This window comes from Variovorax sp. GW458-11-26-14-LB1 (genome assembly GCF_059423965.1).
On sequence record NZ_JBWKYW010000050.1, the window covers coordinates 1 to 50,747 of the forward strand.

A 50,747-nucleotide genomic window follows, 5' to 3' on the forward strand; every position below is an offset into this window, starting at 1 on the left:
CGGATCAGGGCTCGCAGCTGTTTGAGCGAAGCGAGTTCTGCGAGACCCCGCGAAACGCGAGCACCGCAGGTTGCCCGCAGCGAAGCGGAGGGTCGCAGACAGTGGGGTCGCCTTTCTTTTGCCTACGTTTCTTTGGCGAAGCAAAGAAAAGTAGGTCGCCTGCCGGGGCGAGTCCCGGCCTCGGGAAGCAAACGCCCAGGAGCACAAGCAACATGCTGAGCCCAGGCACCCCCCTCCCCTTAGGCGCAACCCCGTCACAGCAAGGCGTCAACTTCGCCCTCACAGCGCCAACAGCCAGCAAAGTAGAACTCTGCCTCTTCGACAGCACAGGCAAGAGCGAACAACAGCGCCTACCGCTCCCAGAGTGCACAGACGGCATCTGGCACGGCCACCTCCCCACCGCCCGCCCCGGCCTGATCTACGGCTACCGAGTCCACGGCCCTTGGGCCCCCCAAGAGGGCAAGCGCTTCAACCCCGCCAAGCTCCTCCTCGACCCTTACGCCCGAGAAATCCTCGGCCACTACAACGGCAGCGACCTCTTCCTGGGTCACGCCCCCACAGACCCCACCCAACGCGACCACAGAGACAACGCCCCCATCGCCCTCAAGGCCCGCGTCACAGCCCCCAGCAACGCACCCAAAACAACAGGCCGCGCCCACATTCCTCCCACAGACCGCGTCCTCTACGAACTCCACATCCGCAGCCTCACCCACCAGCACCCCGGCGTGCCCGAACCACTAAGAGGCACCTACGCAGGCCTAGCAGAACCCGCAGTGCTAGACCACCTGCAACGCCTGGGCATCACCACCCTCAGCCTCATGCCCGTGCAGCACCGCGCCGACGAACAGCGCCTGCTCGCCAAAGGCCTGACCAACCACTGGGGCTACAACACCATCGGCTGGTTCGCCCCCGAGCCGCGCTTCTGGAGCGGCCGCCCCGGCACCACGCCCGCCAGCGAGTTCCGCGCCATGGCCGATGCGGTGCACGCGCGCGGCATGGAGCTGGTGATCGACGTGGTCTACAACCACAGCGCCGAAAGCGACGAGCTCGGCCCCACGCTCTCGCTGCGCGGCATCGACAACGCCCTGTACTACCACCTGCGCCCCGACGACCGCGCCCTGTACGAGAACTGGGCCGGCACGGGCAACTGCCTGAACCTCGGCGAGCCGCGCGTGCTGCAACTGGTGATGGACAGCCTGCGCTTCTGGGCCTGCGAGATGGGCGTCGACGGCTTCCGCTTCGACCTCGCCCCGGTGCTGGGCCGCGACGCGCAGCGCGGCTTCGACGCGCGCGCGCCCTTCTTCGCGGCGATGGCGCAAGACCCGGTGCTGTCACGCACGCTGCGCATCGCCGAGCCCTGGGACATCGGCCCCGGCGGCTACCGGCTCGGCGAGTTCCCGCCCGGCTGGCTCGAATGGAACGACCGCTTCCGCGACACGCAACGCGGCTTCTGGCTGCGCCAGGGGCGCGAGGGCGCCGCCGGCCTGGGCGACTTCGCGCACCGCTTCACGGCCTCCAGCGCGAGCTTCGCGCACGATGGCCGCGCACCGACCGCGAGCGTCAACTTCATCACCGCGCACGACGGTTTCACGCTGCGCGACCTCGTGAGCTACGAACAGCGCCACAACCTCGCCAACGGCGAAGACAACCGCGACGGCCATGCCCACAACCTGAGCACCAACTGCGGCGTCGAAGGCCCGAGCGACGACCCCGCCGTGCGCACGATGCGTGCGCGCCTGCAACGCACGCTGCTCGCCACGCTGCTGCTGTCCCAGGGCACGCCGATGCTGCTGGCCGGCGACGAGCTCGGCCATAGCCAGGGCGGCAACAACAACGCCTACTGCCAGGACAACGAGACCACCTGGCTCGGCTGGATCGGGCTGTCCGACCCGGCCAGCGAACGCGCGCGCCTGACGGCCTTCGTGGCGCGGCTCACCGCCCTGCGGCGCGAAGCGCCGGCGCTGCGCAGCGCGCGCTGGTGGCCGGCCGAACCGCCGGCCGACGGCGCACCGCCGGGCCTGCGCTGGCTGCGCCCCGACGGCCAGCCGATGGCGCCGACCGACTGGCACGCGGGCACGGCCCTTGCGATCCTGTTCGGGCATGCCGAGGACGCCTGGCTGGTGCTGGTGAATGCGGGGCCGAGCCCCGTCGCCTTCACGTTGCCGGAGGGCGACTGGCGCTGCTGCCTGGCCACCGATGCCGAAGACCCCGACGCCCTGCGCGCCGCGCCCCGCCTGCTGGGCCGCGCGGTGGAGGTGCCGGTTTCGAGCCTCTGGCTTGCAAGAACGTAGGAGCCAAGCCCACGGCGCAGTGCCAGACTCGGTGCGGACACTCTGACGACGACGAATTCAACACAAGCGAATGAACGAACGAACGGAGACACAGATGGACAAGCTCAACACCCAGGGAACCCAGGCCCCGCAGCCCCCCCTGCAGGCCCATCAACTGGTCCGCCGCACCATCGCGCTGGTGCTGGCCGGCGGCCGGGGCTCCCGCCTCAAGCAGCTCACCGACCGGCGCGCCAAGCCGGCCGTGTACTTCGGCGGCAAGTTCCGCATCATCGACTTCGCGCTGTCCAACTGCCTGAACTCCGGCATCCGGCGCATGGCGGTGGTCACGCAGTACAAGTCGCACTCGCTCATGCGCCACCTGCAGCGCGGCTGGAGCTTTCTGCGCGCCGAGCTCAACGAGATGGTCGACGTGCTGCCCGCGCAGCAGCGCATGGGCGACGAGCACTGGTACCGCGGCACGGCCGACGCGGTGTTCCAGAACCTGGACATCATCCAGACCCGCTCCACGCCGCACGACTACGTGGTGGTGCTGGCCGGCGACCACATCTACAAGATGGACTACTCCATCATGCTCAAGGACCACGCCGAGCGCGGCCTGGGCTGCACGGTCGGCTGCATCGAGGTGCCGCGCCACGAGGCCACGGCCTTCGGCGTGATGGCGGTGGACGACGGCCGCCAGATCACCAGCTTCCTCGAGAAGCCCGCCGACCCGCCCGCCATGCCCGGCCACCCCGACCTGGCGCTGGCCAGCATGGGCATCTACATCTTCGACTCGGCCTACCTGTACCGGCTGCTCGAGGAAGACAACGCCAACCCCGACTCGAGCCACGACTTCGGCAAGGACATCATCCCGCGCGCCGTGGCCGAGGGCCGCGCGCTGGCGCATCCGTTCAGCATGTCGTGCGTCACGCGCGCCTCGCGCGGGCCCGACGCCAAGGCCTACTGGCGCGACGTGGGCACGATTGATGCATTCTGGGCAGCCAACCTCGACCTGGCCTCGATCACCCCGGAGCTCGACATCTATGACACGGACTGGCCCATCTGGACCTACCAGCGGCAGCTGCCGCCGGCCAAGTTCGTGCTCGACCGCGAGGGCAAGCACGGCATGACGGTCAACACCATCGTCTCGGGCGGCTGCATCGTTTCGGGCTCGAAGATCAGCAGCGCGGTGCTGTTCTCGGGCGTGCGCATCCACTCCTTCTGCGAGATCAACGAGGCCGTGCTGCTGCCCGACGTCGAGGTGGGCCGCGGCTGCCGGCTCAACCGCGTGGTGATCGACCGCGCCTGCGTGATCCCCGACGACACGGTGATCGGCGAAGACGCCGAGGCCGATGCCGCGCGCTTCGAGCGCACCGAAACCGGCGTGGTGCTGGTCACGCGCGAAATGCTCAAGCGGCTCGCGCCGGACCCCGCGCCCGCGGCCGCTGCCTGATCGACCGCACCACCATGCGCATCCTCCAGGTCAGCGCCGAGCTGTTTCCCCTCCTGAAGACCGGCGGCCTGGCGGACATCGCCGGCGCCCTGCCCCTGGCGCTCATGGCCGCAGGGCAGGAGGCGCGCGCACTGCTGCCGGGCTTTCCCGCCATCGTGGCCGGCGTGCGCGACCTGGCGCCGGTGGCCGAGTTCACCGCGCCCTGGGGCGAGCGCTTCGGCCTGCGCGCCGGGCACGTCGCCATCGCCGGCGCGCCGCCGATTCCCACCTACGTGATCGACGCGCCCGCGCTCTACGACCGGCCCGGCAACCCCTACGAAGACACCACGCGCCAGCCCTACGGCGACAACCACCGGCGCTTCGCGCTGCTGGGCTGGGCCGCGGCGCAGCTCGCGCAAGGGCTCGACCCCGCCTGGCGGCCCGACATCGTGCACGCGCACGACTGGCACGCGGCGCTCGCGCCCGCCTACCTGGCCTTCGCGCGGCGCGCGGGCGGCCCGCGCACGGGCAGCGTGTTCACGGTACACAACCTGGCCTACCAGGGCGTGTTCGCGCCCTGGCACTTCGCCGAACTCGGCCTGCCGGCACCGGCCTTCCACATGAACGGGCTGGAGTACCACGGCCAGATCTCCTTCATGAAGGGCGGCCTCTACTTCGCCGACCAGCTCACCACCGTGAGCCCGACCTACGCGCTCGAGATCCAGACGCCCGAGCAGGGCTGCGGCCTGGACGGCCTGCTGCGCCAGCGCGCCGGCGTGCTCAGCGGCATCCTCAACGCGGTCGACGACCAGGTCTGGAACCCGTCCACCGACGCCGCGCTGGTGCAGGGCTACCAGGCACCCGAAGGCCGCCACATGGCCGGCAAGGCGCGCTGCAAGTCGGTGCTGCAACGCCAGCTGGGGCTGGCCGAGCGCCCCGACGCGCCGCTGTTCATCGTGGTGAGCCGGCTCACCGAGCAGAAGGGCCTGCACCTCGTGCTCGGCGGCCTCGACACGCTGCTGGCCCAAGGCGGCCAACTGGCGCTGCTGGGCAGCGGCGAAGGCTGGCTCGAAGAGGCCTTCCGCCAGCGCGCGGCGGCGGCGCCCGCCTCGGTGAGCGTCACCATCGGCTACGACGAGACGCTGGCGCACCAGCTCTTCGGCGCGGGCGACGTGACGATCGTGCCATCGCTGTTCGAGCCCTGCGGCCTCACGCAGATGTACGGCCTGAAGTACGGCAGCCTGCCGCTGGTGCGCCGCGTGGGCGGACTGGCCGACACGGTCGTCGACTGCACGCTGGAAGACATGGCCAGCGGCGCCGCCACCGGCTTCGTTTTCGACCGCTTCGAGGACGCCGACTACGACCGCGCCCTGCGCCGCGCCTTCGCGCTGTACGAGCGCGCCCCCGACTGGCGCCGCGTGCGCGGCAACGCCATGCGGCGCCCGGCCGACTGGGGCACGGCGGCGGCGCAGTACATCGATGTGTACCAACGGGCGTTGGCCTGAAGCCCCCGCCCCACACCCCACCACCCACTCCGGGAACGCCCCATGACGATCAAGGACTTCGCCTACGACCACCCCGACCGCGACGTTGCCGCCTTCAAGCGCGCGGTGGCCAACAAGCTGATCTACGCCGTCGGCAAGGACCCCGTGGCAGCCAGCCCCGATGACTGGCTGCACGCCACCGCGCTGGCCGTGCGCGACCAGCTCGTCGAGCGCTGGATGACGACCACGCGCGCCAACTACGCGCAGGACCTCAAGCGCGTGTATTACCTCTCGATGGAGTTCCTCATCGGGCGCACCTTCACCAACGCGCTGCTCGCCGTCGACCTGTACGGCACCGTGCGCGAGGCGCTGGCCGACTTCGGCGTCGACATGGCGGCGCTGGCCGAGCGCGAGCCCGATGCAGCGCTCGGCAACGGCGGCCTGGGCCGGCTCGCGGCCTGCTTTCTCGATTCGATGGCCACGCTCGGCGTGCCCGGCATGGGCTACGGCATCCGCTACGAGTACGGCATGTTCCGCCAACGCATCGTCGACGGCCAGCAGGTCGAAACGCCCGACTACTGGCTCACGCGCGGCAACCCGTGGGAGTTCCAGCGGCCCGAGGTGAATTACCGCGTGCGCTTCGGCGGCCATGTGCAAAAGCGCGAAGGCAAGAACGCGCCCTACGGCGCGGCCGACTGGGTCGACACGCACGACGTGCTCGCCGTGGCCTACGACACCATCATTCCCGGCTACGGCACGCAGGCCACCAACACCTTGCGGCTGTGGTCGGCGCGCGCCACCGAGGAGATCGACCTGTCGGCCTTCAACCGCGGCAACTACATGGCGGCGGTGGAGAGCAAGAACCACTCCGAGAACGTCTCGCGCGTGCTCTACCCCGACGACTCCACGCCCTCGGGCCGCGAGCTGCGGCTGCACCAGGAATACTTCTTCTGCAGCGCCAGCGTGCAAGATTTGCTGCGCCGCTACCTGCGCAACCACACGAGCTTCGACCAGCTGTCCGACAAGGTGAGCATCCACCTGAACGACACGCACCCGGTGCTGGCCGTGCCCGAGCTCATGCGCCTGCTGCTCGACGAGCACGGCCTGGCGTGGGACGTGGCCTGGGGCCACACGCAGAAGGTGTTCAGCTACACCAACCACACGCTGATGCACGAGGCATTGGAAACCTGGCCGGTCGAGATGCTGGGCCGCATCCTGCCGCGCCACCTGCAGATCCTGTACGACATCAACGCGAAGTTCCTGGCCGCCGTGACGCAGACGCACGGCCAGGACGTCGAGCTGGTGCGCCGCCTCTCGCTGATCGACGAGACCGGTGAGCGCCGCGTGCGCATGGCCTACGTGGCGGTGCTCGCGAGCCATTCGGTGAACGGCGTGTCGGGGCTGCACTCGGAGCTGATGAAGCAGTCGATCTTTGCCGACTTTGCCAAGATCTTTCCCGAGCGCTTCAACAACAAGACCAACGGCGTCACGCCGCGCCGCTGGCTCGCCCAGGCCAACCCGCCGCTGGCCGCGCTGCTCGACCAGCGCATCGGCAAGGGCTGGCGGCGCGACCTGTCGCAGCTTGAAGCGCTGCGCCCGATGGTCGCGCAGCCCGCCTTCGTGCGCGCCTTTCGCCATGCCAAGCGCGAGAACAAGCTGCGGCTGGCCAACTGGGTCGGCGAGCACCTGAAGCTCGACCTGGACACGGACGCGATGTTCGACGTGCAGGTCAAGCGCATCCACGAGTACAAGCGGCAGCTGCTCAACGTGCTGCACGTGATCGCGCGCTATCACCGCATCCTCTATGCGCAGGCCAACGGCACGCCGGCCGACATCGTGCCGCGCGTGGTCGTGTTCGCGGGCAAGGCGGCGTCGGCCTATGCGATGGCCAAGCAGGTGATCCGCCTCATCAACGACGTGGCGGCCACCGTGAACGCCGACGCGCGCGTGGGCAAGCTGCTGAAGGTGGTGTTCCTGCCGAACTACAGCGTGAGCCTGGCCGAGATCATCATGCCGGCGGCCGACCTGTCGGAGCAGATTTCCACCGCGGGCACGGAAGCTTCAGGCACCGGCAACATGAAGTTCGCGCTCAACGGCGCGCTCACCATCGGCACGCTCGACGGCGCCAATGTCGAGATGCGCGAGAACGTCGGCCCCGAGAACATCTTCATCTTCGGCCACACCACGCCCGAGGTGGCCGACATCCGCGCCCGTGGCTACCAGCCGCGCGAGATCTACGAGGAGAACGCCGAACTCAAGCGCGTGCTCGACGCGGTCCGCGACGGCGCGTTCTCGCCGGGCGAGCCGGCGCGCTACCAGGGCATCTACGACGCGCTCGTGAACTGGGGCGACCATTACCTGCTGCTGGCCGACTACGCGAGCTATGTCGCGAAGCAGGCCGAGGTCGATGCGCTGTACCGCGATGCGGAGGCGTGGACGCGCATGGCGATCCTCAACGTGGCGGGGATGGGGGCTTTTTCGTCGGACCGGACGATCGCGGAGTACGCCCACGAGATCTGGCACACCAAGCCGGTGACGCTCGGCTGAGGCGGGCGGGCCGGGCCCGCAAGGTCAACGCGGTTTGGCGGGCGCCGCCTCGGCCTCGGTGACAAAGCCGATGCGGCTCAGCCCGGCCTTGTTCGCGATGCCCATGAGCGCCACCACCTTGCCGTAGGGCACGGTCTGGTCGGCGCGCAACTGCACCTCGGTGTCCTTGCTGTCGGCGGCGGCCTTTTCGAGCTGGGCGGTCAGTTCGTCGTCGGTCACCGGCTTGTCGTTCAGGAAGACCTTGCCCGAGGCATCGACCGACAGGCTCACGAACTTCGGCGTGTCGTTGGGCTGGCCCGCGTCGGTCTGCGGCAGGTCGAGCTTGATCGAACTGGCCATCAGCGGCGCGGTGATGATGAAGATCACCAGCAGCACCAGCATCACGTCGACCAGCGGCGTGACGTTGATGTCGGACAGCGGGCGCTGTCCACCCGCGCCCATGGCCCGCCCGCCGCCTGCGGCGCTGCTGCCCAGTGAGGTGCGTCCGAAGGCCATGGTGTGCGTGGCGCCTTAAACAGGCATCGGCCGCGCGGGCGGCGGTGCAGCAGGTCCCGGCGCTTCGCCGAAGCTGCCGAGCAGGTCGTGCGCGAAGCCTTCGAGCTCGGCCTCGACGCGCCCCACAACACGGCCGAAGACGTTGTAGGCCAGCACGGCCGGAATGGCGACCGCGAGGCCGAAGGCCGTCATGACGAGCGCCTCGCCGACCGGCCCGGCCACCTTGTCGATGGTGAAGCCGCCGGTCTGGCCCGCGATGCCCGCCAGGGCACCGTAGATGCCCCAGACGGTGCCAAGCAGGCCGACGAAGGGCGCGGTGGCACCCACGGTGGCCAGCAGGATCTGCCCGGCCTGCAGGCGCCGCAGCGCGCCGTGCAGCGCGCCACGCAGCACGCGCGTGAGGCGCTGGTTGCGGTCGACCGTGGCGCCCAGCGTGCCGCCGGGGGCTTCGGTGGCGGCCTGGCGCAACGCGGCCACGACGGGGCGCACGAGTTCGGCGCGGTCGAAGGCTTGCAGCTTCTGCTCGGCCTCGACCAGGGTGGCCGACTGCCAGAAGGCGGCGATGCTGCGCAGCACGTCGCGCGTGCCGCCGCGCAGCAGCCAGGCTTTCCAGAGGATCACGACCCAGCTGGCGATCGACATCGCGAGCAGCAGCGCGGCCACCGAACGGCTGACGCCGTCACCGTGGGTCAGCAGTTCGAGCACGCTCATTCGCGTCCTTGGTTGTGGTGCGCCTGGCTTAGCGCAGGCCGAGTACGTCGAACATGTCGAACAGGCCGCTGCGCTGGCCGCTCAGGAAGCGCACCGCACGCAGCGCGCCCTGCGCGTAGGTCACGCGGCTGGACGACTTGTGGGAGATCTCGATGCGCTCGCCGATGCCCGCGAACAGCACGGTGTGGTCGCCCACGATGTCGCCGCCGCGGATGGTGGCGAAGCCGATGGTCGACGGGTCGCGCTCGCCCGTGATGCCTTCGCGGCCGTACACGGCGCAGTCCTTGAGGTCGCGGCCCAGCGCATCGGCGATCACCTCGCCCATCTTGAGCGCGGTGCCCGAGGGCGCGTCGACCTTGAAGCGGTGGTGGGCCTCGACGATCTCGATGTCGTAGCCGGTGGCCATCGCACGGGCGGCCATGTCGAGCAGCTTGAGCGTGACGTTGACGCCCACGCTCATGTTGGGCGCCATCATGATGGCGATGTCTTTGGCGATCTCGCCGATCTCGGCCTTCTGCGCATCGCTGAAGCCGGTGGTGCCGATCACGGCCTGCACGCCCAGTTCGCGGCACACGGCCAAGTGCGCCATCGTGCCTTCGGGGCGGGTGAAGTCGATCATCACCTGCGCGTCCTGCAGGCCGGTGCGCAGATCGGCCACGATGGGCACGCCGCTGGTGAAGCCCAGGAAGGCCGCGGCATCGGCGCCGAGGGCGGCGCTGCCGGCGATGTCGAGCGCGCCGGCCAGGCGGCAGTCGGGCGCGTTGCGCACGGCTTCGATGAGCATGTGGCCCATGCGGCCCGAGGCGCCGGCGATCGCCACCCGGCGCAGCGCGGGAGCGGAGGAAGAAGAAGCGGAGGTGGGGGTGGTGGTCGGTTCAGTCACGGGGATTCGGTCGTTGAAAAGTCCCTACGGGAGCCATGGACACCGACGAAAGCCGCCCCACCGGTCCGGCGGGCACCGCCCGCAGGAGGGGTGGCCGCCGCCGGAGCCCTGCCGCGCACGCTCAGCGCGCGGCTTCGAGCGGGGGGTAGGCGGCCGGCAGCGCGGGCATGGGGGCTGCCGGGGTGCCGGTGGTATCGGCTTTCTTGTCGGCCTTGGGCGCGAATTTCTTGAGCTCTTCTTCGGTGGCCTCGAGCTGCGGCACCTTGCCGCTCTTGCGGCGGGTGTCGAGCGTGGCGACGAATTCTTCTTCGCTGGGCATTTCGTCGCCCTCGAAGCGGTCCATGAGTTCGCCGTTGAAGAACACGGTCAGGCGGCGCTCCTGCGGATCGACGCCCTGGCGGCGGATCGTGAAGACGTAGTCCCAGCGGTTGGCGTGGAAGACGTCGTTCAGCAGCGAGGTGCCGAGGATCTCGCGCACCTGCTGGCGCGACATGCCGGGCTTGAGTGCCGCGACCTGTTCCTTCGACACGAAATTGCCCTGCACCACTTCGACTTTGTAGGGGGTGACGGCAGACAGCGCGCCACGCGTGCGTTCGCTGAAACCGCTGCAGGCACCGAGGGCGAGCGTCGCCGCAATGGCAGCAACCAGCAACCAGGGCCGGCGTTGGAGGATGGCAGGCATGGGAGAAGAGGGGGTAGCGATATGATCGAACATTGTAGCGGCCGAGCCTGAAGGCCCGGCCTCAGCCCAGGGCGCAGGAACCATCATGGCCAACATCGACGAACTCAAGAACACCGGCCTCAAGGCCACCTTGCCGCGACTGAAGATCCTCGAGATCTTCCAGACCGGCAGCCAGCGGCACATGACGGCGGAAGACGTCTTCCGCGTGCTGCTCAACGAACACTCCGACATCGGCCTGGCCACCGTGTACCGCGTGCTCACGCAGTTCGAGCAGGCCGGCATCCTCGAACGCAGCCACTTCGAAAGCGGCAAGGCGGTCTACGAACTGAACGAAGGCACGCACCACGACCACCTGGTCTGCACCTCGTGCGGCAAGGTCGAGGAGTTCTACGACGCCGAGATCGAACGGCGCCAGCAGATGATCGCCAAGGACAAGGGCTGGGTCCTGCAGGACCACGCCATGTCGCTGTACGGCCTGTGCGGCGACTGCGTCAAGAAGCGCTGACGCCGGCCAGCCCGCCGAAGCAGAAAGCAGCCCTTCGTTTCGAAGGGCTTTTTTCTTGGCTGTCTCAGTCCGGATCGCGCCCGCTTTCCATCGCCTTGTGGTGGCGGGCCACGAAGTCGGCATAGGTGTCGATGCCGCGCAGCTGCAGGATCGAATTGCGCACCGCGGCTTCCACCAGCACGGCGATGTTGCGCCCCGCCACCACCTGGATGATGACCTTGCGCACCGGGATGCCCAGCACGTCCTGCGTGAGCGGCGCCGAGGGCATGCGCTCGTAGTCGCGCTCGAAGCTGTCGCGCCGCACGAGGTGCACGATGAGCTTCAGGCGCATCTTCCGGCGCACGGCCGTCTCGCCGAAGATCGCGCGGATGTCCAGCAGGCCGATGCCGCGCACCTCCAGCAGGTTCAGCAGCAGGTCGGGGCAGCGGCCCTCGATGGTGTTCTGGTTGATGCGGTACAGGTCGACCGCGTCGTCGGCCACCAGGCCGTTGCCGCGCGAGATCAGCTCCAGGCCGAGCTCGCTCTTTCCGAGGCCCGACTCGCCCGTGATCATCACGCCCATGCCCAGGATGTCCATGAACACGCCGTGCATCGAGGTGCGCTCAGCGAAGTGCTTGGACAGGTAGGCGCGCAGCAGGTCGATCACGAAGGCCGACGACTCGCGCGTGGCAAACAGCGGCAGCTGGGCGCGCTCGCAGATCGACAGCAGCTCGTCGGGCGCGGCCTGGCCGTCGGCCAGCACCAGCATCGGCGGCTCCAGCGTGACGATGCGCCCGATGCGGCGCACGCAGTCTTCCTTGCTGCCGCGCGTGAGGTAGGCCACCTCGCGCGCGCCGAGGATCTGCACGCGGTACGGGTGGATGTAGTTCAGGTAGCCGACCAGGTCGGCGGCCGACTGTGCGCGGCTGATGACGTCGGGGTCGAACTGGCGCTCCGAGGCGCCCAGGCCCGCGAGCCATTCCCAGCGGAGCGACCCGCGGAACTCCTCGAACATGGCATCGGCGCTGATGACGGTCGGCTTCATGCGTGCGGCGGCCGGCGCAAAACGCCGGCATTCTGGTCAGGATGGAGGGAGAGAAAAGCGTCGCCGCAGCTTATCAGCAGCGGCCCGCCCGGCACGGGCGCTCAGGCGACCTGGGTCGACTGCCAGCCGGCAATGAGGCCGTGCAGCGCGGCGGCGTCGGTGCTGGACTTGATCTGCTCGCGCAGGCCGGCGTCGCTCAACAGCTCGGCAATTTCGGACAGGATTTCGAGGTGCTTCTGCGTGGCCGCTTCGGGCACCAGCAGGAAGATCAGCAGCGCCACGGGCTGCTCGTCGGGAGCGTCGAAGCCGATGGGGTTCGCCAGCTGGAACACCGCGGCCATCGGCGCCTTGAGGCCCTTGATGCGGCCATGTGGAATGGCGACGCCGTGGCCCAGGCCGGTGGAACCGAGGCGCTCGCGCGCAAACAGGCTGTCGGTGATGAGGGCACGGCCCAGACCGTGAAGGCTCTCGAACAGCAGGCCGGCTTCTTCGAAAGCACGTTTCTTGCTGGTGGCGTCAACGCTCACGAGCACTTGAGCGGGCGGCAGGATGGACGCGAGGCGATTCATGGTGGGGTCAGAGCGGGGGCGATTATGCACCTCATCGGTAAAAACCCCCAGTCCCCCTAATTACTTTCGTCTACATGTGTTGCCGAGAGGCGTCGCTTCCTCTGGAGGCCCTTGCAAAGCCCCACCAATGTGGTCGGACAAACAAAAGGCCGCCCGAAGGCGGCCTGAGATGCGGGGCGCGGGGCCCGGCGTTTACATCACGCGCTTGGGCGCCACGTGATGGTGGTCCTGCAGGCGATCCTTGTGGCGGACCACCTGGCGGTCGAGCTTGTCGACCAGCTCATCAACCGCGGCGTACAGATCAGCGTGGCTCGATTCCGCGAACATGTCATTGCCCTTGACGTGAATGTTGCACTCCGCCCTTTGGCGGCGTTCCTTTTCCTTCTGCTTTTCCACCGTGAGGATCACCTTGACATCGACCACCTGGTCGAAATGTCGCGTGATCCGGTCCAGCTTGCTCGTGACGTAGGTGCGCAAGGCAGGTGTGACGTCGAGGTGATGACCGCTGATCGTCAAATTCATGAATGACCTCCTGAGAATTGACGGTTGGGGAAATGACCGCGCTCCGGGATGAAGCGTGGCCGGCGAAACAGGTGAGGTTGGGAGAGAGGGAGAAGAGGAAGGGAGATGAAGAAAGGGGGCGGTCGGATTCACTATGCCCAAGCTGTCACGGTATTGCAATACCGGGGCTTGCCCGAGTGACGGGCCGGTGTATTGCATGCCCTAATCCGCTATTGATTCCATAGCTGCCCCCGTGCAGTGGCATGCCGTTGCGGCACATTGGAAGCAAGTGTTTCCATGTGCAGCGCGCAGTGACCCTCACGCCCGAAGGGCCGGCCCGTTCAGCGCCAGGCGGCGCGCATGCGGTTGCGCAGGTCGATCACCGCGGCCGGCGGTGGCACCGCGGGCGGCAGCACCGGCGGCGGCGGCCAGGTCTGCAGCTCGAAGCCCGCCAGGTCGGACTCGGTGATGAAGCGGGTGCGGTTGGCGTACAGGTGCCGGTCGCCGCGCGCCGCCTGCTGCGTGATGTGAAAGCGCTGCGGCATCACCAGGTGCAGGTGGTCGCGGGCCCGCGTCATCGCCACGTAGAGCAGGCGCCGTTCTTCTTCCAGCTCGTGCGCGCCCTGGGCCACATCGGCCGGCATGCAGCCATCGACCACGTTGATGACGTGCACCGAGTTCCACTCCTGGCCCTTGGCCGAATGGATGGTCGACAGGATCAGGTAGTCCTCGTCGAGCGAGGGCGGGCCGGGCCGGTCGCTGGTGGCTTCGGGCGGGTCGAGCGTGAGCTCTGTGAGAAAGCGCTCGCGCGAGCCATAGCCGGCCGCCAGCCGCGCCAGCTGTTCGACGTCGGCGCGGCGCACGCCCGAGGTGTCTTCGTACAGCCGCTCCAGGTGCGGCTGGTACCACTGCATGGCCACCTCCACGTCGGCCGGCCACTGCAGCGACGGCGCGCGCAAGGCGGCGTAGGCCTGGGCGAAATCGGCCCACTGTTCGCGCGCGGCCGAGGGCGGCACGAAGTCGCGCACGGCCGCGGCCGGGTCGGCCGCCTGGTCCATCGCGTCGAGCAGGCGCGTGCCGGTGGCCGGGCCCACGCCGGGAATGAGCTGCGTGACCCGGAAGCCCGCCATGCGCCCGCGCGGGTTCTGCGCGAAACGCAGCACCGCGAGCAGGTCCTTCACATGCGAGGCCTCGAGGAACTTGAGCCCGCCGAACTTCACGAACGGGATGTTGCGCCGCGCCAGTTCCAGCTCGAGCGCCGCGCTGTGCGACGAGGTCCGAAACAGCACCGCCTGCGACTTCAGCGCCAGCCCGCCCTCGCGGTGCGCCAGGATCTTGTCGGCCACCCAGCGTGCCTGCCCGGCCTCGTCGGGCACGAGCACCAGCACCGGCTTGCCGGCCGAGGGCTTGTCGGTCCACAGCGTCTTGGCGTGCCGCTCGGCGGCCTGCGCGATGACGCGGTTCGACACGTCGAGGATCGGCTGCGTCGAGCGGTAATTGCGCTCCAGCGTGACGATGCGCGCCTGTTGGCTGAACTGCGAGGGAAAGTCGAGGATGTTGCGCACCGTCGCGCCGCGGAACGAATAAATCGACTGCGCGTCGTCGCCCACCACCGTCACGCCGCGCCCGTCGGGCTTCATCGCGCGCAGGATCTCGGCCTGCAGCAGGTTGGTGTCCTGGTACTCGTCGACCAGCACGTGGTCGAAGCGCGCGCCGACGTGCGCGGCCAGCGCGGGCTCGGCGACCATCTCGGCCCAGTAGAGCAGCAAGTCGTCGTAGTCGAGCACGTTCTGCTGCTGCTTGGCCTCGACGTAGGCGCCGAAGAGCGTCTTGAGCTGCGCCTCCCACTCGGCGCACCAGGGAAAGCTGTCCTTCAGCACGGCGGCCAGCGGCGCGCGCGTGTTCACGCAGCGCGAGTAGATCGACAGGCAGGTGCCCTTGCGCGGGAAGCGGTTGACCGTGGACGACAGGCCCAGCTCATGCCGCACCAGCCCCATGAGGTCTTCGGCGTCGCCGCGGTCGTGGATGGTGAAGTTCTCGTCCAGCCCGATCTGCGCGGCGTATTCGCGCAGCAGCCGCGCGCCGATGCCGTGGAAGGTGCCGGCCCACGGCAGCGCCGGCGGGCGCTCCGACTTCAGCCCCAGCACGCGCGCCAGCACCTGGCCCGCGCGGCGCTCCATTTCCTGCGCGGCGCGGCGCGAGAAGGTGAGCAGCAGCAGGCGCTGCGGATCGACCCCGTCCGCGATCAGGTGCGCCACGCGGTGCGCCAGCGTGCTGGTCTTGCCCGAGCCGGCGCCGGCGATCACGAGCAGCGGCCGGTGGTCGGCGCCGACCGCCGCGCCCACGCCGTGCTCGACCGCCGCGCGCTGGTCGTCGTTGAGCGCGGCGAGCGCGGCGAGCGCCGCGGCCAGGCGCTCGGCTTGCGTCTTCGGGGGGGTGGAAAGAACGGGGGACGCAGGGGTCTGCATGGGCACGACTTTACTGTATGTCCGTCCAGTTCGAGTGCCTTGTCGCCCTGTGGCCGGTGACATAATCGCGCCTCGCTGCAACCGGAGACTCCCCATGGAAACCGCCCCGTCTCGGCAGCTTTCAACTCCCATCCGACGCCGCGCGTGATGTACTGACGCCGGGTCTGCGGGAATTGAAAGCGCCCCTCCCTCGCCCATCGTTCAGTCACCCCCGGGAGTGAGCCCATGCTCAACATCTTTACGCTCGCCAACGGCCGCCTCGTCCAGGAAGAGATCGAGTCGCTCGAAGAGCTCTCCAAGTTCCAGCCGATCTGGGTCGACCTCGAGTCGCCCACGCTCGAGGAAAAGCGCTGGATCAAGCAGTACTACGGCCTCTCGATTCCCGAAGACGCGATGGACGAGGACATCGAGGAATCGGCCCGCTTCTACGAGGAAGACAACGGCGAACTGCACATCCGCTCCGACTTTCTGATCGACGACGACGAAGACCCGCGCACGGTGCGCGTCGCCTTCATCCTCAACCAGCACAACACCGACCTGCGCAGCCGCGGCGTGCTGTTCTCGATCCACGACGAAGACGTGCCCGTGTTCCGCCTGCTGCGCATGCGCGCACGCCGCGCGCCGGGGCTGATCGAAGACGCCAAGGAAGTGATGCTCAAGCTCTTCGACGCCGACGCCGAGTACTCGGCCGACACGCTGGAGAACATCTACGACGAGCTCGAAGTGGCGGGCAAGAAAGTGCTGTCGGGCAACGTCAGCGACGAGCTGGCCGGCGAGGTGCTCGGCGCCATCGCACGGCAGGAAGACTTGAACGGCCGCATCCGCCGCAACGTGATGGACACGCGCCGCGCCGTGAGCTTCATGATGCGCAGCAAGATGCTCAACGCCGAGCAGTTCGAAGAGGCGCGGCAGATCCTGCGCGACATCGAATCACTGGACAACCACACGGCCTTCCTCTTCGACAAGATCAACTTCCTGATGGATGCGACCGTCGGTTTCATCAACATCAACCAGAACAAGACCATCAAGATCTTCTCGGTGGCCAGCGTCGCGCTGCTGCCGCCCACGCTGATCGCGAGCATCTACGGCATGAACTTCAAGTTCATGCCCGAGCTCGACTGGGCCATGGGCTACCCCTACGCCATCGCGCTGATGGCCGCGAGCGCGCTGGTGCCGATGTGGTACTTCCGCCGGCGCGGCTGGCTCAAGTAGTTCGCGGTGAGGGCCACGGCCTTCGCCATGACCCTGCCGCGGTTACCAGCCGATTTCGCTGGTTGGCACCAGTTCGTCGTGCCAGTTCAAAGGATTCGGACTTGTCGGATCATCAGGTACGGCCGCTTGGCCACCGGATACCAGCAGCTTCCCATTCGACATGAGCGAAGCCGCATGTGCGGAACGCGCGGACAGTAACGGCCCCCACGACTGCCATATGTTCGTCAGCGGATCGTAAACTTCGGCGCTTTTCAGCGGAGATGGGATCAATGGGCGAGGAGGGCTCCCTGGGGGAAAATCGATGCCACCGTCGATGCTGCCGCCAACAACGAGTACCTTGCCTGTCGGCATCAGGGTCACCGACGACCCAAAGCGGGGCATATCCAATGTACCGGCGGACGACCATGCGTTGGTGGCTGGGTCAAACAACTCAGCCTGCGCAGCGGGATGCATGCCACAAGCACACGCATGCGCAACCGATCCCGTCCCCCCAGCAACGACAAGGACCTTCCCTGTCGGAAGCAGCACGCTGCGATGACCCTGACGAGAAGTTGCCAGCGATCCAACCGTCGTCCACTTTTCGGCAGAGGGATCAAACACCTCGGTACTGGCAATCGAGGCTCCACTGTCGAAACCACCCGAAACCAAGATCTTCCCATTGGCCATCAACACGAACGAGGCACCGTCGGAGTGGTTCGCCGAGGCCACGGCACTCACCGCCTTCCACTGTCCTATCTCGGGCCGATATAGCTCGACACGATTTCCGTCGGAGGCAAGTACCCGGCCGTCGAGCAACACGACGAGATGTCGCACGGTCGTCAAAGCCACCAAGGACCCGCTGGGCGTGAAGGTCTGCGTGGCCGGGTCATAGAGGTGCGATCCTGCCCCGGCCCCTGCCCCGACAACCAAAACTTTGCCGCTGGGCACCAAGACTGCGGCTCCCAGTTGCTGAAACGGCAGCGTCCCCGCCGGAGTCCAGAAACCGGACACCGGATCGTATCGTTCGACGGAAGTGACAGAGGCGCTCAGGTTGCCTCCACCCAAGGCGAGCACTGTCCCATCGGGCAGTGCGATCAACTCATGCCCCCTGCGCGGCGTGAGCATCGCAGCTGCCGAATGAAACATCGCTTCTTGCGCCGGCCCGCAAACAATCTTCACGCTCTTGACGTCCGCCGTGGCAACGCCGCTGGCAAAAACGACCGTGCATGCTTGGGTCGACGGCACGGAGGACACCGAGACGGTGTAGTTCGCGCCCTCGCGTATGCGCTGCGTGAAGCTGAACTGCCCATCGGCGGACAGGGTCAACGAATCTCCTCCGTTGTTCTTCAACACGATTTGCCCACCAGGGGAAATGCCGGTGACTCGGCCCCCAATCGCGAAATCCTTGGTTTCGGAGGCATTCCCGCCAGGGTTGAATGAGAAACCTCCACCTCCACCTCCGCCGCCCCCCCCGCACCCCACCAGCAACAGGCTGCAGAACATAACGGCGGGCAGCGCTCCTAGTACTCTTCGCATATCGATCCCCTATTTTTGTTCGCACGATTCTAGGTTTCATCGAGACGGTCGCAAACCATACTTTCTCGCTCGATCACGGTATCGACGTGCCGAAATTCGACGCGCCCCTTGTTGCCGGATCGCGATCTGCGCTCGCCTCGCCGCTCAGTCGACGGTGGGCCGAATAGCCAGCCATGCGTCAATCAGTGCCAGGCTGTAGCGGCTCGCCACCTCGGCCACGAAGCGCGTGAAGTCGCCGTGCACGGCATCGTCGGCGCGGTCCGAGATGGTCCGCAGCGCCGCGAAGGGCACGCCGTAGTCGTGGCAGGCCTGCGCCATCGCCGCGCCCTCCATCTCGACCGCGAGCGCGTCGGGCAGCGAGCGCTGCAGGGCCCCGCACTCCGCGGTGGTCGACACGAAACGGTCGCCGCTGATCAGCAGGCCTCGATGCACCTTCGGTGAACGCAGATGGAACTCATCGACCGCCTTCTGCCCCACCAGGCTCACCGGATCGCGCAGCGTGCTTTCGGCCACCGCCGCCAGCGCATCGCCGATGGCCGCATCGGCCGCGAAGCGCGAACGCCCCATCAGCGGCACCTCGTACTTCGGAAAGATCGGCGAGGCGTCCATGTCGTGCTGCAGCAGCTCGGTCGCCACGACCACGTCGCCGACGTTCACACCCGGCGCCAGCCCGCCCGCCACGCCCGTGAACACGATCGCCCGCACGCCGAAGCGCTCGAGCAGCACCGTGGCCGTGACCGCCGCCGCGACCTTGCCGATGCGCGACAGCACCGCGACCACGGGCTGGCCCTGCAGGTGGCCGACCCAGAAGTCGCGGCCGGCCACGCGCACGCGCTGCTCGTCGGGCATGCGCGCGAGGAGCGCACTCAGCTCCTCGTGCATGGCCGCGACGATGGCGATGGGCGTGGACAACACAACAGAACTCAAAACAAGACTTTCTCTATTCCAGGAACACCGCGGAACCGGCTTTGCCGGGCCGCAGGTGTTGCCCCCTGCAAGGGGGTTGGCGTAGCGACACGAAGTGCGCGAAGCCTGGGGGTTTACTTGATATCCACGCCGTAGAACGTATGGCGGCCGAAAGGACTGAGCTTGAAGTCGACGACCTCCTTGCGCACCGGCTTCAGCTGCACCGCGTGCGCGATGGTGAACCACGGCGCCTGCTCCTTGAAGATGACCTGCGCCTTCTTGTAGAGCGCGTCGCGCTCCGACTGCTTGGTCGCGCTCTTGGCCTTCACCACGAGGTCTTCGTAGGGCTGGTAGCAGAACTTCGAGATGTTGCTGCCGCTGGCCGACTTGGCCGAGGCGCAGCCCAGCAGCGTGTACATGAAGTTGTCCGGATCGCCGTTGTCGCCGGTCCAGCCCAGCATGCCCATCTGGTGCTCGCCGGCCTGCAGGCGCTTGCGGTACTCGCCCCACTCGAAGCTCTTGATCTCGGCCTTGACGTTGATCTTGGCCAGGTCAGCCTGCATCAGCTCGGCGATGCGCTTGGCGTTCGGGTTGTACGGGCGCTGCACCGGCATGGCCCACAGGTCGGTGCTGAAGCCGTCGGGGAAGCCGGCCTGCGCCAGCAGCTTCTTGGCGGCTTCGGGGTCGTACGGGTCGTCCTTCACGGCATCGTTGTAGGACCACAGCGTCGGCGGAATCGGGTTCTTCGCGGCCACGCCGGTCGTGAGGTACACGCCGTCGATGATGGCCTTCTTGTTGATCGCCATGTTGATGGCCTTGCGCACGCGCACGTCGTCGAAGGGCTTCTTGGTCGTGTTGTACGAGAGGTAGCCGACGTTCAGGCCGGGTTGCTCCAGCACCTGCACGTTCGGGTCCTTGCGGATCGCGTCGAGGTCGGCCGGGTTCGGGTACGGCATGACGTGGCACTCGCCCTTCTGAAGCTTGGCCCAGCGCACCGACGCGTCGGGCGTGATTGCGAACACGAGGTCGTCGATCTTGGCCTTGCCGCCCCAGTACTGCGGGAAGGCCTTGAAGCGGATGATCGCGTCCTTCTGGTACTGCACGAGGTAGAACGGGCCGGTGCCGACCGGGTCCTGGTCGACCTTCTCGGGCGTGCCGGCCTTCAGCATCGCGATGGCGTATTCCTTCGACTGGATGCCCGCGTACTGCATCGCCAGGTTGGCCAGGAACGGCGCCTCGGCCTGGTTGAGCGTGATCTTCACCGTGTGGTCGTCGATGCGGTCCACCGACTTCAGCAGCTTGGGCATGCCCATGTCGTTGAAGTAGGAGTGGTTCTGGCTCGTGACCTTGAAGAAGGGGTCGCTCTCCTTCCACTGGCGCTCGAGCATGAAGATGAAGTCGTCGGCGTTGAAGTCGCGCGTGGGCTTGAAGCTCTTGCTCGTGGTGTGCCACTTCACGCCCTTGCGCAGGTGGAAGGTGTACACGGTGCCGTCGGCCGAGATGTCCCATTTTTCAGCGAGGCCCGGCATGACCTTGGTGCCGCCGCGCTCGAACTCGACGATGGTGTTGTAGACCTGCGTGGTCACGTCGAACGACGTGCCGGTGGTGTTCATGCCCGGGTAGAAGTTTTCCGGGCTTCCTTCGGAGCAGTACACCAACGTCTTGGCTGACACGGCGCCGCAGGCCAGGGTAAGGGCCGTGAGCGCTGCCGGTGCCAGGAGCGCCAGCTTTTGTGAGCGACGCGAAACGGAGGACTGGGTCTTCATGGGGACTCCTCGAGACAGGGTTGAAAAATTCGCCGCGTCTCAGGACGCGGCGAGCACGGGACCATCGGCGCGCACGGCCGGCGCGCCATCGAGAAACTGCTCGGCGTAGTGGCAGGCCACCAGCCGTTCGTCGAGCGCGCGCAGCGCGGGGCGCTCCTCGCGGCAGCGCGGCTGCACGTGCGGGCAGCGCGTGCTGAAGACGCAGCCCGAAGGCGGGTCCAGCGGCGACGGCAGCTCGCCCTTGAGCACGATGCGCTGGCTGCTCAGGCCCGGCGTCGAGGCCAGCAGCGCCTGCGTGTAGGGATGCAGCGGCCGCGCGAAGATGCGCGACTTGGGGCCCTGCTCCACCGCGTGGCCCAGGTACATCACGAGCACGTCGTGCGCGATGTGGCGCACCACGCCCAGGTCGTGCGAGATGAAGAGGTAGGCCAGGCCCAACTCGGCCTGCAGGTCGGCCAGCAGGTTCAGCACCTGCGCCTGGATCGACACGTCGAGCGCCGACACCGGCTCGTCGGCCACCAGCAGGCGCGGCGACAGCATGAGCGCGCGCGCGATGGCGATGCGCTGGCGCTGGCCGCCCGAGAACATGTGCGGGTAGCGGTTGGCGTACTCGGGGCGCAGGCCGACGCGGGCCAGCATCTCGCGTGCTTTTTCGGCACGCTCCGGCTTGCTCAGCGTGGTGTTGATGGCCAACGGGTCTTCGAGCACCGCCGAGATCTTCTTGCGCGGGTTGAGCGAGCCGTACGGGTTCTGGAACACCAGCTGCACCGCCTGGCGCAGCTCGCGCTTGCGTTCATGCGGCGGGCTCACGGCATCGGCACCGATCAGCGTCAGCTGCCCGGCGGTGGGTTTCTCGATCAGCGCGACCATGCGCGCGAGCGTCGACTTGCCGCAGCCCGACTCGCCCACCACAGCGAGCGTGCGCCCGCGTTCGAGGCGGAACGAGATGTCGCCCACGGCGCGCAACTGCGCCGGTGCGCGGAACAGCCCGCGCCGCACGGCGTAGGTGCGCTGCAGGTTGCGCGCCTCGGCGACGATCTCCGGGGGCGATGCGTCGCTCATGGCAGCACCTCCGCGACGGCGGCGCGCGGCGGGTCCTGCGCGATGGCTTCGGCGCGCCCCGGCTCGCCGAGCGGAAAGTGGCAGCGCACCTCGGCGCCCTGCCACGCACGCAGCGCAGGTCGCACCTGGCAGGCGCGCTCGGTCACGTAGCCGCAGCGCGGCGCGAACAGGCAGCCCGCGGGCCGGTCGTGCACGCCGGGCACCACGCCGCTGATGGTGGCGAGCCGGCCTTCGGGCGCGGCGCGCTCGGGCAGCGCCGCGAGCAGCGCCTCGGTGTAGGGATGCTGCGGCGATGCGAAGAGGCGGTCGACGCGCTGGTGCTCCATCACCTGCCCCGCGTACATCACGGCGATGCGCTGCGCCATCTCGCTGACCACGCCCATGTTGTGCGTGATGAGCACGAGCGCCATGCCGCGCTCCTTCTGCAGGTCGCGCAGCAGGTCGAGGATCTGCGCCTGGATGGTCACGTCGAGCGCGGTGGTCGGCTCGTCGGCGATCAACAGGCGCGGGTTGCAGGCGATGGCCATGGCGATCATCACGCGCTGGTTCATGCCGCCCGAGAGCTGGTGCGGGTAGCTGCCCAGGCGCGACGATGCAGCGGGAATGCCGACCTGCTCGAGCAGTTCGGTCGCGCGCTTCTTCGCTTCGCGCTTGTCGAGCCTCAGGTGCAGGCGCAGCGTTTCCATCAGCTGGAAACCGATGGTGAAGCAGGGGTTGAGGCTGGTGGTCGGCTCCTGGAAGATCATCGCGACCTCCTTGCCGACCAGCGTGCGGCGCGCCTTGTCGGAGATGCCGAGCAAGTCCTTGCCCGCAAAGCGCATGTGGTCCGCGCGCACGCGGCCCGGAAAGCCGACGAGACCCATGAGCGCCATCATCGTGACGCTCTTGCCCGAGCCCGATTCGCCGACGATGCCGAGCACCTCGCCCTCTTCGAGCGTGAGGCTCACGCCGTCGACGGCGTGCAGCACGCCGCCTTGCGTGGGGAACTCGACGTGCAGATCTTTGATTTCAAGCAAAGGCATCTGTTCTCTCCTTTGCGTCAGCGCTTGAGCTTCGGGTCGAGCGCATCGCGCAGCCCGTCGCCCAGCAGATTGAAGGCCAGCACGGCCGCAAGAATGGCGAGGCCCGGGAAGGTCACGACCCACCACGCGCGCAGCACGAACTCGCGCGCATCGGCCAGCATCGTTCCCCACTCGGGCGACGGCGGCTGTGCGCCCAGGCCGATGAAGCCGAGCGCCGCCGCGTCGAGGATGGCGGTCGAGACGCCCAGCGAGGCCTGCACGATCAGCGGCGCCGAACAGTTGGGCAGCACCTCGCGGAACATCAGGCGCAGCGTGCTGGCGCCGCTCACGCGCGCCGCGGTCACGTAGTCGCGCGAGACCTCGGCGATGACCGTGGCGCGCGTGATGCGCACGTAGTGCGGCAGCACCACGATGGCCACCGCGAGCATGGCGTTGACGAGCCCCGGCCCGAGGATCGCGACGATCACGATGGCCATCAGCAGGCTGGGCATCGTGAGGATGATGTCCATCATCCGCATGATCGCGATCTCCAGCGCGCCGCGAAAGAAGCCGGCGACGAGCCCGAGCACCACGCCCACCACCACCGACAGCGCCACCACCGCGACGCCGATCGACAGCGACAGCCGCGCGCCGTGCATGAGCCTCGACAGGATGTCGCGCCCGATGGCGTCCGTTCCCAGCAGGTAGGTCCACGAGCCGCCGTCCTGCCAGGCCGGCGGCTTGAGGAACGCGGCGGCGTTGGTTTCGTTCGGTGCATGCGGCGCGATCCACGGCGCGAACATCGCCACCAGCAGCAGCACCACGATGGTGACGAGACCGATGACCGCGCCCCGGTTCGCCGAGAAGGCGGTCCAGAACTCGCGCCAGGGACCGGGAGGCGCCGAGGCCTGCGAGCCGGGGGGAACGGCGTGGGTGTTGCTCGTCATCGACTCAGTGCCTGATCCGCGGGTTGATGACGCCGTAGGCGATGTCCACCAGCAGGTTGAGCAGCATCACGATGCCGCCCAGCAGCAACATGCCGCCCTGCAGCACCGGGTAGTCGCGCCGGCCGATGGCCTCGATGAGCCACTTGCCGACACCGGGCCAGGAGAAGATGGTCTCGGTGAGGATCGCACCGGTGAAGAGCACGCCGATCTGCAGGCCGATCACCGTGACGACCGGGATCAGCGCATTGCGCAGCGCATGCAAGCCCACCACGCGAAAGCGCGACAGGCCCTTGGCGCGCGCGGTGCGGATGTAGTCCTCGCCCAGCACCTCGAGCATGGCCGAGCGCGTCATGCGCGCGATGACGGCCAGCGGCACGGTGCCCAGCACGATGGCCGGAAGAATGAGGTGGTGCAGCGCCGACCAGAAGGCCTCGGTTTCGCCGGCGCGCAGCGCATCGATCAGCAGGAAGCCGGTCTGCGGCTCGACGAAGTACTGCACCGAGATGCGACCCGACACCGGCGTCCATCCCAGCTGCACCGAGAAGAACAGGATCAGCAGCAGGCCCCACCAGAAGATCGGCATCGAGTAGCCGGTGAGCGACGTGGCCATCACGCCGTGGTCGAAGATGGAGTTGCGCCGCACCGCCGCGAGGATGCCGGCCGGCAGCCCGAGCAGCAGCGCGAAGAGAATCGCGCACACGCCGAGTTCGACGGTGGCCGGAAAGAGCGCGAGGAATTCGCTCATCACCGTGTCCTGCGTGATGAGCGACTTGCCCAGGTCACCCTGCAGCACGCGGCCGATGTAGATGCCGTATTGCACGAGCAGGGGCTTGTCCAGGCCCATGGCGGTGCGCAGTTCGGCGTGGCGCGCGGGGTCGATCCCGCGCTCGCCGGCCATCGTCTCGATGGGGTCACCCGGCACCAGCCGGATGAGAAAGAAGGCCAGCAGCGTCATGCCGATGAAGGTCGGCACGAGCAAGCCTAGACGAACGTAAATGAATCTGAGCATCGACCCGCGAATATGCAAGATCGATGCCCCGGCCCCACCCGGGCGGAACCCTTACTACTTCTTGCTATCCCGCAGTTCGCGCCGCAGGATCTTGCCCACCGGGGTCTTGGGCATGTCGGTGCGGAACTCGATCACGCGCGGCTGCTTGTAGCCCGTGAGGTTGGCGCGGCAGTACTCGCGCACCTGCGCTTCGGTGAGCGACTCGTCCTTCTTGACGATGACGAGCTTCACGGCCTCGCCGGTCTTGTCGTCGGGCACGCCCACCGCGGCGCATTCGAGCACGCCGGGCAGCATCGCCACCACGTCCTCGATCTCGTTCGGGTACACGTTGAAGCCCGACACCAGGATCATGTCCTTCTTGCGGTCGACCACCTTGAAGTAGCCGCGCTCGTCGACCACGCCGATGTCGCCGCTCTTGAAGTAGCCGTCGGGCGTCATGACCTTGGCGGTCTCGTCGGGGCGCTGCCAGTAGCCGGCCATGACCTGCGGGCCCTTGATGGCGATCTCGCCGCGCTCGCCGGTGGGCACTTCGTTGCCGTCGTCGTCGAGCAGCTTGAGCCAGGTGCTCGGCAGCGGCAGGCCGATGGTGCCGGTGTAGGCCGTGCTGTTGGTCGGGTTGCAGGTGGTCGAGGGCGAGGTTTCCGAGAGGCCGTAGCCTTCGCAGATGGGGCAGCCGGTTTTCTCGAGCCAGAGCTTGGCCACCGCGGCCTGCACCGCCATGCCGCCGCCGACCGAGACCTTCAAGTTCTTCCAGTTGACGGTGTTGAAGTCGGGGTGGTTCGCCAGCCCGTTGAACAGCGTGTTGACGGCCGGGAAGCTGTGGATGGTGTGCTTGGACAGTTCCTTGAGCACGCCGGGAATGTCGCGCGGGTTCGGGATCAGGATCAGCTTGCCGCCCGTGCGCATGCTCAGCATCATGCCGACCGTGAACGCGAAGATGTGATACAGCGGCAGCGCGCACACGCTGGTGGGCTGCTCGTTGGCCGGCACCTTGGCCATGACGGGCTCGTTCCAGGCTTCGGACTGCAGCACGTTGGCGATCACGTTGCGATGCAGCAGCACCGCGCCCTTGGACACGCCGGTGGTGCCGCCGGTGTACTGCAGCACGGCCACGTCGTCGGGGCCGGTGGCCACGGGCTTGAGCGAACCGCCCGCGCCCTTGTCGAGCGCATCGTTGAAGCGCACCGCGCCCGGCAGGCTGAAGTGCGGCACCAGCTTCTTGACGTTGCGCACCACGTAGTTGACCAGCGCGCCCTTCAGGAAGCCGAGCCGGTCGCCCATGGAGGCCAGCACGATGTGCTTGATCGGCGTGCTCGCGATGCACTGCTGCAGCGTGGTGCCGAAGTTCTCCATGATGACGATCGCCTTGGCGCCCGAGTCCTTGAGCTGGTGCTCGAGTTCGCGCGGCGTGTACAGCGGGTTCACGTTCACCAGGATCAGGCCGGCGCGCAGGATGGCGGCCACCGCGATCGGGTACTGCGGGCAGTTGGGCATCATCGCGGCGACGCGGTCGCCCTTCACGAGGCCCAGGCCCTGCAGATAGGCCGCGAAGGCCTTGCTGAGCTTGTCGGTCTCGCCGTAGCTCACGTCCTTGCCCATGAAGCTGTAGGCCGTGCGGTCGGCGTACTTGGTGAAGCTCTCCTCCATGAGCGCCACCAGCGACGGGTAGTGCGACGCGTCGATGTCGGCGGGCACGCCTTGCGGGTAGCTGCTGAGCCAGGGGCGTTCGGTCATGGATGTGTCTCCTCGGAGTCGGATGAGTTTTTAAAAACGAAAACGGCGCACGTGAGGCGCCGCGACGATCAGGCCCGCATCGCGGGCACGGACCTTCGGCCTATTCGATGGCCTTGCCCATATCTTCCACTACTTTTTTCGCATCGCCAAAGACCATCATGGTCTTGTCCATGTAGAAGAGCTCGTTGTCCAGGCCCGCGTAGCCGGCGGCCATAGAGCGCTTGTTCACGATGACGGTCTTGGCCTTGTAGGCTTCCAGGATCGGCATGCCGTAGATCGGCGTGCCCTTGGTGAGCGCGGCCGGGTTCACCACGTCGTTGGCGCCCAGGATGATCGCCACGTCGGCCTGCGCGAACTCGCCGTTGATGTCCTCCATCTCGAACACCTGGTCGTACGGCACCTCGGCCTCGGCCAGCAGCACGTTCATGTGGCCCGGCATGCGACCGGCCACGGGGTGAATGGCGTACTTCACCTTGACGCCCTTGTGCGTGAGCTTCTCGGCCAGTTCGTTCACGGCGTGCTGGGCGCGCGCCACGGCCAGGCCGTAGCCCGGAACGATGATCACCGTCTCGGCGTTGGACAGCATGTAGGCCGCGTCGTCCGCGCTGCCGCTCTTCACGGGGCGCTGTTCCTTGGCGCCGTCGGTGGCGGTGGTTGCCTCACCGCCGAAGCCGCCCAGGATCACGTTGAAGAACGAGCGGTTCATGGCCTTGCACATGATGTAGCTCAGGATCGCGCCCGAAGAGCCCACCAGCGAACCGGCCACGATCAGCATCGCGTTGTTCAGGCTGAAGCCGATGCCGGCCGCCGCCCAGCCCGAGTAGCTGTTGAGCATCGACACCACCACCGGCATGTCGGCGCCGCCGATCGGGATGATGATGAGCACGCCCATCACGAAGGCCAGCGCCAGCATCGCGAAGAACGCCGGCCAGCTTTCGGTGGCCACGAACACCAGGCCCAGGGCGATGGTCGCCAGGCCCAGCACCAGGTTCAGCATGTGCTGGCCCGAGAACTGCACCGGCGCGCCCTGGAACAGGCGGAACTTGTACTTGCCCGAGAGCTTGCCGAAGGCGATGACCGAGCCGCTGAAGGTGATGGCGCCGATGGCCGCACCCAGGAACAGCTCGAGCCGGTTGCCATAAGGAATGGCATGGCGCACGAAGCCCTCGAAGAGGACCGCGCCGTCGGGCGTGCGCGCACCGACGACAGCCGCCACGGGCGCGGCCGTGATGCCGAAGGCCCAGGGCTCGGCCACCGCGGCCACGCCGATGAACACCGCGGCCAGGCCGATCATGCTGTGCATGAAGGCGACCAGCTCGGGCATCTTGGTCATCTCGACCTTGTTGGCCATGAAGGCGCCCAGGCCGCCACCGACCACGACGGCGGCCAGCACCCAGGCGATGCCGGTGGTGAAGTCGACGTTGAGGGCGCGCGCCTGTCCGTGGACCAGCGCGATGGTGGTCAGCACGGCGATCGCCATGCCGGTCATGCCGAAGATGTTGCCGCGGATCGAGGTGGTGGGATGGGACAGGCCCTTCAGGGCCTGGATGAAGCAGACGCTGGCAACGAGGTACAGCAGCGTGACGAGGTTCATGCTCACTTGGCGGCTCCCTCAGCGGCCTTGGGGGCGGCCTTCTTGTCTTTCTTCTTGAACATCTCGAGCATCCGGCGCGTGACCAGGAAGCCGCCGAAGACGTTCACCGCGGCCAGCGCCACGGCGAGCACGCCCATGGTCTTGCCCAGCGGCGTGGTGGTGAGCGCGGCGGCCAGCATGGCGCCCACGATCACGATGGCCGAGATGGCGTTGGTCACGGCCATGAGCGGCGTGTGCAGCGCGGGCGTGACGGTCCAGACCACGTGGTAGCCGACGTAGATGGCCAGCACGAAGATGGTCAGGTTGATGACGGTGTGCGAAACGATTTCCATGGTGTTGTGTTCTCCTCGTTCGGTCTCTGTCTCTTGGTCCCGGGCTCTGTCAGAGCTTCTTGACTTCGTTGATGCGGTTGGCATCGCCAAGCAGCACCACCTTGGGCTTGTAGTCGGCGGCTTCGGCCTCGGTCATGGGGGCGTAGGTGCAGATGATGAGCAGGTCGCCCACATGCGCCTTGCGCGCCGCCGCGCCGTTGAGCGAGATGGCGCCCGAACCGCGCGCCGCCTTGATGATGTAGGTCGAGAAGCGCTCGCCGTTGTTGACGTTGTACAGCTCGATCTTTTCGTACTCGCGCATGTCGGCCGCGTCGAGCAGGTCTTCGTCGATGCCGCACGAGCCTTCGTAGTGCAGGTCGGCTTCGGTCACGGTGGCGCGATGCAGCTTCGCGCGGAGCATGGTGCGGTTCATGGAAGGCAGCCTGCTCTTACTTGCGCGTGACCTGGCCGTCTTGCGTGACCCGGCAGGCGGCGACGATGTCGTCCTCGAGGTCGATCTTGAGCGCGCCTTCCTTCGTGACGACGAGCTTGAGGAAGTCGAGCACGTTGCGCGCATACAGCGCCGACGCGTCGGCCGCCACCAGCGCCGCGAGGTTGGTTTCGCCGACGATGGTCACGCCGTGCTTGACCACGGTCTTGTCGGCCTCCGACAGCGGGCAGTTGCCGCCGATGCCGTCGGCGCCCTTGCCGGCCGCGATGTCGACGATCACCGAGCCCGGCTTCATCGACTTGACCATGTCCTCGGTGACGAGGGTGGGCGCGGCGCGACCCGGGATGAGCGCGGTGCTGATGACCACGTCGGCCAGCGCGACGCGCTTGGCGACCTCGGCCTGCTGGCGCGTGAGCCAGCTGGCGGGCATCGGGCGGGCGTAGCCGCCGACGCCTTCGGCCGCGTCTTTCTCTTCCTGCGTCTCGTAAGGCACGTCGATGAACTTGCCGCCCAGCGACTCGATCTGTTCCTTGACGCTCGGACGCACGTCCGAGGCCTCGATGACGGCGCCCAGGCGCTTGGCCGTGGCAATGGCCTGCAGGCCGGCCACGCCGACGCCCAGGATGACGACGCGCGCGGCCTTCACGGTGCCGGCGGCGGTCATCAACATGGGGAAGAAGCGCTGGTACTTGTCGGCCGCGATCATCACGGCCTTGTAGCCGGCGATGTTGGCCTGCGAGCTGAGCACGTCCATGCTCTGGGCGCGCGTGGTGCGCGGCGCGGCTTCGAGCGCGAAGCCCGTGACGCCCGCGGCGGCCAGGCGCTGCAGGCCGGCCGCGTCGAAAGGATTGAGCATGCCGATGACGACCGCGCCGGCCTTCAGCTGCGCCGCCTCGGCGTCGCTGGGCGTGCGCACCTTGAGCACCATGTCGGCGGACAACGCCCCGGCCGCATCGGTGATCTCGGCCCCTGCCGCCTGGTAGCCGGCGTCGGTGACGCTGGCTGCAATGCCGGCACCTGCCTGCACGCGCACGGTGTGCCCGGAGGCCACCAGTTTCTTCACCGTTTCGGGTGTAACGGCCACTCGGGTTTCGCCAGCCGCTGTCTCGGCAGGCACGCCTATCAACATAGAGTTCTCCTCAGGGGGAAGGGGCAGCACGGATTGCGGGCAGAGCTTACAGCAAGATTACAAGCGCACCTGTCGCCAGAATGCCGCGTTCTTTTTGCTGCTCAACGCTCGCAGGCACTGCATATGTAGCTATTTAATTGATAGCAAATTGGCGGCCGGTACGACCCCGGGGGAAACACGGGTGACCGCCGCAGAAGCGCTTGTGGCGCCTTCGCTCGCTCTGGTTCTAGATTGCAATCAACTAACACCAATTGGATTCAATTAGCAATTGAACCACATACATAAAATCAATTTGCGTGAATTAATAGTAATTCACAGCAATGATTTCAGACGCAAATAGATACACTTCGATTCATATTGCGGACACATAGAGGTCCACACAGGGCGGAACAAGGGAATGGAATGCGCATTGCAGTACTCGACACCGAGCCGGACCAACTCCGGTTGATCAACCAATCCATGGCGAGCCTCGGTCACGAGTGCCACACGTACGCCGCCGGCAAGGCGCTGCTGCACGCCATGCGCCGCGAAACCTTCGACCTGCTGGTCCTCGACTGGCGCCTGCCGGACATGAACGGCCCGGACGTCGTCAAGACGATCCGGCAGGACTACAAGAGCCGCATGCCGATCCTGTTCGTGACCGAGCGCCACGACGACAGCGACATGGTCGAAGGCCTCAATGTCGGCGCCGACGACTTCATGGCCAAGCCGCTGCGCCCGATCGAGTTCGAAGCCCGCATCAACGCGCTGCTGCGCCGCGCCTACCCCTCGCGCAACGAGCCCGAAATGGTGTTCGGACCGTACCACTTCTTTCCGCCCTCGCGCACCATCCGGGTCCACGGCGAGCTGGTCGAGCTGAAGAACCGCGAATACGAACTCGCGCTCTTCCTGTTCCAGAACCTGGGGCGCCTGCTCTCGCGCGAGCACCTGCACGAGGCGGTCTGGGGGCTGGGGGTCGAGGCGCTGTCGCGCTCGCTCGACACCCACGTGTCACGCCTGCGCACCAAGCTCGAGCTGCGCCCGTCGAACGGCTTCCTGCTGCTGGCCGTGTACGGTCTGGGCTACCGACTGGAAACCATCGAGGTCGACACGCGGCCCGCCGCTGCAGCTTCCAACGCGCGCTGAGCGCACGCCCCGGCAGGCCAGGCGGGGAACCCCTCCTCCCCGTCGGCCTCCAACTTGTTCCGTCCGAACAAGTGCCCTTCCCCATGCCCCGGCTCCTCCTGGCCGCACTGCTCCTGCTGTGCAGCGGCCTGTTCCCCGCCCTCGCTGAAGACGTCGAGGCCAGCGACATGGTGCGCGGCGGCCTGCAGGCGATCCAGATGATCGACCGGAACGAGGCCGGCGAGCTGTGGGACGGCGCCACGCCCGCCACCCGCAAGCGCATCACCCGCACCGACTTCGCCAGCAAGGTGGCCAGAAGCCGCGCCCCGCTCGGCGGGCCGCAGCAGCGCACCTGGGTGGCCGTGCACCGGCAGGTCGTGACCGACCCGGACGCCGATGCGGCCGGCCAGTACGTCAGCGTCGAGTACGAGACCCGCTTCGGCAACACGCCCGAGCGCACGCTGCGCGAACGGGTGAGCTTCCGGCTCGACGCCGACCGCATCTGGCGCTTCAGCGGCTATGTCGTGCGATAGCCGAGATGCCGATAGACTCGCGCCCACGATGCCCACACGCTGGAAACCCAATGTCACCGTGGCCGCGGTGATCGAGCAAGACGGCCGCTTCCTGCTCGTCGAAGAGCAGACCGACGACGGCCTGAAGCTCAACAACCCGGCCGGCCACCTCGACCCCGGCGAGTCGCCCGAGGACGGCTGCATTCGCGAGACGCTCGAGGAAACGGCCCACGCCTTCACGCCGACCGCGCTGCTCGGCGTGTACATGGCGCGCTCGGCCGAGCAGCCCGACGTGACCTACATGCGCTTTGCCTTCACCGGCGAACTGGGCGCGCGCGAAGAAGGTCGTGCGCTCGACGAAGGCATCGTGCGCACGCTGTGGATGAGCGTGGACGAGATCCGTGCCAGCGTGGCGCGCCATCGCAGCCCGCTGCTGCTGCGCTGCATCGAGGACTACCTCGCCGGCAAGCGCCACCCGCTCGCACTGATCCACACCGAAGACAGCGTGCGGCAGCCGCGCTAGGGCAGGTTCAGACGATGACGCCGCCCCCGAGGCAGCGCTCGCCGTCGTACAGCACGGCCGACTGCCCCGGCGTGACCGCCCATTGCGGCGCACCGAAGCGCAGGCTGAAGGCGCCGTTGGCGCCCTCGGACAGTTCGCAGGCCGCATCGGCCTGCCGGTAGCGCGCCTTCGAACCGTAGGCGCCCGCGGTGGGCGCCTCGCCGGCGACCCAGCTCGCGTCGTCGGCCTTCAGCTCGGACGACAGCAGCCACGGATGGTCGTGCCCCTGCACCACCCACAGCGTGTTCTTCTCGACGTCCTTGCGCGCGACGAACCAGGGCGAATGGTCGCCCGCGCCGCGCTGGGCGCCCTTTTCCTTCACGCCGCCGATGCCCAGCCCCTGGCGCTGGCCCAGCGTGTAGAAGCTCAGGCCCTGGTGCTCGCCGAGCTTGCGGCCGCGGTCGTCCTTGATCGGGCCCGGCTCCTTGGAGATGTAGCGGTTCAGGAAGTCGCGGAACGGCCGCTCGCCGATGAAGCAGATGCCGGTCGAGTCCTTCTTCTTCGCGTTGGGCAGGCCGATTTCTTCCGCGATGCGGCGCACCTCGGTCTTGTGCAGCTCGCCGACCGGGAACAGCGTCTTCGACAGCTGCGCCTGGTTCAGGCGGTGCAGGAAGTAGCTCTGGTCCTTCGAGTTGTCGAGCCCCTTGAGCAGCTCGTGCCGGCCCGTGGCCTCGTTCAGTCGCACGCGTGCGTAATGGCCGGTGGCGATCTTCTCGGCGCCCAGCCGCATGGCGTGGTCGAGAAAGGCCTTGAACTTGATCTCGGCGTTGCACAGCACGTCGGGGTTCGGCGTGCGGCCGGCCTTGTACTCGCGCAGGAACTCGGCGAACACGCGGTCCTTGTAGTCGGCGGCGAAGTTGACGTGCTCGATCTCGATGCCCAGCACGTCGGCCACGCTGGCGGCGTCCACGAAGTCGATGTTCGACGAGCAGTACTCGCTGTCGTCGTCGTCTTCCCAGTTCTTCATGAAGATGCCGACCACCTCGTGCCCCTGCTGCTTGAGCAGGTGCGCGGTGACCGCGGAGTCCACCCCGCCGCTCAGCCCGACCACGATCCGTTGTTTTGCCATAAGCCCGCCATTGTCCCAGCCCGGCGACAGGGGCATCCGGCGTGTGGGAAATCGGGAAAACCCGTGTCGCCGGCTTGTCAGCCCGCACTCCACGATGCGAAAGGCCGGCGCTACAGTGCCCCGAAACACAGCGGAGACAACACGCATGGCGACCCCTTCCCTCTCTGGCGACCCCACCCCCTGGACGCGCAACTACCCGCCCGGCATGCGCTGGGACGCCGACCTGCCGGTCAAGCCGGTGCAGCAGATGCTCGACGAAGCGGTCGCGCGCTGGCCCGACCATTCGGCGGTCGAGTTCATGGGCCAGGTCCTCACCTACGCCCAACTCGGCGCAGCGGTCGACCGCGCCGCCAAGGGCCTGCAGGACCTGGGCGTGAAGCCGGGCGTGCATGTCGGCCTGTACCTGCCGAACACGCCGCACTACCCGATCGCCTTCTTCGCCGTGCTCAAGGCCGGCGGCACGGTGGTGAACTACTCGCCGCTGGACGCCGAGCGCGTGCTGGCCCACAAGATCGAGGACAGCCGCACCGACATCCTCGTCACGCTCGACCTCGTGAACCTCTACCCGCTGATGGCGCGCCTGCTCGACAGCTCGCGCCTGAAGACGCTGGTGGTCGGCAGCCTCGGTGACTACGGCGCGGCGGGCGACAAGGTGCAGGCCCAGCTGCAGGCCGCCGGCCAGATCGCACCGGTGCCCACCGACGACCGCCACGTGCGCTTCACCGACCTGCTGAAAAGCGAAGGCACGCACCAGACCTACCCGCTGGGCGACCTCGCAGAAGAGATCGTCGTGCTGCAGTACACCGGCGGCACCACCGGCCTGCCCAAGGGCGCGATGCTCACGCACGCCAACCTCACGTCGGCCTCGGCGCAGTACTACGAATCGACGCGCGGCGAGCCGCCCATCCTCGACGAAGGCAAGGAACGCTTCCTGGTCGTGCTGCCGCTGTTCCACATCTTCGCGCTGAGCGCCGCGATGCTGCTGGGCGTGCGCCTGGGCGCGGCGCTGGTGCTGCACACGCGCTTCGATGTCGATGCGGTGATGAACGAACTCGCGGCCAGCAAGATCAGCGTGTTCCCCGGCGTGCCGACCATGTACACCGCCATCCTTGCGCACCCCAAGGCGAAAGAAATGGACCTGCGCTCGCTGAAGTTCTGCGGCTCGGGCGGCGCGCCGCTGCCGGTGGAGGTGGAGCAGCGCTTCTTCGAACTCACCGGCTGCCACCTCAACGAAGGCTGGGGCATGACCGAGACCTCGCCCGTGGGCACCTTCACGCCCGCGCGCGGCGTGCGCAAGGCCGGCTCGTGCGGCATGCCGCTGCCGCGCGTGCGCATCAAACTCGTGAGCCTGGACGACCCGACCAAGGACGTGACCGCGTTCGGCGAGCCCGGCGAGCTGTGCGTGCAGGGGCCGAACGTGATGAAGGGCTACTGGAACAACCCGAAGGCCACCGCCGAGTCGATGACGGCCGACGGCTACTTCCGCAGCGGCGACGTCGCGAAGATGGACGCCGACGGCTACCTCTACATCGTCGACCGCACCAAGGACATGCTGCTGTGCGGCGGCTACAACGTGTACCCGCGCGTGCTCGAGGAGGCGGTGTACGAGCACCCGTCGGTGGCCGAGGTCTGCGTGATCGGCGTGCCCGACGAGTACCGGGGCCAGTCGCCGAAGGCCTTCGTGAAACTGAAGGACGGCGCGGACGACCTCACGCTCGACGCGCTCAAGACCTTCCTGAAGAGCCGCCTGGGCAAGCACGAGATGATCGGCGCGCTCGAGATCCGCGCCGAGCTGCCCAAGACCGCCGTGGGCAAGCTCTCGAAGAAAGACCTCGTGGACGAGGAAGCCCGCAAGCGGGCCTAGCTTCTACGACTTCTTCTGGCCGAAGGCCTCGGCCAGCAGCTCGTACGAGCGCAGCCGGGCGGCGTGGTCGAACACCTGCGAGGTGATCATGAGTTCGTCGGCGCCGGTGCGCGCCACGAACGCTTCCACGCCCTGCTTCACGGTCTCGACCGAGCCCACCGCCGAGCACGACAGCACCGAGTCGAGCAGCGCGTTCTCGGCCGGCCCGACCTTCTGGCGGTAGTTCTCCACTGGCGGCGGCAGGCGCCCCGGGCGGCCGCTGCGCAGGTTCACGAAGGCCTGCTGCCACGAGGTGGCACGGAACTCGGCCTCGGCGTCGGTGTCGGCCGCGAACACGTTGAAGCCCAGCATCACGTAGGGCTTGCTCAGCTGCGCCGAGGGCTTGAAGGTCTCGCGGTAGATCTGGATGGCCTGCATGATCTGCTGCGGCGCGAAGTGCGAGGCAAAGGCATACGGCAGGCCCAGGTGCGCCGCCAGCTGCGCGCCGAAGGTGCTCGAGCCCAGGATCCAAACCGGCACCTCGAGCCCTGCGCCGGGCACGGCGCGCACGGCCTGCTGCGGGTTCTTCGACATGAAGTCCATGAGCTCCATCACGTCCTGCGGGAACTGGTCGGCATCCGACTCCAGGTTGCGCCGCAGGGCGCGCGCGGTGCGCTGGTCGGAGCCGGGCGCGCGGCCCAGGCCCAGGTCGACGCGCCCCGGGTACAGCGACTCCAGCGTGCCGAACTGCTCGGCGATCACCAGCGGCGAGTGGTTGGGCAGCATCACGCCGCCGGCGCCGATGCGGATGGTGGAGGTGCCCGCGCCCACGTGCGACAGCAGCACGGCCGTGGCCGCGCTCGCGATGCCCGGCATGCCGTGGTGCTCGGCCAGCCAGTAGCGCGTGTAGCCCAGCTTCTCGCCGTGCTGCGCCAGCGACAGCGAGTTGCGGAACGACTGCGCGGCATCGCTGCCTTCGGTGATCGGGGAAAGGTCGAGGATCGAAAGCGGAATCATGGCGCGATCATGGCGCGAACCGCCCGATGCCGTCACGCGCGGGGCTATTCGGTTTGGTATAGCGTCGCGACGCTCGCGAAATCGCGCCCGTGCTGCGTCACGTGGACCTGGAAGGGCACGCTCTCGCCCGGCGCGATGGCCGGCAGGTTCTCGATCAGCTTGAAGCCGGTCAGCTGGTCGTTGCGGTCGCGCAGGCTCACCCACAGGCGCACCTTGGCCGCGATGGCCGTGCCGGGGTTCTTCACCGTGCCCGTGACCTCCACGCTCTTGTAGGTGAAGCGCTGGCTGAAGTTGAGCAGCACGCTCCCGGTGCCGGCCTGGGTGCCCGTCACCTGCACCTCCAGCGGCTTGCGCGGGCCGGGCAGTGCGGCGCGGCGCATCGGCTTCCACTCGACGCGGGTCTGCGTGATGCGGTCCACGGCCTTGGGCTCCAGCAGGACCGGAAAGCGCTCGCCCGGGTACAGATAGGCCAGCGCGTCGAGGCGCGTGGTGCCGTCGGCCGTGCTGCCGCCGAAGCGCGAGATCACGGCGCCGGGCGCAATGGCGATGGCGTCGGTGCTGCGGTTCACCAGCTCGGTCATGAACAGCGGCCGCTGGATCGTGCTGCGCCCCGCCACCAGCGGCAGCAGTTCGAGCTGCCGCGGGTCGAAGCGCTCGCTGTCGTCGGCCAGCAGGTCTTCGGTGCCCAGCCGCAGGTCGGGGTGGAAGGCCTCGGGCGCACCGGCCGTGCGGATCACGCGGTCGGCGCTCAGCACCGTGGTGCGCGCGCCCGAGGGCGTGACCGTGCGGTAGCCGATGCGGTAGTCCCACGCCGCGATGGCGGCGCCGCGGCCGAAGCGGCTGAGGTCGACATCGATCGCCGTGCGTGCGCCGGGCGCCAGCTCGGATCCCGGCGCATGGCCGCGACCGACGCCGATCACCTGGCCCGCGTCGTCGTACAGCGTGACCAGCGCCTCGATGCTGCCGAACGCCGGTGCGCCGGCGGCGCCCGCATGCACGAGGCGCCCGACCAGGCGCACGCGCTCGCCCTGCTGCACCAGCCGCACGCGCGAGAACGCCAGGCGCGGCCCTTCGGCGGCGCTGCGCGGTTCGGACAGCTTCTCGACCGTCACGTCCTGCCGCGTGACGTTCTGGCCCGAGGGCAGGTCGACCAGCACGGGCGCGGACTCGCCGGGCATCAGCACGTCGATCGGCAGGGATTCGCTGCGCTCGTTCAGCCGCGTGTCGCCGTCGTGGAACACCACCTTCAGGCCGGGCCGTTCGAGCGGCCGGCCGGTCTCGTTGCGCGCCAGCACCAAGAGCTTCGGCCGCTCGCCGACCAGCACCTGGCGCGGCTCGGACAGCTTCAGGCCGTCGGTCGCGATGGTGCGCTCGACCATCGCGCGCGCCACCGAAGGCGTATCGCTGCGCTTGCCGGAGCCGAACAGCAGCATCGCGACCTGGACGGCCACCGCCACGCCGAGAAAGCCGATCACGACGAAGCCGATCGTGCGCACCATCTGCTTCTGGCGCAGCGCCTGTTCGGCCGCGATCTGCTGGCCGGCGTGGTGCTTGACCTGCTGCAGCACACGCTCGAGGCGGTCGGACACGTCGTCTTCCACCAGCGACATCGAGCCGCAGTGCGAACAGGTGTATTCGTTCAGGCCGGTGCGGCGCAGCGCGCTGCTGCCGCACTCGCCGCATTTGAGGGTCTGCAGGTCGATGCTCATGTGTCTTCTTTTTTGTCTTACCAGCCGAACGCGTCGACGATGTTTTCGGCCGCCGCGGCACTGCCCAGCAGCGGCACGAGGCGCTCGACCAGGCGCGCGCGGTGCACCGGATCGACCTCGCAGTCGTCCTCGTCGGTGAAGATGGCGTCGCCCGCTTCGACCCACACCTGGCCGATGGTGCCCAGGCAGGCGGCCATCTCGAAGATGTCGGCGAAGAGCGGTTCGTCTTCCTCCCAGGTGCCCGTGCCGTGCATCGCGAACTGGATCGCGCCGGTGCGCAGGTCGAAGATGAACGGATCGGCGCCCTGGTCGGCCACCACCAGCCAATGCTCGGGCCAGTCGGCAATGCGCTCGCCGGTGATGCCGTGCCAGCGGTAGCCGGCCTGCAGCTGCCACAGGCGCGAGAGCGCGGGAATGCTGAAGGGGTTGCCGGTGGTCGGCACCGTGAGGCCGGCATAGCCCACGCGCTCGTTGACCCACTCGCCGAGCGGGCCGACCTGTTCGTAGAAGGTAGCGAGGGCGGCGGGCAGCGCCAGCTCGCCGTGCCAGTGCTCGGCGGCGGATTGCGGCGCCAGCGCGCCATGGGAAGCCAGGGCCGCGCGGGCCTGTTCGATCGATGCCACGGGGGTTGTTCTCCGTTCAGGTCAAGCGGACGGCCTGCTGCAATGCGGTGCGCAGTGCGTCGATGTCGCCGGGTGCGACCTCGTGCACGCCCGGCACGCCGGCCAGGCCGCAGGCCGTCGATGCAACCACGGGCACGCCGGCCGCCACGGCGCGCAGCAGTGCGCGCGGGGCGTGCTCGACGTGCGCGGGCAGCACGACGACGCTCGCACCGGCCAGCCAGTCGCCTTGCCAGTTCATGTGTTGAAGGGGTTCGATGCCCTGCCAGAGTTGCGCGTCGTCCGACGGTGCGCCCAGCACGCGCAGGCGGCACGGCCAGCCTTGCAGCGCGGCGGCGAGTTCGCGCGCGCCCTTGCGCGCCAGCGCGCTGGCTGCGAACACGACGAGCGGTGTTTCTTCGCGCTTGCTGTGCGCGGCCTTCACCTGCGGCAGCGCCCAGTCGAGCCGCTGCAGCGCGGCCTGCGGCGCGTACTGCGCCATGGCCTGCGCCACCGCGGCATGCGGCGTGACGACGACCGCCGCACGCGCGAGCGCCAGGGCCTCGTCGCGCACCAGCGATGCATCGGCGCGGAAGTCGCGCAAGGTGGCGTCGCCGGGCCAGCGCGGCGATGCGGCATCGAGCTTCTTTTCAATGTCGGCCATCGGCAGTGCGCTGGCCAGCACGGTGATCCGGCGCCCGTCGAGCGCGCCGAGGCGCTGCAGGTGCGGCAGCAGCGACTGCTCGACCACCAGGTGCGTGTGCGAAGGCGCGAGACGCGCGGCGAAGGCCTGCGCGAGCCAGCGCTGGCCGTCGATCAGGCTGGCCTGGCGCCGGCCCGCCTGTCGCGCCCAGAGCCGCTGCCACACGGCGCGGCGCAGGCTCGCGGCCCAGGGCGTGGTCACCGCTGCGTTCGTCGCGGGCTCGCGATGCCAACCCACAGCAGGCACGCGCCAGAACGCAAGCCGCAGCGGCACGGGCCGCATGCGCTGCGCCTGCGGATGCGCCTCGCGCAGGTGGCGTGCGAACTCCGGCGTCCAGCCATCGACGAGCACGGCGGTGCGCCCTTCGGCGCCGACATCGACCGGCGGACGGTGGCGAAAGCACGCCGTCTGGTCGCAGCTCAGGCAGCCGCGCGCCAGCGGCAACGCGGTGGGTACGTCGTCGTTCGTGCGCCGCAGCATGACGGGCTCGACCGGCACCGCCAGCGGCGTGCGCGCGCGGATGCGCACCACGAGCTCGGTGTCGGTCAGCGCCACTTCGAGCCGCCAGGCGTGCCGGGCGCGCAGCTTGACGTCGACGTAGTTCCAGAACACCGTCGCATCGACGGCGTCGCTGTCCGGCGTGTCGGCCTGCTCGATGCGTGCCGTGTGGCCGTGGCGCTCGACCAGCTCGAAGCCCGCGCGCACGGCCACCGTGGCCAGTGCGTTCGACAGCTGGCACAGCCCGCCGGCCAGCGTCGGCACCACGCAACCGCCGCGCACCTCGCGCCCGACCACGAAGCCGCGCCCGGCACCCGGTCGCCCCAGCTGGCGCCAGAAGCTCAGCACCTCGCCGGCCGGCACCTCGATGGCGTCGAAGGCCGGCCGCGCCACGCGCAGGTTGTGCACCTTGCCGGCGACCAGCGGGAATTCGTCGGCCCGGCCGTCGGACCACAGGGGGGTTCGGTATTGCGCGAGCACCGGCGCATCGGCCAGTGCGTGCGCGCCGCCGGGCCAGCGCCGGGCCGAGGGCCGCAGGGTTTCGCGCAGGGCGTGGGCCGTGGCGAGCAGCCGCGAGCGCAGCCAGAAGTCGATCGCGTCGATGCGGCGCGGCGGCTGCCAGGCCTGCGCACTCACGCGGCGGGGCCTCGCTTGCGCCATTGGCCGAGGTCGGCTTCGATGCGCTCGTTGATGTTGCCGCTCCATTGCGCGCCGAAGCCGGCGTCGCGCAGCAGCTCGACGATGCGGCGACCGACCACGACGGTGTTGGCTTCGCGCTGCGCGATCTCGGGGATCATGCCGCCGCTGAAGGCGAGGAACAGGCGGCCGGAGCGCACGGCGCCGTCCAGGTCCTGTGCGTGATAGAAGCAGCAGCCGCGGATGCCGGACTCGAGCCGGCCCGCCGCACGCCACTGCTCGCGCACGTCATCGTGCCCGTCGGACAGCGTGTTGCCGGCGCGGTGCAGGGCGATGATCTTTTCGCTGCGCAGCTGCGCGAACACCGCCTCGAGCCGGTCGTACTCGGTCTGCGCGGGCCACTGCGCCTCGGCGGCGCGCTTGGCGGCGCAGGCGCGCGTGGTTTCGGCCTTGATCCAGGCGCGGTCCTCGGGCGTGAGCTCATCCGGATCGAGGTACTCGTCGGTGATCATCCAGCCGATGTCGGCATCGGCATGGAAGCCGCTCCACACCAGGTCGTGGATGCGTCCGCGCGTGTCTTCGGGGTCGAGAGTGAGGGCCATGCGTAGTGGGTCGTCGCTTGGTTGGCGACGGATCGTGCTTTCATTTTTCGCGGTCGGAACGACGCTCGATTCTCGCGTGTCCGCACCACGGCGATGCGTTAATGCGAAAGCATGCGCTCTGGCGGCCATCCCTCCCGCGCCCAAATCATGAGGGATGCGCAAGGCCAAGGCAATGTGACTTTCGGCCAAGAATTCACGGTCATGGCCCATGAAAAAAGCCGACCCTGCGTTGGCAGGGCCGGCTTTTCATGAAGACCTGGAACGTTCGCCGATCCCATCGGCGAAGCATTCGGGCTGTTGCTTACAGCGGCAGTGCGTCGCCGTGGGCGGCAGCGCGGGCTGCGGCGCGAACCGCAGCGCGGTCGACGGTGCTGGCGACGATCGGGGCCACGCCCGACGAAGCGCCTTCGGCGTACGGGTCGGCGCTGTGTGCGGCGGCGACGGCGTCGGCACGCACGGCGGGGCGGCTGGCGGTCGACACGATCACTTGCGCGGGGCCTGCGTTGGCGCCGGTGGCATAGGGGTTGGCGCTGTGCGCGGCCACGACGGCTTGGGCGGCGACGTCGGCGCGGCTGGCGGCCGAGGTCAGTTGATGCACGCCTTCATAGCTTTCGGCATGGGCGGCGCCGGCAACGGCCATCAGGGCAACAGCAACGGCGGAGAGGATCTTCGAGGCGGTCATTTGGATTTCTTCCTTCTTCAATTCAGTTCAAGTTCTTGCTTCGGATGTCGAACCGGTCTTGGGTGGGTCACCGCCCCTCTGTTCTTTTTCGGAGGGCGGCCACCTCGCTCGGGGCCCTGTTCACCCAGATCAGCTTTGAGGGCTGGTCCGTGAGATGAATTGTGCGCCTCGGTCTAGGTAAAAACCCGTAGCAAAACGAACCGCGGTGTTCACGGATTCGAAACAATTGAGGGGTAGCGGGCACGCCTCAGGCGTTCGCGACCGCACTGCCGAAGAGCGCCAACGCCGGGGCGATCCGCTCGGCGGGCGTGTTGCCGAACCCGAAGACGAAGCCGGTGCGGACCTGCTCGCTCAGGCAATAGGCGGAGATCGCAGGCACATCGATGCGGTGCGCCAGCAGCGCCTGGGAAACCGCCGCATCGTCGATCGGCGTGCGCGAGATGGCCGACAGGTGCAGCCCCGAGCCGGTGGTCGACAGCTCGAAATCGCGCCCCACCAGCGTCCTGAAGCAGTGCTCCATGAGCTGCGCGCGTTCGCGATAGCGCACGCCCATGCGCCGGATGTGGGCCGCCAGCTGCCCGCTCGCCATGAAGTCGGCCACCACGCCCTGGGTCGGCATGGAGGCCTTGAACGAGAAGATCTGCGTGGCGCAGGCAAAAGCGTCCGCCAGGTCGGGCGGGACCACCAGGTAGGCCAGGTTGAGCGCGGGCGAGATGGAACGGTTGAAGTTCCCGATGTAGATCACCCGCCCCCCGTGGTCCAGCGCCGCCAGCGGAGGCAGCGGCCTGCCGCGGAAATGGAAGGCGTTGTTGAAGTCGTACTCGATCACCCAGGCATTGCGCTCGTGCGCCCACTGCAGGAGCGAGAGGCGCCGCTCCAGCGGCATCGTGCTGCCGAAGGGGAACTGGTTGGTGGGTGACGCCACGATCAGCCGCGCGTCGGGCGCATGGCTGTCGAACCGGCTGCTGTCCAGGCCTTGCAGGTCGATGGGCACGGGCACCAGGTCCGCGCCGAAGCCCATCAAGGCGGCAAGCCGCGTGATGTAGCCCGGGTCTTCCACGATGATGCGATCGCCGTGGTCGGTCAGCACCTGGCCTGCCAGCACGAAGCCCTGCGTCGTGCCGTCGACCACGAGCACCTGGTCCGGCAGGCAGGAAATGCCGTGTGCCTCGCCCACATAGTCCGCGATCTGCTGGCGCAGTTCGGGCAGCCCCATCGGCGAGCCGTAGCCCAGCTCCGCGGCCGGCGCCGAGCGCCAGTACTGCGACGAGACCTTGGCGAACTGCTCGAACGGCAGCTGGTCGAGCGCGGGCACGGTCGGGCTGAGGTCGAACGTGGCATTGCGCTCGGGCGGCAGCGCCAGTTCGGACATCGCCTGCGCACGCCGCGAGATGTGCCGGGGCGCCGGCGCGGCGACAGGTGCATTCGACGGCGCTCCGGCCGGCGCGCTGCGCTCCTCGGGCAGCACGGCGGCGATGTAGGTGCCCGCCCCGACGCGGCCGCTGACATAGCCCTCGGCCAGCAGCCGTTCGTAGACCAGGACCACGGTGTTGCGCGACACGCCGAGTTCCGCGGCCAGCTGGCGGGTGGGCGGCAGCCGCGAGTTCTTGGAGATCCGGCCCTGCACGATGGCCTGGCGGATCTGCTCGAACACCTGCACGTGCAGCGGATCGGAGCCGCTGCGGTCCAGCGAGAGCGAACTCCAGGTCGGGTAGTTGAAGTGCCGCGGCATACGAGATCTCCATGCCGCCCGTGCCGGACAGGCTGCGGCGGCCTTCGAATATACGGCCCGGTCGCCCGCGCTAGGCGCCCGCAAGCATGCGCAGGACCTCCTCGTGGCGGCGGGGGTTGCCCGATGCGACCAGCCGGTTGCCGGAGTAGATCGTGAGCGGACGCCCCTCCCAATCGGTGATGACGCCGCCGGCGCCCTCGATCACCGGCACCAGCGCGCAGTAGTCGACCTCGCGGTGGCGGCCGCAGTCGATGCCGATGTCGATCGTTCCGTTGGCGATGCAGCCGTACGCATAGCAGCTCGATCCGTACACGCACCATTTGGCGGCGCTGCGCAGCGTCTCGAACGCCTCGCGCTCGCGCGGCCCGAAGGGCTCCGGATTGCTGCACGACACCAGCGCGTCGGCCAGCGACGGGCACTCGCGGCTGCGGATGCGCTGGCCGTTGAAGGTGGACGGCTGGCCCTGCGCCCCGGCCCATCGGTCGTTGGTGATGGGGTGGTCGATCACACCGATGATCGGCGTGCCGTGGCGCGCCAGCGAAATCAGCGTCCCGTAGATGGGAATGCCCGTGATGAAGGCCTTGGTGCCGTCGATCGGGTCGAGCACCCAGACGTACTCGGCATCGAGGTCCTGGCCCTCGAACTCCTCGCCGAGGATGCCGTGCGAGGGATAGCGGTGGCGGATCAGCGTGCGCAGCGTCTGCTCGACATGCTTGTCCACGACGGTGACGGGGCTGTCGTCCTCCTTGGACTCGAAACCCCTGCGGCTGTACAGGTTCTCGCGCAGGATGGCGCCGCTGGCGTCGGCCAGCCCATGGGCGAAGGCGAGGAATTCGGCCATCGCCGATTCTGGAACGGAAGAAGTGGACACGCGGTCTCCTGGATCAAGTGGGCATGGGCCCGGTGCCGTGCTGCGCCGGCAAGTGGCGAAGATGGCGAGACATGCGGTGCTCCAGCCGCCGCACCAGGTGGTTGGCGGCGAACGCGAAGGCAAGGTAGATCAACCCGGCCGCAATGAAGATCTCGTAGGGGGCGAAGGTGCGCGCCACCAGGGTGTTGGCCACACCCGTCAGCTCCGAGAGCGTGATGGCGCTGGCCAGCGACGTGCGCTTGATCGTCTTGATCACCTCGTTGCCGTAGGCCGGCAGCGCCAGCAGCATCGCCCGCGGCAGGATGACGTGGCGGTACAGCGCGCCGAAAGACAGCCCGAAGGCCTGGCCGGCCTCGACCTCCCCGTGCGGCACCGCCTGGATCGCCCCGCGGAAGATATGCACGGCGTAGGCCGTCGTGTTCAGCACGAAGGTGATGACGGCGCACCAGTAGGGCTTGCGCAGGTAGGGCCAGGCCCAGCTGTCGCGCACCGCATCGATCTGGGCAATGCCGTAGTACACGATGAAGATCTGCACCAGCAGCGGCGTTCCCCGGAAGACCTGCGAGAACACCTCGACGGGCCAGCGCAGCCACCAGGCCTTCTGGACGCGCACGATGGCCAGCGGCACCGCCAGCAGCGTCGCGAGCACCATCGTGATCGCGAAGAGCTCCAGCGTGAGCAGCGCGCCCTGCCAGAGCACCGGAAGGCTCTCGACAATGAGTTCGACATCCATGGTCAGGCCGTCCTTTCACCGCGGGCGCCGCGGCGCTCGAGCTGATGCAGCACGAGCGAACTCAGCACGGTCAGCGTGAGGTAGATGGCGCCGGCACTGAGGTAGAAGAACAGGGCGCGGCGCGTGTCGCTGGTGGCCAGTTCGGAGGCCTTCATCAGCTCGCTCAGCCCCACGATGGAGATCAGCGAGGTGTCCTTGAGCGTCGAGATCCAGATGTTGCCCAGGCCCGGCAGCGCCAGCCGCAGCATCTGCGGGCACTGGATCGCGAAGAAGATCTGCAGGGTGCCCATGCCCACGGCCATGCCGGCCTCCACCTGCCCGCGGGGAATGGCCGTGAGCGCGCCGCGGAACACCTCCGAGGCGTAGCCGCCGAAGATCAGTGCCAGTGCAAACACACCCGCCGGATACGGCGGGATCTCGACCATGCCCGCGTCGGGCCTGACCAGCGCGAGCAGCCGGCTCAAGACCACCGTGCTGCCGAAGTACACCATCAGGATCAGCAGCAGTTGCGGGATGCCCCGTATCGCCGTGATGTAGGCCTCGGCCAGCCAGCGCACCGCCTTGAAGCGGGACAGGCAGGCCGCCGCGCCCAGAAGCCCCAGCGCGATGCCGAACACCGACGACACCAGCGCCACCTCCACGGTGGTCCAGGCGCCCTGCGCGATGGTCGGCCCCCAGCCGTTGAACATGTCCATGGTGTCGTCAGCAATCAGTGAGCGGATTCGGTGGCGCGACGGCGTCAGTGCCAGACCGCGGGCAGCACACTGAAGCTCCAGTACTTCTGGTTGATCGCCTTGAAGGTCCCGTCGGCAAACATGCCCTTGAGCGCCGCGTTGATCTCGTCGCGCAGCGCCGTGCTCCCCTTGGGCAAGCCGACGGCCACGCCTTCGCCCAGGTACTTGGGCGCCTCGATCTCGGGGCTGACGAACTCGTAGTTGCGCCCTTCCGGCTTCTCCAGGAAGTCGGTGCGAACCTTCATGGGACTCACGAGCATGAGGTCGATGCGGCCGGCCACGAGGTCCAGCAGCATGTTTTCGGCCGAGTCGTAGCGCGTGATCTCGACGCCGGAGAACTCGCCCGCAAGGTAGCTGTCGTTCGTGGTGGCCCGCTGCACGCCCACCACCTTGCCCTTGAGCGCGCCCGCGTTGGGCGTGTTGTCGGGCTTCATCGGGAGCAGCCCCCCGTTCTTGCGGCCCACGAAGCGCGCCGTGGAGGCCCGGTAGGGAACGGAGAAATCGATGCTCTTCTTGCGCGTCTCGGTGATCGAGAGGCTCGAGGCGACGATGTCGATCTTCCTGGAAAGCAGCGCGGGAATCAGCCCGTCGAACCCCAGGCAGACGAACTGCACGTTGGCGTTCATCCGCCGCCCGATCTCGCGGGCGATGTCGATCTCGAAGCCCTTCAGCTCGCCCGACGCATCGCGGTAGTTGAAGGGCGGATAGGTGCACTGCACCCCGGCCTTGATCTCGCGCCCCATGGCGGCGACGGAGCACGCGGCCAGCAGGCCTGCGAACAACCATTTCTTCATTTCGTCTCCAGTTCTTGGTTCGTGATGTCGTGGCTACAGAACGCTGTCGAGGAACTTGCGGCAACGCTCGCTGCGCGGGTTGCCGAACACGTCGGCAGGCGCCCCGCGTTCCTCGATCTTTCCCTTGTGCAGGAAGGCGACCTCGGTCGAGACCTCGCGTGCGAACGCCATCTCGTGGGTGACCATCACCATGGTCCGGCCCTCCTCGGCGAGCAGGCGGATCACCTTCAGCACCTCGCCCACGAGCTCGGGGTCGAGCGCGGACGTGGGCTCGTCGAACAGCAGCAGCTTGGGCTCCATCGCCAGCGCGCGGGCGATGGCGCAGCGCTGCTGTTGGCCGCCCGAGATGTGGGCCGGGTAGTGCCGCAGCCGGTCGCCGAGCCCGACCTTCGCCAGCAGCGCTTCGGCCCGCTCCGTCGCTTCGCGGCGCGACAGCCCCAGCACCTTCATGGGCGGCATGGCCACGTTCTCCAGCACGGTCATGTGGCTCCACAGGTTGAAGTTCTGGAACACCATGCCGATGCCCGCGCGCAACCGGTTCACCTGGCTCTTGCTGGCAGGGCTCGCCTGCCCTGCCGGCGACCGGCGCATGCGGATCTCCTCGCCATCGATGGCGACGGTGCCGGCGTCGGGCACTTCGAGCAGGTTGAGGCAGCGCAGGAAGGTGCTCTTGCCCGAGCCGCTGGCACCGATCAGCGTGACCACGTCGTGCTCGTGCGCGCACAGGTCGATGCCGCGCAGCACGTCCAGCGCGCCGAAGCGTTTCTCGATGCCGGTGGCAGACACGATCTGCCTGCCTTGTTGTCGTTGGGGGTCGCTCAAGTGAGTTCCTTTTGAACGGTGCTGGCGCTTCGCCTAGAAGGTCCCGGGATAGGCCCCGCCGTCGAGCAGCAGATTCTGTGCGTTGATGTAGCCGGCATGGGCGCTGCACAGGAAGGCGCAGGCGCGGCCGAACTCCATCGGATCGCCGAAGCGCGCGGCCGGGCTGCGGCCCTGCCATTCGGTCTGCTCCGCCTCGAACGAGCGCCCCGACCCGGCCGCGGCAGCCTCCACCGTGGCGCGCAGGCGGTCGGTGGCGAACGAGCCGGGCAGCAGGTTGTTGATGGTGACGTTGCGATGCGCCGTGCGCCGCGCCAGGCCTGCCACGAAACCGGTGAGCCCGCTGCGCGCGCCGTTGGACAGGCCCAGGATGTCGATGGGCGCCTTCACCGAGGACGAGGTGATGTTGACGATGCGGCCGAAGCCACGCTCCATCATGCCGTCCACCGTTGCCTTGATCAGCTCGATGGGCGTCAGCATGTTGGCGTTGAGCGCCACCATCCAGTCGTCGCACGTCCATTGGCGGAAGTCGCCCGGCTTGGGGCCTGCGGCATTGGTCACCAGGATGTCCGGCGCGGGGCAGGCCTCGAGGACGAGCGCCCGCCCCTGCACCGTCGTGACGTCGGCGGCCACCGTGCGCACGTGCACGCCGGTGGCCTCGCGAATGTCGTTGGCGGTGGCCTCGAGCGCCTGCGCACCGCGCGCCACGATGGTGAGCGATGCGCCGTCTTCCGCCAGCGCGAACGCGCACGCCCGGCCCAGCCCCTTGCTCGCGGCGCACACCAGCGCCGTCTTGCCCTTGATACCCAGATCCATGGCGACCTCTTGCCTCAGATGAAGTTCGCGGCGACCGTGCCGAAGCGGTCGAACGAGGAATGCACCCGCATGCCCTGCGACGCGCGGTACTGCCGTGTGAAGGACCCGGACATCACCTGCATCCCCGCCTCGAGGGCCAGGCCGAATTCGGCCAGCTTGTTCGCCAGCCACAGCACCGAGAGCAGCCCGCCGCCCTGCATGACCGCCGAGCCGGAGGCCGTCTCGCTGACGGCGCCGTCGACCTGCACCGTCACGTTGGCGCCGGCCAGGTCGCGGTTGTCTGCCGTCAGCGGCACGGCCGCCCCCGTCACATAGGCCTTCTGCTGCGCGTTGTCCGCCATGGCCAGCGCCAGGTTGCCGGCAAACGGACCGCGGACTTCCACGATCTCCAGGGCGGGTGCCGCATGCGTCACGGCGGCAGCGACTTCCTCCAGGCTCACGCCGGGTCCGCGCAGCGTCTTGCCGATGGTCAGGCACAGCTCGTTCTCGAAGCCCGGCGCGATCAGTTCGGAAAAGCGATAGGCCTGGCCGCTCGCATGCCGGCCGCTTTCCAGCAGATAGCCGAAGCAGGGTTCGTGCACCTGCTGCTGCACGCGCATGGCCTCGGCGGTGAGGCCGACCTTCCAGCCCGTCTGCCGCTCGCCCCTGGCTAGGCGCTTGTGCAACAGGGCCAGCTGCACTTCGTAGCCCTGCTGCAGGGAGAACTTCCCGGCCCATTCCGACGGCATGTGGCGTCCGTCCTCCATGGCTTGCCAAAGGGCGCCCGCAATGTCTTGGGTGTTCATCGCATCCTCATCGTGTGGTTGGGTGGTGTTCCAGGTAGGCGGCCAGGCGGCGAACGCCGTCGTCCAGGCGCGGCGTGCCGCTCGCGTAGCACCAGCGCAGGTAGCCTTCGCCCTCGGGGCCGAAGGCAACGCCGGGCGCCAGCCCCAGCCCGGCCTCGGCCACGAGCTGCTTGCAGAACGCGAGGCTGTCCGTCACGCCGTCGACACGGAAGAAGGTGTACATCGCGCCCCGGGCGGGCGCGGCGAGCTCGACCCCCGGCACGCTCCCCAGGCGCGCCGCCAGGTGGTCCCTGCCCTGGCGCAGCCGCTCGACCGTCCGGGCAATGGCGTCTTCCCCGTGCGCCAGGGCGACCACCCCCGCCGCCTGGACGAAGGGCGGCGCGCAGGTGCTGCTGTACTCGATCAGCTTGCCGATGTCGCCCAGCATCGCCGACGGCACGACGATCCAGCCCAGGCGCCATCCGGTCATGCGCCAGGCCTTGGAGAAGGAATTGCAGCTGATGACCCGGTCCTCGGGCGTCGCGATGTCCAGGAAGGACGGCGCGCACGGCGCATCGAAGCTGATGCGCTGGTAGACATCGTCGCTGACGATCCAGATGCCCAGGCGCCGGCAGTGCGCGAGGATGGCTTCCTGCGCCTCGCGCGAGAGGGTCCAGCCCGTCGGGTTGTTGGGCGCATTCAGCAGCAGCGCGCGGGTGCCCGGCCGAAGCGCTTCCAGAAGGCGCTGCTCGTCCAGCACCCAGCCCGCCGCGGTGAACTGCAATGCGACGGTCTCGACGTGCGCGCCCAGCACCTTGGGCATCTCGACCAGGTTGGGCCACAACGGCGTCACGGCCACCACGCGGTCGCCGGGGTTCAGCAGCGCCTGCAGGGCCAGCATCAGCGCATGCGTGCCCGAACTCGTCACCGCCACCCGTTCGACGCCGATGGGGCCATGCCAGCGCGACAGGTAGCGGGCAATCTCCTCGCGCAACGCGGGCTCGCCCAGCGTCTGGACGTAGAAGGTGCGCCTGTTCTCGAGTGCGGCGATCGCAGCGCCGCAGATCTCGTCCGGCGTTTCCTCGTCAGGCTCGCCGAACCAGAAAGGCAGGATGTCCTTGCGGTCCATGCCCGCATTGGCGACCTCGCGGATCTTCGAGGACCGCAGGGCCTGGACTTCGGCGCGTGCGACGGTCGATGGCGGGCAGTGGGAGGCGGCGCTCTGCATGTCGTGCTTGTCTCGGTGTTCTATGGCCTGCATGCTCCGACGCCGCACCGTGCGGGACAAGGACCAATTCCGTGCGCTGGGGCGGACCAATCGCGGCGAACCGGCCGACGGCGATGCGCTGCTGAACGACGCTATTCAGCAGAACGGCCGGAGTCGATGGGTTGATTGCCGCCGGGAATTGCCCCTCTGAACACAGTCATTGCCGTCGAAAAGGGGCCCACGTAACACGCTTCCCCTGCGCTCAACGGCCAGACGAGCAAGGAGGCTGCATTTCCTTGGCAAAACAGCACTTTCCCGGGCGCGACCGCCCATGGAGAGAATTCGAAATAAAAAGGGCAAAAAAAAGGCCTGCCTTCGAAAAGGCAGGCCTTCATTGAAACGCTCGAGGAGCCGGTTTCAGAACGGAATGTCGTCGTCCATGTCGTCGAAGCCCGACGACGACTTGGCCGGCGCCTGGCGCGGCGCCGGTGCCGGGGCACGCGGTGCGGCCGCGGGAGCACGCGGGGCGTAAC

46 protein-coding genes and 1 pseudogene are annotated in these 50,747 nt (G+C 68.1%); 10 read left to right on the forward strand and 37 right to left on the reverse strand.

Features of this window, described 5'->3' with window-relative positions; translation table 11 throughout:
- Nucleotides 1-212: 212 nt before the first annotated feature.
- The 4 genes from glgX to AC07YS_RS25575 all read left to right on the forward strand — a co-directional run bounded on the left by glgX (nucleotide 213) and on the right by AC07YS_RS25575 (nucleotide 7,733).
- Nucleotides 213-2,291 carry a glycogen debranching protein GlgX gene (glgX, locus tag AC07YS_RS25560; RefSeq protein WP_495270356.1) on the forward strand — a complete coding sequence of 693 codons (2,079 nt, stop codon included), beginning with the start codon at nucleotides 213-215 and terminating at the stop codon, nucleotides 2,289-2,291.
- Between the two features lie 94 nt (nucleotides 2,292-2,385).
- Nucleotides 2,386-3,723 carry a glucose-1-phosphate adenylyltransferase gene (gene glgC, locus AC07YS_RS25565; RefSeq protein ID WP_390347118.1) on the forward strand — a complete coding sequence of 446 codons (1,338 nt, stop codon included), beginning with the start codon at nucleotides 2,386-2,388 and terminating at the stop codon, nucleotides 3,721-3,723.
- A 14-nt stretch (nucleotides 3,724-3,737) separates the two neighbouring features.
- Nucleotides 3,738-5,207, forward strand: coding sequence for a glycogen synthase GlgA (gene glgA, locus AC07YS_RS25570; RefSeq protein WP_495275738.1), 1,470 nt, complete (start codon nucleotides 3,738-3,740; stop codon nucleotides 5,205-5,207).
- A gap of 42 nt (nucleotides 5,208-5,249) precedes the next feature.
- Complete coding sequence (locus AC07YS_RS25575; protein ID WP_495270225.1) at nucleotides 5,250-7,733, forward strand: glycogen/starch/alpha-glucan phosphorylase; 2,484 nt, start codon at nucleotides 5,250-5,252, stop codon at nucleotides 7,731-7,733.
- 24 nt (nucleotides 7,734-7,757) lie between these two features.
- Here the strand turns inward: AC07YS_RS25575 and AC07YS_RS25580 are convergent, their stop codons facing one another.
- The 4 genes from AC07YS_RS25580 to AC07YS_RS25595 form a co-directional block, all read right to left on the reverse strand.
- Nucleotides 7,758-8,228, reverse strand: a complete 471-nt coding sequence (locus AC07YS_RS25580) for an ExbD/TolR family protein (protein WP_095743305.1) — start codon at nucleotides 8,226-8,228, stop codon at nucleotides 7,758-7,760.
- Nucleotides 8,229-8,243: 15 nt separating this feature from the next.
- A complete protein-coding gene (locus tag AC07YS_RS25585) occupies nucleotides 8,244-8,939 on the reverse strand; it encodes a MotA/TolQ/ExbB proton channel family protein (RefSeq protein ID WP_495270226.1) in 696 nt (231 codons plus the stop codon).
- Between the two features lie 28 nt (nucleotides 8,940-8,967).
- Nucleotides 8,968-9,768, reverse strand: a complete 801-nt coding sequence (gene dapB / locus AC07YS_RS25590; protein WP_495270229.1) for a 4-hydroxy-tetrahydrodipicolinate reductase — start codon at nucleotides 9,766-9,768, stop codon at nucleotides 8,968-8,970.
- A gap of 175 nt (nucleotides 9,769-9,943) precedes the next feature.
- Nucleotides 9,944-10,504: an outer membrane protein assembly factor BamE gene (locus AC07YS_RS25595; protein ID WP_062481043.1), complete on the reverse strand. Its 561-nt coding sequence runs from the start codon at nucleotides 10,502-10,504 to the stop codon at nucleotides 9,944-9,946.
- Between the two features lie 85 nt (nucleotides 10,505-10,589).
- Here AC07YS_RS25595 and fur point away from each other — a divergent pair, with 85 nt between their 5' ends.
- Nucleotides 10,590-11,009 (forward strand): ferric iron uptake transcriptional regulator, encoded by a 420-nt coding sequence (gene fur, locus AC07YS_RS25600; protein ID WP_062481042.1) that lies wholly within the window; start codon nucleotides 10,590-10,592, stop codon nucleotides 11,007-11,009.
- 64 nt (nucleotides 11,010-11,073) lie between these two features.
- Here the strand turns inward: fur and hprK are convergent, their stop codons facing one another.
- The 4 genes from hprK to AC07YS_RS25620 all read right to left on the reverse strand — a co-directional run bounded on the left by hprK (nucleotide 11,074) and on the right by AC07YS_RS25620 (nucleotide 15,571).
- A complete protein-coding gene (hprK, locus tag AC07YS_RS25605; RefSeq protein ID WP_062481041.1) occupies nucleotides 11,074-12,033 on the reverse strand; it encodes an HPr(Ser) kinase/phosphatase in 960 nt (319 codons plus the stop codon).
- A gap of 101 nt (nucleotides 12,034-12,134) precedes the next feature.
- Nucleotides 12,135-12,602: a PTS sugar transporter subunit IIA gene (locus AC07YS_RS25610; protein WP_042581318.1), complete on the reverse strand. Its 468-nt coding sequence runs from the start codon at nucleotides 12,600-12,602 to the stop codon at nucleotides 12,135-12,137.
- 192 nt (nucleotides 12,603-12,794) lie between these two features.
- A complete protein-coding gene (gene hpf / locus AC07YS_RS25615; protein ID WP_013538898.1) occupies nucleotides 12,795-13,124 on the reverse strand; it encodes a ribosome hibernation-promoting factor, HPF/YfiA family in 330 nt (109 codons plus the stop codon).
- 320 nt (nucleotides 13,125-13,444) lie between these two features.
- A complete protein-coding gene (locus AC07YS_RS25620) occupies nucleotides 13,445-15,571 on the reverse strand; it encodes an ATP-dependent helicase (protein WP_495270227.1) in 2,127 nt (708 codons plus the stop codon).
- A gap of 225 nt (nucleotides 15,572-15,796) precedes the next feature.
- Between AC07YS_RS25620 and corA the strand changes: the two genes are divergently transcribed.
- On the forward strand, nucleotides 15,797-16,783 hold the full coding sequence (corA, locus tag AC07YS_RS25625; RefSeq protein ID WP_056584267.1) for a magnesium/cobalt transporter CorA: 987 nt from the start codon (nucleotides 15,797-15,799) through the stop codon (nucleotides 16,781-16,783).
- A gap of 42 nt (nucleotides 16,784-16,825) precedes the next feature.
- On the opposite strand, the gene AC07YS_RS25630 is transcribed toward corA, so the two are convergent.
- From AC07YS_RS25630 to AC07YS_RS25685, 12 genes are all read right to left on the reverse strand, one after another.
- Entirely contained in the window at nucleotides 16,826-18,088 is a 1,263-nt protein-coding gene (locus tag AC07YS_RS25630; RefSeq protein WP_495273780.1) for a Kelch repeat-containing protein, read from the reverse strand.
- A gap of 354 nt (nucleotides 18,089-18,442) precedes the next feature.
- Nucleotides 18,443-19,210 carry a 5'-methylthioadenosine/adenosylhomocysteine nucleosidase gene (locus AC07YS_RS25635; protein WP_495269839.1) on the reverse strand — a complete coding sequence of 256 codons (768 nt, stop codon included), beginning with the start codon at nucleotides 19,208-19,210 and terminating at the stop codon, nucleotides 18,443-18,445.
- 128 nt (nucleotides 19,211-19,338) lie between these two features.
- Nucleotides 19,339-20,970: an ABC transporter substrate-binding protein gene (locus AC07YS_RS25640; protein ID WP_070063394.1), complete on the reverse strand. Its 1,632-nt coding sequence runs from the start codon at nucleotides 20,968-20,970 to the stop codon at nucleotides 19,339-19,341.
- Nucleotides 20,971-21,009: 39 nt separating this feature from the next.
- On the reverse strand, nucleotides 21,010-22,032 hold the full coding sequence (locus AC07YS_RS25645; RefSeq protein ID WP_390347130.1) for a peptide ABC transporter ATP-binding protein: 1,023 nt from the start codon (nucleotides 22,030-22,032) through the stop codon (nucleotides 21,010-21,012).
- Nucleotides 22,029-23,054, reverse strand: coding sequence for an ABC transporter ATP-binding protein (locus AC07YS_RS25650; RefSeq protein WP_495269838.1), 1,026 nt, complete (start codon nucleotides 23,052-23,054; stop codon nucleotides 22,029-22,031). Before AC07YS_RS25650 ends, AC07YS_RS25645 begins: the two co-directional genes overlap by 4 nt.
- A gap of 17 nt (nucleotides 23,055-23,071) precedes the next feature.
- Complete coding sequence (locus tag AC07YS_RS25655) at nucleotides 23,072-23,980, reverse strand: ABC transporter permease subunit (RefSeq protein WP_495269837.1); 909 nt, start codon at nucleotides 23,978-23,980, stop codon at nucleotides 23,072-23,074.
- Between the two features lie 4 nt (nucleotides 23,981-23,984).
- Nucleotides 23,985-24,989 carry an ABC transporter permease subunit gene (locus AC07YS_RS25660; RefSeq protein WP_095743299.1) on the reverse strand — a complete coding sequence of 335 codons (1,005 nt, stop codon included), beginning with the start codon at nucleotides 24,987-24,989 and terminating at the stop codon, nucleotides 23,985-23,987.
- 54 nt (nucleotides 24,990-25,043) lie between these two features.
- Nucleotides 25,044-26,723 carry a long-chain-fatty-acid--CoA ligase gene (locus tag AC07YS_RS25665; RefSeq protein WP_070063399.1) on the reverse strand — a complete coding sequence of 560 codons (1,680 nt, stop codon included), beginning with the start codon at nucleotides 26,721-26,723 and terminating at the stop codon, nucleotides 25,044-25,046.
- Between the two features lie 100 nt (nucleotides 26,724-26,823).
- Nucleotides 26,824-28,323, reverse strand: coding sequence for an NAD(P)(+) transhydrogenase (Re/Si-specific) subunit beta (locus AC07YS_RS25670; RefSeq protein ID WP_095949748.1), 1,500 nt, complete (start codon nucleotides 28,321-28,323; stop codon nucleotides 26,824-26,826).
- Nucleotides 28,320-28,649, reverse strand: a complete 330-nt coding sequence (locus AC07YS_RS25675) for an NAD(P) transhydrogenase subunit alpha part 2 (protein WP_062481510.1) — start codon at nucleotides 28,647-28,649, stop codon at nucleotides 28,320-28,322. Before AC07YS_RS25675 ends, AC07YS_RS25670 begins: the two co-directional genes overlap by 4 nt.
- Nucleotides 28,650-28,698: 49 nt before the next feature.
- Entirely contained in the window at nucleotides 28,699-29,061 is a 363-nt protein-coding gene (panD, locus tag AC07YS_RS25680) for an aspartate 1-decarboxylase (protein WP_062481508.1), read from the reverse strand.
- 16 nt (nucleotides 29,062-29,077) lie between these two features.
- Complete coding sequence (locus AC07YS_RS25685) at nucleotides 29,078-30,208, reverse strand: Re/Si-specific NAD(P)(+) transhydrogenase subunit alpha (protein ID WP_492744368.1); 1,131 nt, start codon at nucleotides 30,206-30,208, stop codon at nucleotides 29,078-29,080.
- A gap of 402 nt (nucleotides 30,209-30,610) precedes the next feature.
- On the opposite strand from AC07YS_RS25685, the gene AC07YS_RS25690 reads away from it, so the two are divergent.
- From AC07YS_RS25690 to AC07YS_RS25700, 3 genes are all read left to right on the forward strand, one after another.
- Nucleotides 30,611-31,333 carry a response regulator transcription factor gene (locus tag AC07YS_RS25690; protein WP_369630987.1) on the forward strand — a complete coding sequence of 241 codons (723 nt, stop codon included), beginning with the start codon at nucleotides 30,611-30,613 and terminating at the stop codon, nucleotides 31,331-31,333.
- An 83-nt stretch (nucleotides 31,334-31,416) separates the two neighbouring features.
- Nucleotides 31,417-31,845 (forward strand): DUF4019 domain-containing protein, encoded by a 429-nt coding sequence (locus AC07YS_RS25695; RefSeq protein ID WP_095949750.1) that lies wholly within the window; start codon nucleotides 31,417-31,419, stop codon nucleotides 31,843-31,845.
- A 28-nt stretch (nucleotides 31,846-31,873) separates the two neighbouring features.
- A complete protein-coding gene (locus tag AC07YS_RS25700) occupies nucleotides 31,874-32,347 on the forward strand; it encodes an NUDIX hydrolase (RefSeq protein WP_095743294.1) in 474 nt (157 codons plus the stop codon).
- Nucleotides 32,348-32,354: 7 nt separating this feature from the next.
- Here AC07YS_RS25700 and mnmA read toward each other — a convergent pair whose 3' ends face one another.
- Nucleotides 32,355-33,455 carry a tRNA 2-thiouridine(34) synthase MnmA gene (mnmA, locus tag AC07YS_RS25705; RefSeq protein WP_095743293.1) on the reverse strand — a complete coding sequence of 367 codons (1,101 nt, stop codon included), beginning with the start codon at nucleotides 33,453-33,455 and terminating at the stop codon, nucleotides 32,355-32,357.
- A 145-nt stretch (nucleotides 33,456-33,600) separates the two neighbouring features.
- Here mnmA and AC07YS_RS25710 point away from each other — a divergent pair, with 145 nt between their 5' ends.
- Nucleotides 33,601-35,319 carry a long-chain-fatty-acid--CoA ligase gene (locus AC07YS_RS25710; protein ID WP_495269836.1) on the forward strand — a complete coding sequence of 573 codons (1,719 nt, stop codon included), beginning with the start codon at nucleotides 33,601-33,603 and terminating at the stop codon, nucleotides 35,317-35,319.
- A 3-nt stretch (nucleotides 35,320-35,322) separates the two neighbouring features.
- Here AC07YS_RS25710 and AC07YS_RS25715 read toward each other — a convergent pair whose 3' ends face one another.
- The 16 genes and pseudogenes from AC07YS_RS25715 to AC07YS_RS25790 form a co-directional block, all read right to left on the reverse strand.
- Nucleotides 35,323-36,315 carry an LLM class flavin-dependent oxidoreductase gene (locus AC07YS_RS25715; RefSeq protein ID WP_369630983.1) on the reverse strand — a complete coding sequence of 331 codons (993 nt, stop codon included), beginning with the start codon at nucleotides 36,313-36,315 and terminating at the stop codon, nucleotides 35,323-35,325.
- Nucleotides 36,316-36,359: 44 nt separating this feature from the next.
- On the reverse strand, nucleotides 36,360-38,024 hold the full coding sequence (locus tag AC07YS_RS25720) for an FxLYD domain-containing protein (RefSeq protein ID WP_495269835.1): 1,665 nt from the start codon (nucleotides 38,022-38,024) through the stop codon (nucleotides 36,360-36,362).
- Between the two features lie 17 nt (nucleotides 38,025-38,041).
- A complete protein-coding gene (locus AC07YS_RS25725; protein ID WP_495269834.1) occupies nucleotides 38,042-38,647 on the reverse strand; it encodes a hypothetical protein in 606 nt (201 codons plus the stop codon).
- Between the two features lie 16 nt (nucleotides 38,648-38,663).
- The gene (locus AC07YS_RS25730; protein WP_495269833.1) at nucleotides 38,664-40,460 is read right to left on the reverse strand and encodes a VanW family protein; all 1,797 of its coding nucleotides are present in this window, start codon (nucleotides 40,458-40,460) and stop codon (nucleotides 38,664-38,666) included.
- On the reverse strand, nucleotides 40,457-41,062 hold the full coding sequence (locus tag AC07YS_RS25735; protein WP_495269832.1) for a DUF6891 domain-containing protein: 606 nt from the start codon (nucleotides 41,060-41,062) through the stop codon (nucleotides 40,457-40,459). The genes AC07YS_RS25730 and AC07YS_RS25735 overlap by 4 nt, the downstream gene beginning before the upstream one ends.
- Before the next feature lie 301 nt (nucleotides 41,063-41,363).
- Nucleotides 41,364-41,744, reverse strand: a complete 381-nt coding sequence (locus AC07YS_RS25740) for a helicase SNF2 (protein WP_495269831.1) — start codon at nucleotides 41,742-41,744, stop codon at nucleotides 41,364-41,366.
- 247 nt (nucleotides 41,745-41,991) lie between these two features.
- The gene (pdxR, locus tag AC07YS_RS25745) at nucleotides 41,992-43,476 is read right to left on the reverse strand and encodes a MocR-like pyridoxine biosynthesis transcription factor PdxR (RefSeq protein WP_070063410.1); all 1,485 of its coding nucleotides are present in this window, start codon (nucleotides 43,474-43,476) and stop codon (nucleotides 41,992-41,994) included.
- 70 nt (nucleotides 43,477-43,546) lie between these two features.
- A complete protein-coding gene (locus AC07YS_RS25750; RefSeq protein ID WP_206167823.1) occupies nucleotides 43,547-44,347 on the reverse strand; it encodes an inositol monophosphatase family protein in 801 nt (266 codons plus the stop codon).
- Between the two features lie 13 nt (nucleotides 44,348-44,360).
- On the reverse strand, nucleotides 44,361-45,080 hold the full coding sequence (locus AC07YS_RS25755) for an ABC transporter permease (RefSeq protein ID WP_062480468.1): 720 nt from the start codon (nucleotides 45,078-45,080) through the stop codon (nucleotides 44,361-44,363).
- Between the two features lie 2 nt (nucleotides 45,081-45,082).
- On the reverse strand, nucleotides 45,083-45,775 hold the full coding sequence (locus AC07YS_RS25760; RefSeq protein ID WP_492744387.1) for an ABC transporter permease: 693 nt from the start codon (nucleotides 45,773-45,775) through the stop codon (nucleotides 45,083-45,085).
- Between the two features lie 44 nt (nucleotides 45,776-45,819).
- On the reverse strand, nucleotides 45,820-46,608 hold the full coding sequence (locus tag AC07YS_RS25765; RefSeq protein ID WP_495269830.1) for a transporter substrate-binding domain-containing protein: 789 nt from the start codon (nucleotides 46,606-46,608) through the stop codon (nucleotides 45,820-45,822).
- Nucleotides 46,609-46,641: 33 nt separating this feature from the next.
- On the reverse strand, nucleotides 46,642-47,430 hold the full coding sequence (locus AC07YS_RS25770; protein ID WP_390347160.1) for an ABC transporter ATP-binding protein: 789 nt from the start codon (nucleotides 47,428-47,430) through the stop codon (nucleotides 46,642-46,644).
- A 33-nt stretch (nucleotides 47,431-47,463) separates the two neighbouring features.
- The gene (locus tag AC07YS_RS25775) at nucleotides 47,464-48,243 is read right to left on the reverse strand and encodes an SDR family oxidoreductase (RefSeq protein ID WP_495269829.1); all 780 of its coding nucleotides are present in this window, start codon (nucleotides 48,241-48,243) and stop codon (nucleotides 47,464-47,466) included.
- Between the two features lie 14 nt (nucleotides 48,244-48,257).
- The gene (locus tag AC07YS_RS25780; protein ID WP_307696898.1) at nucleotides 48,258-49,028 is read right to left on the reverse strand and encodes a 2-keto-4-pentenoate hydratase; all 771 of its coding nucleotides are present in this window, start codon (nucleotides 49,026-49,028) and stop codon (nucleotides 48,258-48,260) included.
- 7 nt (nucleotides 49,029-49,035) lie between these two features.
- Nucleotides 49,036-50,235 carry a pyridoxal phosphate-dependent aminotransferase gene (locus AC07YS_RS25785; RefSeq protein WP_495269828.1) on the reverse strand — a complete coding sequence of 400 codons (1,200 nt, stop codon included), beginning with the start codon at nucleotides 50,233-50,235 and terminating at the stop codon, nucleotides 49,036-49,038.
- A 396-nt stretch (nucleotides 50,236-50,631) separates the two neighbouring features.
- Nucleotides 50,632-50,747 (reverse strand): annotated as a pseudogene (locus tag AC07YS_RS25790) (single-stranded DNA-binding protein); the annotation flags it as partial.

Bases quoted from the DNA above. Each gene is read 5' to 3' on its own strand.
- AC07YS_RS25660 (WP_095743299.1), bottom strand. From the start codon at position 24,989: ATGCTCAGATTCATTTACGTTCGTCTAGGCTTGCTCGTGCCGACCTTC.
- AC07YS_RS25740 (WP_495269831.1), bottom strand. From the start codon at position 41,744: ATGACCGCCTCGAAGATCCTCTCCGCCGTTGCTGTTGCCCTGATGGCC.
- glgC (WP_390347118.1), top strand. From the start codon at position 2,386: ATGGACAAGCTCAACACCCAGGGAACCCAGGCCCCGCAGCCCCCCCTG.
- AC07YS_RS25700 (WP_095743294.1), top strand. From the start codon at position 31,874: ATGCCCACACGCTGGAAACCCAATGTCACCGTGGCCGCGGTGATCGAG.
- fur (WP_062481042.1), top strand. From the start codon at position 10,590: ATGGCCAACATCGACGAACTCAAGAACACCGGCCTCAAGGCCACCTTG.
- AC07YS_RS25620 (WP_495270227.1), bottom strand. From the start codon at position 15,571: ATGCAGACCCCTGCGTCCCCCGTTCTTTCCACCCCCCCGAAGACGCAA.
- AC07YS_RS25690 (WP_369630987.1), top strand. From the start codon at position 30,611: ATGCGCATTGCAGTACTCGACACCGAGCCGGACCAACTCCGGTTGATC.
- AC07YS_RS25575 (WP_495270225.1), top strand. From the start codon at position 5,250: ATGACGATCAAGGACTTCGCCTACGACCACCCCGACCGCGACGTTGCC.
- AC07YS_RS25780 (WP_307696898.1), bottom strand. From the start codon at position 49,028: ATGAACACCCAAGACATTGCGGGCGCCCTTTGGCAAGCCATGGAGGAC.
- AC07YS_RS25585 (WP_495270226.1), bottom strand. From the start codon at position 8,939: ATGAGCGTGCTCGAACTGCTGACCCACGGTGACGGCGTCAGCCGTTCG.
- AC07YS_RS25715 (WP_369630983.1), bottom strand. From the start codon at position 36,315: ATGATTCCGCTTTCGATCCTCGACCTTTCCCCGATCACCGAAGGCAGC.
- panD (WP_062481508.1), bottom strand. From the start codon at position 29,061: ATGAACCGCACCATGCTCCGCGCGAAGCTGCATCGCGCCACCGTGACC.
- AC07YS_RS25580 (WP_095743305.1), bottom strand. From the start codon at position 8,228: ATGGCCTTCGGACGCACCTCACTGGGCAGCAGCGCCGCAGGCGGCGGG.
- corA (WP_056584267.1), top strand. From the start codon at position 15,797: ATGCTCAACATCTTTACGCTCGCCAACGGCCGCCTCGTCCAGGAAGAG.
- AC07YS_RS25785 (WP_495269828.1), bottom strand. From the start codon at position 50,235: ATGCAGAGCGCCGCCTCCCACTGCCCGCCATCGACCGTCGCACGCGCC.
- mnmA (WP_095743293.1), bottom strand. From the start codon at position 33,455: ATGGCAAAACAACGGATCGTGGTCGGGCTGAGCGGCGGGGTGGACTCC.
- AC07YS_RS25735 (WP_495269832.1), bottom strand. From the start codon at position 41,062: ATGGCCCTCACTCTCGACCCCGAAGACACGCGCGGACGCATCCACGAC.
- pdxR (WP_070063410.1), bottom strand. From the start codon at position 43,476: ATGCCGCGGCACTTCAACTACCCGACCTGGAGTTCGCTCTCGCTGGAC.
- AC07YS_RS25755 (WP_062480468.1), bottom strand. From the start codon at position 45,080: ATGGATGTCGAACTCATTGTCGAGAGCCTTCCGGTGCTCTGGCAGGGC.
- AC07YS_RS25610 (WP_042581318.1), bottom strand. From the start codon at position 12,602: ATGAATCGCCTCGCGTCCATCCTGCCGCCCGCTCAAGTGCTCGTGAGC.
- AC07YS_RS25655 (WP_495269837.1), bottom strand. From the start codon at position 23,980: ATGACGAGCAACACCCACGCCGTTCCCCCCGGCTCGCAGGCCTCGGCG.
- AC07YS_RS25675 (WP_062481510.1), bottom strand. From the start codon at position 28,649: ATGGAAATCGTTTCGCACACCGTCATCAACCTGACCATCTTCGTGCTG.
- AC07YS_RS25645 (WP_390347130.1), bottom strand. From the start codon at position 22,032: ATGAGCGACGCATCGCCCCCGGAGATCGTCGCCGAGGCGCGCAACCTG.
- AC07YS_RS25595 (WP_062481043.1), bottom strand. From the start codon at position 10,504: ATGCCTGCCATCCTCCAACGCCGGCCCTGGTTGCTGGTTGCTGCCATT.
- AC07YS_RS25760 (WP_492744387.1), bottom strand. From the start codon at position 45,775: ATGGACATGTTCAACGGCTGGGGGCCGACCATCGCGCAGGGCGCCTGG.
- glgA (WP_495275738.1), top strand. From the start codon at position 3,738: ATGCGCATCCTCCAGGTCAGCGCCGAGCTGTTTCCCCTCCTGAAGACC.
- AC07YS_RS25710 (WP_495269836.1), top strand. From the start codon at position 33,601: ATGGCGACCCCTTCCCTCTCTGGCGACCCCACCCCCTGGACGCGCAAC.
- AC07YS_RS25640 (WP_070063394.1), bottom strand. From the start codon at position 20,970: ATGAAGACCCAGTCCTCCGTTTCGCGTCGCTCACAAAAGCTGGCGCTC.
- hprK (WP_062481041.1), bottom strand. From the start codon at position 12,033: ATGAAGCCGACCGTCATCAGCGCCGATGCCATGTTCGAGGAGTTCCGC.
- AC07YS_RS25720 (WP_495269835.1), bottom strand. From the start codon at position 38,024: ATGAGCATCGACCTGCAGACCCTCAAATGCGGCGAGTGCGGCAGCAGC.
- AC07YS_RS25685 (WP_492744368.1), bottom strand. From the start codon at position 30,208: ATGTTGATAGGCGTGCCTGCCGAGACAGCGGCTGGCGAAACCCGAGTG.
- AC07YS_RS25765 (WP_495269830.1), bottom strand. From the start codon at position 46,608: ATGAAGAAATGGTTGTTCGCAGGCCTGCTGGCCGCGTGCTCCGTCGCC.
- AC07YS_RS25695 (WP_095949750.1), top strand. From the start codon at position 31,417: ATGCCCCGGCTCCTCCTGGCCGCACTGCTCCTGCTGTGCAGCGGCCTG.
- AC07YS_RS25650 (WP_495269838.1), bottom strand. From the start codon at position 23,054: ATGCCTTTGCTTGAAATCAAAGATCTGCACGTCGAGTTCCCCACGCAA.
- AC07YS_RS25775 (WP_495269829.1), bottom strand. From the start codon at position 48,243: ATGGATCTGGGTATCAAGGGCAAGACGGCGCTGGTGTGCGCCGCGAGC.
- glgX (WP_495270356.1), top strand. From the start codon at position 213: ATGCTGAGCCCAGGCACCCCCCTCCCCTTAGGCGCAACCCCGTCACAG.
- hpf (WP_013538898.1), bottom strand. From the start codon at position 13,124: ATGAATTTGACGATCAGCGGTCATCACCTCGACGTCACACCTGCCTTG.
- AC07YS_RS25665 (WP_070063399.1), bottom strand. From the start codon at position 26,723: ATGACCGAACGCCCCTGGCTCAGCAGCTACCCGCAAGGCGTGCCCGCC.